The 57671-nt window shown below is 42.8% G+C and carries 57 protein-coding genes (2 of these 57 cut by a window edge); 4 read left to right on the top strand and 53 right to left on the bottom strand.

Annotation, left to right across the window (positions count from 1 at the left end):
- From xerC to smc, 24 genes are all read right to left on the bottom strand, one after another.
- Window positions 1–316, bottom strand: the beginning of a protein-coding gene (gene xerC / locus JOD17_RS08125) for a tyrosine recombinase XerC (protein WP_204696891.1). Its footprint begins 584 nt before the window's first position; 316 of the gene's 900 nt are visible here — the first part of the coding sequence; its start codon is at window positions 314–316; its stop codon lies off the left edge, out of view.
- Window positions 317–373: 57 nt separating this feature from the next.
- A complete protein-coding gene (gene trmFO / locus JOD17_RS08120; protein ID WP_204696890.1) occupies window positions 374–1687 on the bottom strand; it encodes an FADH(2)-oxidizing methylenetetrahydrofolate--tRNA-(uracil(54)-C(5))-methyltransferase TrmFO in 1314 nt (437 codons plus the stop codon).
- Window positions 1688–1881: 194 nt separating this feature from the next.
- On the bottom strand, window positions 1882–3969 hold the full coding sequence (gene topA / locus JOD17_RS08115; RefSeq protein WP_204696889.1) for a type I DNA topoisomerase: 2088 nt from the start codon (window positions 3967–3969) through the stop codon (window positions 1882–1884).
- A gap of 126 nt (window positions 3970–4095) precedes the next feature.
- Window positions 4096–4950 carry a DNA-processing protein DprA gene (dprA, locus tag JOD17_RS08110; protein ID WP_204696888.1) on the bottom strand — a complete coding sequence of 285 codons (855 nt, stop codon included), beginning with the start codon at window positions 4948–4950 and terminating at the stop codon, window positions 4096–4098.
- 62 nt (window positions 4951–5012) lie between these two features.
- Window positions 5013–5924, bottom strand: a complete 912-nt coding sequence (gene sucD / locus JOD17_RS08105) for a succinate--CoA ligase subunit alpha (protein ID WP_169962153.1) — start codon at window positions 5922–5924, stop codon at window positions 5013–5015.
- A gap of 19 nt (window positions 5925–5943) precedes the next feature.
- Window positions 5944–7104 carry an ADP-forming succinate--CoA ligase subunit beta gene (gene sucC, locus JOD17_RS08100; protein ID WP_204696885.1) on the bottom strand — a complete coding sequence of 387 codons (1161 nt, stop codon included), beginning with the start codon at window positions 7102–7104 and terminating at the stop codon, window positions 5944–5946.
- Between the two features lie 155 nt (window positions 7105–7259).
- On the bottom strand, window positions 7260–7778 hold the full coding sequence (locus JOD17_RS08095; protein WP_204696884.1) for a GNAT family N-acetyltransferase: 519 nt from the start codon (window positions 7776–7778) through the stop codon (window positions 7260–7262).
- Window positions 7779–7875: 97 nt separating this feature from the next.
- Window positions 7876–9678, bottom strand: a complete 1803-nt coding sequence (locus JOD17_RS08090; RefSeq protein WP_204696883.1) for an ABC transporter ATP-binding protein — start codon at window positions 9676–9678, stop codon at window positions 7876–7878.
- Window positions 9679–9695: 17 nt separating this feature from the next.
- Entirely contained in the window at window positions 9696–11450 is a 1755-nt protein-coding gene (locus JOD17_RS08085) for an ABC transporter ATP-binding protein (protein ID WP_204696882.1), read from the bottom strand.
- Window positions 11451–11609: 159 nt separating this feature from the next.
- Window positions 11610–11783 (bottom strand): hypothetical protein, encoded by a 174-nt coding sequence (locus tag JOD17_RS08080; protein ID WP_193745054.1) that lies wholly within the window; start codon window positions 11781–11783, stop codon window positions 11610–11612.
- On the bottom strand, window positions 11773–12093 hold the full coding sequence (locus JOD17_RS08075) for an EscU/YscU/HrcU family type III secretion system export apparatus switch protein (protein ID WP_204696881.1): 321 nt from the start codon (window positions 12091–12093) through the stop codon (window positions 11773–11775). The genes JOD17_RS08080 and JOD17_RS08075 overlap by 11 nt, the downstream gene beginning before the upstream one ends.
- Complete coding sequence (locus JOD17_RS08070; protein WP_204696877.1) at window positions 12090–13523, bottom strand: hypothetical protein; 1434 nt, start codon at window positions 13521–13523, stop codon at window positions 12090–12092. Before JOD17_RS08070 ends, JOD17_RS08075 begins: the two co-directional genes overlap by 4 nt.
- 16 nt (window positions 13524–13539) lie before the next feature.
- A complete protein-coding gene (locus JOD17_RS08065) occupies window positions 13540–14298 on the bottom strand; it encodes a ribonuclease HII (RefSeq protein WP_204696876.1) in 759 nt (252 codons plus the stop codon).
- Window positions 14299–14349: 51 nt separating this feature from the next.
- Window positions 14350–15198 carry a ribosome biogenesis GTPase YlqF gene (gene ylqF, locus JOD17_RS08060; protein ID WP_042415571.1) on the bottom strand — a complete coding sequence of 283 codons (849 nt, stop codon included), beginning with the start codon at window positions 15196–15198 and terminating at the stop codon, window positions 14350–14352.
- Window positions 15199–15271: 73 nt separating this feature from the next.
- Entirely contained in the window at window positions 15272–15622 is a 351-nt protein-coding gene (rplS, locus tag JOD17_RS08055; protein WP_042360239.1) for a 50S ribosomal protein L19, read from the bottom strand.
- A 110-nt stretch (window positions 15623–15732) separates the two neighbouring features.
- Entirely contained in the window at window positions 15733–16458 is a 726-nt protein-coding gene (trmD, locus tag JOD17_RS08050) for a tRNA (guanosine(37)-N1)-methyltransferase TrmD (protein WP_204696875.1), read from the bottom strand.
- Window positions 16455–16988 (bottom strand): ribosome maturation factor RimM, encoded by a 534-nt coding sequence (gene rimM / locus JOD17_RS08045; protein WP_204696867.1) that lies wholly within the window; start codon window positions 16986–16988, stop codon window positions 16455–16457. Before rimM ends, trmD begins: the two co-directional genes overlap by 4 nt.
- Window positions 16972–17400: a YlqD family protein gene (locus tag JOD17_RS08040; RefSeq protein ID WP_042360236.1), complete on the bottom strand. Its 429-nt coding sequence runs from the start codon at window positions 17398–17400 to the stop codon at window positions 16972–16974. The genes rimM and JOD17_RS08040 overlap by 17 nt, the downstream gene beginning before the upstream one ends.
- A gap of 94 nt (window positions 17401–17494) precedes the next feature.
- Window positions 17495–17725, bottom strand: a complete 231-nt coding sequence (locus tag JOD17_RS08035) for a KH domain-containing protein (protein WP_204696866.1) — start codon at window positions 17723–17725, stop codon at window positions 17495–17497.
- 12 nt (window positions 17726–17737) lie between these two features.
- Complete coding sequence (gene rpsP / locus JOD17_RS08030; protein ID WP_042360234.1) at window positions 17738–18010, bottom strand: 30S ribosomal protein S16; 273 nt, start codon at window positions 18008–18010, stop codon at window positions 17738–17740.
- A 160-nt stretch (window positions 18011–18170) separates the two neighbouring features.
- A complete protein-coding gene (gene ffh / locus JOD17_RS08025; RefSeq protein ID WP_204697162.1) occupies window positions 18171–19532 on the bottom strand; it encodes a signal recognition particle protein in 1362 nt (453 codons plus the stop codon).
- A gap of 13 nt (window positions 19533–19545) precedes the next feature.
- Window positions 19546–19866, bottom strand: a complete 321-nt coding sequence (locus JOD17_RS08020) for a putative DNA-binding protein (protein ID WP_042360233.1) — start codon at window positions 19864–19866, stop codon at window positions 19546–19548.
- Window positions 19867–20063: 197 nt separating this feature from the next.
- A complete protein-coding gene (gene ftsY / locus JOD17_RS08015) occupies window positions 20064–21044 on the bottom strand; it encodes a signal recognition particle-docking protein FtsY (RefSeq protein ID WP_204696865.1) in 981 nt (326 codons plus the stop codon).
- A gap of 20 nt (window positions 21045–21064) precedes the next feature.
- Complete coding sequence (gene smc, locus JOD17_RS08010; protein ID WP_204696864.1) at window positions 21065–24649, bottom strand: chromosome segregation protein SMC; 3585 nt, start codon at window positions 24647–24649, stop codon at window positions 21065–21067.
- Window positions 24650–24772: 123 nt separating this feature from the next.
- On the opposite strand from smc, the gene JOD17_RS08005 reads away from it, so the two are divergent.
- The gene (locus tag JOD17_RS08005; protein ID WP_042415548.1) at window positions 24773–25003 is read left to right on the top strand and encodes a DUF1128 domain-containing protein; all 231 of its coding nucleotides are present in this window, start codon (window positions 24773–24775) and stop codon (window positions 25001–25003) included.
- Between the two features lie 45 nt (window positions 25004–25048).
- Here JOD17_RS08005 and rnc read toward each other — a convergent pair whose 3' ends face one another.
- From rnc to JOD17_RS07945, 12 genes are all read right to left on the bottom strand, one after another.
- Window positions 25049–25813: a ribonuclease III gene (gene rnc / locus JOD17_RS08000; RefSeq protein WP_204696860.1), complete on the bottom strand. Its 765-nt coding sequence runs from the start codon at window positions 25811–25813 to the stop codon at window positions 25049–25051.
- 84 nt (window positions 25814–25897) lie between these two features.
- A complete protein-coding gene (acpP, locus tag JOD17_RS07995) occupies window positions 25898–26134 on the bottom strand; it encodes an acyl carrier protein (RefSeq protein WP_042360232.1) in 237 nt (78 codons plus the stop codon).
- 111 nt (window positions 26135–26245) lie between these two features.
- Window positions 26246–26992 (bottom strand): 3-oxoacyl-[acyl-carrier-protein] reductase, encoded by a 747-nt coding sequence (fabG, locus tag JOD17_RS07990; RefSeq protein WP_204696858.1) that lies wholly within the window; start codon window positions 26990–26992, stop codon window positions 26246–26248.
- A gap of 4 nt (window positions 26993–26996) precedes the next feature.
- Window positions 26997–27941 carry an ACP S-malonyltransferase gene (gene fabD, locus JOD17_RS07985; protein ID WP_204696856.1) on the bottom strand — a complete coding sequence of 315 codons (945 nt, stop codon included), beginning with the start codon at window positions 27939–27941 and terminating at the stop codon, window positions 26997–26999.
- 5 nt (window positions 27942–27946) lie between these two features.
- On the bottom strand, window positions 27947–28942 hold the full coding sequence (gene plsX, locus JOD17_RS07980; RefSeq protein WP_204696854.1) for a phosphate acyltransferase PlsX: 996 nt from the start codon (window positions 28940–28942) through the stop codon (window positions 27947–27949).
- Between the two features lie 37 nt (window positions 28943–28979).
- The gene (fapR, locus tag JOD17_RS07975; protein ID WP_204696853.1) at window positions 28980–29537 is read right to left on the bottom strand and encodes a transcription factor FapR; all 558 of its coding nucleotides are present in this window, start codon (window positions 29535–29537) and stop codon (window positions 28980–28982) included.
- A 77-nt stretch (window positions 29538–29614) separates the two neighbouring features.
- Entirely contained in the window at window positions 29615–31648 is a 2034-nt protein-coding gene (recG, locus tag JOD17_RS07970) for an ATP-dependent DNA helicase RecG (protein WP_239575340.1), read from the bottom strand.
- Window positions 31645–32532: an L-serine ammonia-lyase, iron-sulfur-dependent, subunit alpha gene (gene sdaAA / locus JOD17_RS07965; RefSeq protein WP_042360227.1), complete on the bottom strand. Its 888-nt coding sequence runs from the start codon at window positions 32530–32532 to the stop codon at window positions 31645–31647. Before sdaAA ends, recG begins: the two co-directional genes overlap by 4 nt.
- A gap of 21 nt (window positions 32533–32553) precedes the next feature.
- A complete protein-coding gene (sdaAB, locus tag JOD17_RS07960; protein WP_204696851.1) occupies window positions 32554–33216 on the bottom strand; it encodes an L-serine ammonia-lyase, iron-sulfur-dependent subunit beta in 663 nt (220 codons plus the stop codon).
- Between the two features lie 10 nt (window positions 33217–33226).
- On the bottom strand, window positions 33227–34093 hold the full coding sequence (locus JOD17_RS07955; protein ID WP_204696850.1) for a DegV family protein: 867 nt from the start codon (window positions 34091–34093) through the stop codon (window positions 33227–33229).
- Between the two features lie 22 nt (window positions 34094–34115).
- Window positions 34116–35789 (bottom strand): DAK2 domain-containing protein, encoded by a 1674-nt coding sequence (locus JOD17_RS07950; protein ID WP_338028772.1) that lies wholly within the window; start codon window positions 35787–35789, stop codon window positions 34116–34118.
- A 27-nt stretch (window positions 35790–35816) separates the two neighbouring features.
- Window positions 35817–36179: an Asp23/Gls24 family envelope stress response protein gene (locus JOD17_RS07945; protein WP_042360225.1), complete on the bottom strand. Its 363-nt coding sequence runs from the start codon at window positions 36177–36179 to the stop codon at window positions 35817–35819.
- A gap of 165 nt (window positions 36180–36344) precedes the next feature.
- Between JOD17_RS07945 and rpmB the strand changes: the two genes are divergently transcribed.
- Window positions 36345–36533, top strand: coding sequence for a 50S ribosomal protein L28 (rpmB, locus tag JOD17_RS07940; RefSeq protein WP_042360224.1), 189 nt, complete (start codon window positions 36345–36347; stop codon window positions 36531–36533).
- 74 nt (window positions 36534–36607) lie between these two features.
- On the opposite strand, the gene spoVM is transcribed toward rpmB, so the two are convergent.
- From spoVM to JOD17_RS07870, 14 genes are all read right to left on the bottom strand, one after another.
- A complete protein-coding gene (gene spoVM / locus JOD17_RS07935) occupies window positions 36608–36688 on the bottom strand; it encodes a stage V sporulation protein SpoVM (protein ID WP_042415530.1) in 81 nt (26 codons plus the stop codon).
- A 116-nt stretch (window positions 36689–36804) separates the two neighbouring features.
- The gene (rpe, locus tag JOD17_RS07930) at window positions 36805–37452 is read right to left on the bottom strand and encodes a ribulose-phosphate 3-epimerase (protein WP_204696849.1); all 648 of its coding nucleotides are present in this window, start codon (window positions 37450–37452) and stop codon (window positions 36805–36807) included.
- Between the two features lie 4 nt (window positions 37453–37456).
- A complete protein-coding gene (gene rsgA, locus JOD17_RS07925; RefSeq protein WP_204696848.1) occupies window positions 37457–38320 on the bottom strand; it encodes a ribosome small subunit-dependent GTPase A in 864 nt (287 codons plus the stop codon).
- A gap of 12 nt (window positions 38321–38332) precedes the next feature.
- Window positions 38333–40294: a Stk1 family PASTA domain-containing Ser/Thr kinase gene (pknB, locus tag JOD17_RS07920; RefSeq protein ID WP_204696845.1), complete on the bottom strand. Its 1962-nt coding sequence runs from the start codon at window positions 40292–40294 to the stop codon at window positions 38333–38335.
- Entirely contained in the window at window positions 40291–41031 is a 741-nt protein-coding gene (locus JOD17_RS07915; protein ID WP_338028771.1) for a Stp1/IreP family PP2C-type Ser/Thr phosphatase, read from the bottom strand. The genes pknB and JOD17_RS07915 overlap by 4 nt, the downstream gene beginning before the upstream one ends.
- Window positions 41032–41033: 2 nt before the next feature.
- Complete coding sequence (rlmN, locus tag JOD17_RS07910; RefSeq protein WP_204696844.1) at window positions 41034–42131, bottom strand: dual-specificity RNA methyltransferase RlmN; 1098 nt, start codon at window positions 42129–42131, stop codon at window positions 41034–41036.
- Window positions 42115–43476 (bottom strand): 16S rRNA (cytosine(967)-C(5))-methyltransferase RsmB, encoded by a 1362-nt coding sequence (gene rsmB / locus JOD17_RS07905; protein WP_204696843.1) that lies wholly within the window; start codon window positions 43474–43476, stop codon window positions 42115–42117. Before rsmB ends, rlmN begins: the two co-directional genes overlap by 17 nt.
- Entirely contained in the window at window positions 43463–44413 is a 951-nt protein-coding gene (gene fmt, locus JOD17_RS07900) for a methionyl-tRNA formyltransferase (protein WP_204696842.1), read from the bottom strand. The genes rsmB and fmt overlap by 14 nt, the downstream gene beginning before the upstream one ends.
- 56 nt (window positions 44414–44469) lie before the next feature.
- Entirely contained in the window at window positions 44470–46866 is a 2397-nt protein-coding gene (gene priA / locus JOD17_RS07895; RefSeq protein ID WP_204697156.1) for a primosomal protein N', read from the bottom strand.
- Complete coding sequence (coaBC, locus tag JOD17_RS07890) at window positions 46838–48067, bottom strand: bifunctional phosphopantothenoylcysteine decarboxylase/phosphopantothenate--cysteine ligase CoaBC (protein WP_204696841.1); 1230 nt, start codon at window positions 48065–48067, stop codon at window positions 46838–46840. The genes priA and coaBC overlap by 29 nt, the downstream gene beginning before the upstream one ends.
- 102 nt (window positions 48068–48169) lie before the next feature.
- Complete coding sequence (gene rpoZ / locus JOD17_RS07885) at window positions 48170–48367, bottom strand: DNA-directed RNA polymerase subunit omega (RefSeq protein ID WP_204696840.1); 198 nt, start codon at window positions 48365–48367, stop codon at window positions 48170–48172.
- A gap of 1 nt (window position 48368) precedes the next feature.
- On the bottom strand, window positions 48369–48986 hold the full coding sequence (gmk, locus tag JOD17_RS07880; RefSeq protein ID WP_081831648.1) for a guanylate kinase: 618 nt from the start codon (window positions 48984–48986) through the stop codon (window positions 48369–48371).
- A 19-nt stretch (window positions 48987–49005) separates the two neighbouring features.
- Window positions 49006–49269 (bottom strand): extracellular matrix/biofilm regulator RemA, encoded by a 264-nt coding sequence (gene remA / locus JOD17_RS07875; protein WP_042360218.1) that lies wholly within the window; start codon window positions 49267–49269, stop codon window positions 49006–49008.
- Window positions 49270–49297: 28 nt separating this feature from the next.
- A complete protein-coding gene (locus JOD17_RS07870) occupies window positions 49298–50176 on the bottom strand; it encodes a YicC/YloC family endoribonuclease (RefSeq protein ID WP_204696839.1) in 879 nt (292 codons plus the stop codon).
- A 240-nt stretch (window positions 50177–50416) separates the two neighbouring features.
- Here JOD17_RS07870 and JOD17_RS07865 point away from each other — a divergent pair, with 240 nt between their 5' ends.
- Window positions 50417–51322: a VanW family protein gene (locus JOD17_RS07865; protein ID WP_204696838.1), complete on the top strand. Its 906-nt coding sequence runs from the start codon at window positions 50417–50419 to the stop codon at window positions 51320–51322.
- A 46-nt stretch (window positions 51323–51368) separates the two neighbouring features.
- Here the strand turns inward: JOD17_RS07865 and JOD17_RS07860 are convergent, their stop codons facing one another.
- From JOD17_RS07860 to JOD17_RS07850, 3 genes are all read right to left on the bottom strand, one after another.
- Complete coding sequence (locus JOD17_RS07860) at window positions 51369–52859, bottom strand: class I adenylate-forming enzyme family protein (protein ID WP_204696836.1); 1491 nt, start codon at window positions 52857–52859, stop codon at window positions 51369–51371.
- A gap of 33 nt (window positions 52860–52892) precedes the next feature.
- Window positions 52893–53693: an SDR family NAD(P)-dependent oxidoreductase gene (locus JOD17_RS07855; RefSeq protein ID WP_204696835.1), complete on the bottom strand. Its 801-nt coding sequence runs from the start codon at window positions 53691–53693 to the stop codon at window positions 52893–52895.
- A 195-nt stretch (window positions 53694–53888) separates the two neighbouring features.
- Window positions 53889–56582 carry a calcium-translocating P-type ATPase, SERCA-type gene (locus tag JOD17_RS07850; RefSeq protein ID WP_204696834.1) on the bottom strand — a complete coding sequence of 898 codons (2694 nt, stop codon included), beginning with the start codon at window positions 56580–56582 and terminating at the stop codon, window positions 53889–53891.
- A 93-nt stretch (window positions 56583–56675) separates the two neighbouring features.
- On the opposite strand from JOD17_RS07850, the gene JOD17_RS07845 reads away from it, so the two are divergent.
- Window positions 56676–57671, top strand: partial view of an Rqc2 family fibronectin-binding protein gene (locus tag JOD17_RS07845; RefSeq protein WP_204696833.1) — the 5' portion only. The gene runs 711 nt beyond the window's last position; 996 of the gene's 1707 nt are visible here — the first part of the coding sequence; the start codon lies at window positions 56676–56678; its stop codon lies beyond the right edge, outside the window.

The following is a 57671-nucleotide window of genomic DNA, read 5'->3' as shown; positions in this document are numbered from 1 at the left end:
GAAAGTGTGTAAACGATGTTGGATTCTCAAGAATCATTGATTCCCGTTTTAAGAAGCGATAAAACGTCCGTAATACCGAGAGCTCGCGAGCAATACTCGTTCGCTGTAACCCTTTATTGTGCATTGCCGTCAAGTAAAGTCGTACGTGGAGACGCTCAGCATTCAAGCACCCTGCATCCACGCCTTCTTCGTTTAAGAATTCCTCCCAATCACTTAACCCACGAGTGTAGGCAGTAAGTGTATTGGGAGAGGCATTTTTCTCCACTTGCAGATATTGAAAAAACTTCTGATAAGGATCTTGTGCGTTTGTACACATGATCATTCACCTCAATAAAGCGACTAAATCGTACCATATAACTTTGTCGATATCAACCTAAACGCCTTGTTTTTTCATAAAATTCTGAATGGACTCCAGTGCTACTTGGCCGAGGTGCTCATAGCGTTCTTTTTTCTTCATTTTCTCGGCTGGTCTAGGAACGAGACCGAAGTTAGCGTTAATTGGTTGGAAATGATCAGGGTCAGCTGTTGTAATATATTGCGCCATCGCACCGATCATTGTCTCTTTCGGGAAGACAATCAATTCTTCACCTAATACTTGCTTTGCAGCATTTGTTCCGGCAATAAGTCCTGCAGCTGCTGATTCTACGTACCCTTCCACGCCTGTCATTTGTCCTGCAAAGAATAAATCATCACGATCTTTGTATTGATACGTTGGACGCAGTAAACGGGGGCTGTTCATAAATGTGTTGCGGTGCATCACGCCGTAACGGACGATATCTGCGTTTTCCAAACCAGGAATTAGACGAATAACTTCCTTCTGCGGACCCCATTTCATATGTGTCTGAAATCCGACAATATTGTAAAGCGTGCCTTCTACGTTGTCTTGGCGAAGTTGAACGACGGCATATGGACGCTTCCCTGTTCTTGGATCTTCTAATCCTACTGGCTTCATCGGTCCGAACAATAACGTTTTTCGGCCACGACCGGCCATGACTTCAACAGGCATACAACCTTCAAAAAACATTTTCTTCTCAAATTCTTTTAGTGGAACTGTTTCGGCAGCCACGAGCGCATCATAAAACGTATTAAATTCATCTTCTGTCATCGGACAGTTAATATACGCCGCTTCACCTTTATCATAACGAGACTTGTAATAGACTTTATCCATATCAATTGAATCGGTTTCAAGAATAGGCGCAGCTGCATCGTAAAAGTACAATTCTTCTTCACCGGTTAACCCGATAATGCTATCCGATAAAGCTGAAGAAGTTAGAGGACCCGTTGCAATAATTGTCGGACCACTTGGAATTTCGCTAATCTCTTCTCGCACGACATTCACAAGAGGGTGCGCGTGCAAGCGTTCGGTCACTTTCCCAGCGAAATCATGACGATCTACCGCAAGAGCGCCTCCAGCAGGTACCGCACTTTCATCTGCTGAAGAGATAATAATTGAATCGAGTTTACGCATTTCTTCCTTTAATACACCGACCGCGTTCGCTAAAGAATTTCCACGTAACGAGTTCGTACAAACAAGCTCTGCAAATTGTTCAGTATGATGAGCTGGTGTCTTCTTTACCGGTCTCATCTCATATAAGTTAACAGGCACGCCTCGGCTTACAATTTGCCAAGCCGCTTCACTACCTGCAAGTCCTGCACCAACAACGTTTACTGCTTGCTTAGTTGTCATCGCCATCTCCCTTTCAAAAGTCTCTCACTCTTCTTACTATCTAGTATAAATGATAACCCTCTTTGAAGAATAACAAACATTCAGTGACAATCTATGTATTTTCTTTTTTAGCATTCTTTGACATGCAAACGCCCCTTTTGTCGAAAAGGGGCGCTGTAACAATATACCGATTTTTTCTCGTTCTTACAAGCTTTTTAATTCGGATCTTCTTCATAGTCACAATTTGTACACTGTACACGGACTTCTTTTTTCACTTTTTTCTCAACGAGCATGTGTTCACAACGAGGACACGGACGGGCGATTGGTTTATCCCAAGAGACGAAATCACATTCAGGATATTGATCACAGCCGTAGAACGTACGCTGTTTCTTACTCTTACGCTCGACAACGTCACCTTTTTTACACGTTGGACAGTCAACACCGATTTTTTTGACGATCGCTTTCGTATTCCGACAATCCGGGAAGTTTGAGCAAGCCATGAACTTTCCATAACGCCCCATTTTAATTACCATCGGATTCCCGCACAGTTCACAATCTTCACCGGCCGGTTCATCTTTAATCTCGACTTCTTGCATTTCTTTCTCAGCAACTTCGAGACGTTTTTCGAAATCTTGATAGAAGCGATCAATAATCTTAATCCAATTCTGATCTCCCGCTTCAATTTCATCGAGATCTGTTTCCATTTTAGCTGTGAATTTCACATTTAAAATTTCCGGGAAAAACTCAACGATCAAGTCTAAAACAATTTCACCGAGTTCAGTCGGTACGAATCGACGGTCTTCCATCGCTACATAGCCACGACGTTGAATTGTATCGAGTGTCGGTGCGTACGTGGATGGACGGCCAATGCCTAATTCTTCCATCGTACGAACGAGTCTCGCCTCAGTGTAACGCGGAGGCGGCTGTGTGAAGTGTTGATTCTCATTCAACTCATCGCGCGTCGCAGTTTTGCCTTCTTCTAAATCTGGTAGAAAAGAGTTTTCTTCTTCTTTTCCATCGTCATTTCCTTCAATATATACTTTCATAAAACCAGGGAATTTAACTTTTGACCCGGTCGCTCGGAAAATGACACCTTCGTTCGTCAAGTCTACTGACATCGTATCCATGATCGCTGGCGCCATACGGCTTGCGACCATACGTTCCCATATCAAACGATACAAGCGAAGTTGATCTCTTGAGAGATAAGACTTTAATTCTTTCGGCTCTCTAGAAACCGTCGTCGGACGAATCGCTTCGTGTGCGTCTTGACTGTTTTCATTTTGTTTTTTCGGCTTTGTATCTTGACCAACATAGTCACTGCCATACTTTTCTTCAATGAACGTTTTCGCATCACCTTTAGCTGTATCGGAAATACGAGTGGAGTCTGTACGCATATACGTAATTAAACCGACGGTCCCCTCTTTTCCAAGGTCCACACCTTCATACAACTGTTGTGCTAGCATCATCGTTTTCTTCGCTCTGAAATTAAGCTTACGTGCAGCTTCTTGCTGTAATGATGAAGTCGTAAACGGCTGAACCGGGTTTCGCTTACGCTCTTTCTTCGTCACGCTATCGATGAGGAATTCATCACCTTTTAGCTGACCTAATACAGCTTTAACATCATCTTCAGAGGAAAGTGGTTGCTTCTTTGATTTTTCTTTGTTATCTTTCGTGCCATAAAAATTCGCTTCGAACGTTTCTTTTCCATACGAAAACTGTCCTGTAATGGACCAATATTCTTCTGGTATAAATTCTTGAATCTCTTTTTCCCGATCATTAATCATCTTCACAGCGACCGATTGAACTCGTCCTGCACTTAACCCTTTTTTCACTTTCTTCCATAATAGAGGGCTAATGTTATATCCAACAAGGCGATCTAGAATTCGTCTCGCTTGTTGTGCATCAACTAAGTCCATGTTAATCGGACGCGGGTGTTTGAATGCGTCTTTGATTGCGGTTTTCGTAATTTCGTTAAATACTACACGACATTCTGACTCTGTGTCGATGTCGAGGCTATGCGCCAAGTGCCACGCAATCGCTTCCCCTTCGCGGTCGGGGTCGGCAGCGAGATATATGCGTTTGGCTTTCTTAGCCGCCTGTTTCAAATCTTTTAAAACAGGGCCTTTTCCTCGAATGGTAATGTATTTCGGGTCATAATTCTGTTCCACATCAACGCCCATTTGGGATTTAGGTAAATCACGGACATGGCCCATGGATGCTTTTACTGCATATTTTTTGCCCAAATACTTTCCAATGGTTTTCGCTTTTGCGGGAGATTCAACGATTACTAGGTAATCTGCCATCTCGAGTTTCCTCCCCCTTCTTTGTAAATGTAAACCTTCCCTATTATTGAACATGAATTTACAATTTGTCAAACATCCTATGTTTTTAATCGGTGAAATTTTTTGATTTTATGCAGTAAAAATGGTTTATTCCTGAAATAATAAGTCGGTCGCAGACAAGACCATCTGGGCACCATCAAAGATCATTTGGTTCGTTCCTTTTGACGTTGACTCATTGATATTTCCAGGGAGAGCATAGACGTCTTTACCTTGTTCTAATGCACAATCGACGGTAATTTGCGTGCCTGATCGTACACCAGCTTCAACGACAAACAATCGGTCACAAAGACCACTAATAATTCGATTTCGTTCAGGGAAATGCCACTTTTCTGGGGGTTGGGTTGGAAAGTATTCGGAGAGAATGAGATGTTTCGTAGCCATTAGATTTGCGATGCCTCTATTTTCTTTCGGGTAAATATGGTTCAGTCCTCCTGCAATGACTGCGATCGTTGTTCCATTTTTGCCGATCGCGAGCTTATGGGCGTACGTATCAATCCCTCTCGCTAAACCACTGACGATGACGGCACCTTGTTGTATAACAGGTTCAAGTAGATTTGGCATAACAGTTTCTGCATAACGGCTCGGTGAACGCGTTCCTATAACGGCTAACAGATGTTGTGCATGTATTAAATGAAGGTTTCCGGAATAATAAAGTACTGGGGGAAGATCTGGTAATTCATACAGGCGGCGGGGATACTCTTGATCAAAAAGCGTAATAGCGGGGATTTCAGGTGGTTTAAAGTCTGCGTACGGATGTTCATTCCAATGCTTTGTCCACGTTTTAACCGTGTCTGTTTTTGCTTTCGTGTGAAAAGCTAATGAAGCCACATCTAGCGTATGGATTTCTTCTACACGTACGTGTCTAATGAGCGACAATAGATGCTTAGACGATAATTTCCTCGTACTGTGTAAGTAAAGCAGTCGATTTCGTTTTGTGTTCATGTAACACCTCCGTAATCGTATTATAAAAAAAGCCCTTGTTTGTCACAAGGGCTTTTCCTTAATTACTTTACTTCGTGCGTTAAGCAAGCTTCGTAAAGGTTTTGTTCTTTAAGAACGTTAATGAGCGTTTCGCCAATTACTGCTGGAGTTTCAGCAACTTCAATTCCGCAAGCGCGAAGTGTCTTTTGCTTTTCTTCAGCTGTCCCTTTACCGCCAGAGATGATTGCACCAGCATGTCCCATACGCTTCCCTGGAGGTGCAGTAGCGCCACCAATGAAACCGACAACTGGCTTCGTCATGTTATCTCTAACCCATTCAGCAGCTTCTTCTTCTGCTGTACCACCAATTTCACCGATCATGATAACCGCTTTTGTATCTTCATCTTCGTTGAAGAGTTTAAGCGTATCAATGAAATCTGTACCGTTAACTGGGTCTCCACCGATTCCAACTGCTGTTGATTGACCGATTCCGTTACTTGAAAGTTGATCTACCGCTTCATACGTTAATGTACCAGAACGGGAAACAACGCCAACATGACCTTTTTGGTGAATGTATCCTGGCATAATACCAATTTTACATTCTTCAGGTGTAATTACTCCTGGACAGTTCGGTCCAACGAGACGAGTCTTCTTGCCTTCCATATAACGCTTAACATTAAGCATATCAAGGACTGGAATACCTTCTGTAATACAGATTGCAAGATCTAGTTCTGCGTCTACAGCTTCCATAATTGCATCTGCTGCAAATGCAGGTGGAACGTAGATTACTGTTGCGTTTGCGCCAGTCGCTTCAACAGCTTCTGACACTGTGTTAAATACAGGAACTCCTTCAATCTCGGTGCCACCTTTTTTCGGTGTTACACCGCCAACGATGTTTGTTCCATATTCAATCGCTTGTTTTGTATGGAATAGTCCAGTACTGCCCGTAATTCCTTGGACAATAACCTTCGTATCTTTATTAATTAAGATACTCATTGTACTTGGCCCCGCCTTTCTATTTAACTAAAGCTACGATTTTTTCTGCACCATCAGCCATCGTATCTGCAGCTGTGATGTTAAGCCCTGATTCTTCGAGAATCTTCTTACCTTCTTTTACGTTTGTACCTTCAAGACGTACAACGAGTGGAATTTCAAGTCCAACTTCTTTCGTTGCTGTAACGACACCTTCTGCGATAACGTCACACTTCATAATTCCACCAAAGATGTTTACGAAGATTCCTTTCACGTGCTCATCAGAAAGGATAATCTTGAACGCTGCTGTAACTTTCTCAGCAGTCGCACCGCCCCCAACGTCAAGGAAGTTCGCGGGTTCGCCGCCTTTGTACTTAATAATGTCCATCGTAGCCATCGCAAGACCGGCTCCGTTAACCATACAACCGATGTTACCATCAAGCGCAATGTAGCTTAGGTCGTACTTAGAAGCTTCGATTTCTTTTGCATCTTCTTCGTCAAGGTCACGGTATTCTGTGATTCCTTTTTGACGGTAAAGAGCGTTGCTATCAAAGTTAAGCTTCGCATCAAGAGCGAGTACGTCGCCTTGCTTTGTTGTAACGAGTGGGTTGATCTCAGCAATTGAGCAGTCGTTTTCAACAAATGCTTGGTAAAGGCTTCCCATAAATTTAACCGCTTTTCCGAGTGAATCTTGCGGAATGTTCATGTTAAAAGCAAGACGTCTTGCTTGGAATCCTTGTAAACCTACTGCAGGATCAATATACTCTCTAAAGATCTTCTCTGGAGTCGCTTCTGCAACTTCCTCGATCTCAGTTCCACCTTCTTCAGAACCCATAAGGACAACACGGGATGTACTACGATCTAGCACAAGGCCGATGTAGTATTCTTGATCAATATCGCAGCCCTCTTCAATGAGAAGACGCTTAACTTCTTTACCTTCTGGACCTGTTTGGTGAGTCACGAGTGTTTTACCAAGAATGTCGTCTGCGTATGTACGCACTTCATCAAGGTTTTTCGCGACTTTAACACCGCCAGCTTTTCCGCGTCCACCTGCGTGGATTTGTGCTTTTACTACGGTTACGGCTGTACCTAATGAAGACGCTTTTTCAACGGCTTCATCGACCGTAAAAGCAACGTGCCCGTTCGGTACAGCAACGCCGTACTTGCGGAGCAATTCTTTACTCTGGTACTCATGAATATTCATGTTATTTCCATCCTCCCTATGAGTACAATCGGTTACATCAGATGTGGTCCTAGACAAGCAATCTGCTTGTCATAAGTTCATTTCACACATTTTTTATCATAGCATAAAAACGTTTTCTACTAAAGGTTAAAGTACCGAAAATGTCGAAAAACGTCTTACGTAACAATTTTACTCATGAGAACGTCTTCAACGTATGAGCCGTCACTCTCTTTACGGTGACGTGGTTTTTGACCTTCAACCGTGAATCCTAGCCGTTTGTACAAAGCAATTGCTCGCTCGTTGTGCGCATAGACCTCTAATGAGACCTTCTCGATTGCTGGATCATTATTAGCAAAAATCAACAATTCGTTTAACAGCTTGTGACCGAGTCCTTGATTTGTATAACGTTCTTGTATACTCATCCCAAACATTCCATTGTGAGAATAATGCGGTCTTGATGGCCTGCTGAACGTGAGCATACCGATAACTTCATCACGGTGTATGGCAACGAGCATTATACCTGTTTCATTTTGGTGCTTTCGGATCCTTGCTAGCTCATGTTCTATAGTCGGTTGATATTCCTTTGCGGTTCGTCCCATAAATGAAGCATTCTCTTGCAAGACAACCTGTTTGTGTCGAATAATATCAACGACATCTGTAACGACAGCTTGACGGATTGTAATCATATCGTCCATAATTTCCCCCTTAACGAATGAAGAAGCGCGAGTAGGTGACATCCCTGAAAATCACTGGGTTTCGTCAGCTTCCCGCGCTACTGATGAGTTGGATCAATTATACAGTTAAAGCTTTGAATTGGCTCATAACGAGATCATAATATTTGCCTTCTCGTTTCATTAATTGCTCATGATTTCCATTTTCCAGAACGTTTCCTTGCTCTAATACGATAATATTATCTGCCTCACGAATAGTCGATAATCGATGTGCGATCATAATTGACGTTCGCCCGTGCAATAACGTTTTTAATGCTTGTTGGATTTTGACTTCGGTTTCAGTATCAATACTTGCGGTTGCTTCATCTAGAATGATAATCTTCGGATCTGCCAATAGCGTTCTAGCAAATGATAATAGCTGTCGTTCACCGACACTAAGCACGTTTCCTCGTTCTTCTACTTCCGTTTCATATCCATTTTGTAATTTTTCAATAAAATGATTCGCTCCAATTGCCTTTGCCGCTTGCTCCACTTCTTCGTCCGTTGCATTTGGTTTCCCAAAGCGTATGTTCTCTCGGATCGTTCCTGAGAAGATGAACGTGTCTTGCAATACCGTGCTTACTTCTTCACGTAAACGATGGAGCTTGTAATCTTTTAAATCAATGCCATCAAGCATAATGCGACCATCTGTAGGATCGTAATAACGAGAAATTAAGTTCGCAATGGTTGATTTCCCAGACCCTGTATGACCAACGAGTGCGATCGTCTGACCTTTTGGAATTGATAGGCTAATACGGTTTAACGCTTTACGACTTTCATCATAAGCAAACGTGACCGCTTCAAATTGAATTTCCCCTTTAAGATTCGTTGCTTCATTGCCATCGTGTTTTGATTTCACATTCGGTTCTTCATCGAGAAACTCGAAGATTCGTTCTGAAGACGCCATCGCAACGAGCAGTTGATTGTACACTTGGCCGAGTCTAGAAATTGGCTCCCAGAACATTCCGAGGAAAAATGCGAAAGAAACGAGAACACCAAATCCGATTGAACCTGTCATAACAAGATACGCCCCATACCAAATTAAAACGGCTGAACCGAGTGCGTTTGCCATTTCTACAAATGGACGGAAAACCGCACTTTTCTTAGATGCTTCATCCCATGCATCGTAATTTTCTTTGTTCACACCTCTAAAAAAGGACATGTTGTTTTCTTCTTGTGAAAACGATTGGGTGACTCTGACACCTTGAATGCTTTCATTTAAATGAGAGTTTAATTTCGATTGACGAATTCTTACCGTTTGCCAAGACCGTCTAATGTTACGACGTAGTTTCGTCGAAATAAAAAACATAATAGGCAGTACAATCAGCACAGCAAGTGCAAGTGGTGGGCTTAACGTAAACAGAATGATCACGATGCTAATGAGCATGATGATGTCCATTAACATGTTAATAATTCCGTTTGTGAAAAGCTCTTGCAATGCATTCACATCATTGACGACTCTTACGAGAATTGAGCCTGCTGAACGGTTATCAAAGAACCGGTTAGATAACCCTTGGATGTGGTTAAACAATTGCTTTCTCAACGCATGAATTGCATTTTGTCCAATTTCATTCGTCCATTTAATTCGTAGTCGGTTTGCAAACAAAGAAAAAATATAAAGAAACAATGCAAGTACCGCTAGTTGCAGCATAAGCTCGTAATCTTCATTTGCTAGTGCAAAATCCAAAGCCCATTGACCAATAATGAGAGGGACGATCAATCGCACAGTTGTCGTAATCAGCATCGCAACGATCGCTTTTACGATTAAGGAACCACTTTCTTTCATGTAATGAAGTAAGCGTGCTAATTTTTCCCAGTTGAACGGTTTTTCAATTGCTGTATCTTGACTATATCGAAAACGCTCCATTACCCTCGTTGTTGGCATTGACACTTTCCCTCCTTTCACCGTATGGACTCTTCCTGAATCGTTTGCAAATCTTGATATTGAATATCATAGATTCGTTTATACATGCCGCCTTCTTTAAGTAACTCACTGTGCTTCCCACGTTCTTTCATTTTCCCGTTTTCTAACACAAAGATTTGATCTGCATGTTGAACGCTTGATATGCGGTGAGCAATAATGAACGTTGTGCGCCCTTTCATAAGTTCACGAAACGCTTTTTGAATTTTCACTTCTGTTTGCATATCAACCGCACTCGTAGCGTCATCTAAAATTAAAATACTTGGATTAACTAACAATGCTCTTGCGATTGAAATTCGTTGTTTTTGTCCACCAGAAAGCCCCATTCCCCGCTCACCTAAAACGGTGTCATAACCACTTGGTAAAGCTTCAATGAATTCATGGGCATCTGCTCGTTTTGCGGCCTCCACAATCTCTTCAAGTTCGGCTTCCGGACGTCCGTAAGAAATATTGTCTCGGATCGAAGATGAAAACAAAAACGGTTCTTGTAGAACAAATCCAATATTTTCTCGTAACGTTTTAATTGTATACTCTTGTACTGCTTTTCCATCAATCTTAACTTGCCCATGAGTGGCTTCGTAAAAGCGAGCAATTAGTTGTGTAACACTTGATTTACCTGCCCCTGTTTGACCCATGAGACCAATTGTCTCACCATGCTTCACTTGAAACGAGACATGTTGTAACGCTGGTTTTTCTTCGTTAGGATAATAAAAGGAAACGTCTTCAAACGACACATCACCGGTAAGTCGTCCTGCATTAATCGCTGTATCATGGTTCTTTATATCTTCTGGTTCATTTAATACTTCAAGCAAACGCTCACCAGAAGCTTTTGATTGACTAAACGTATTAATGATAAAACCTAAATTCATTAATGGTCCCATAATGTACCAGACAAGGCTAAAAAATGCGACAAATGCTCCTGGCGTTAGGGTGCCATAGATTGCTAGATAGCCACCGTAAGCAAGTAAGAGCACTACAGCAACGTTTCCGATAAATTCCATAACCGGAAAATACTTTGACCAAATGCCTGACGTGTACAAGTAACGATCGCGATAATGGGAGTTCTTCTCATCAAATCGATCTTTCTCGAACTCTTCTTTTGACAATGATTTTACTGTGTTCATGCCACTAACATTTTCTTGAACACGCGTATTTAAACTTGCCATTGAAATACGAATCTCTTTAAATGCAGGGTGAACAAATTTATCAAAACGCTGTACCGTAAGTGCTAAAATCGGCATCATAAAAAGAGTAATCAGTGCGAGTTGAGGTGAATAATAAAACATTACAATAAGAGAAAAGACGATGATCATTACGAAGTTAAACAATTGCGCAAACCCAAATGACAAGAAGAACCTGAAGCCTTCCACATCAGCTGTTAGCCTTGACATTAAATCCCCTGTTCGAGCGTTATCGTAATAGCGAAAAGGTAAGTATTGCAACTTTTCATACAATGCTTTACGTAATTCATAAACGGTTTTTATCCCGAAAACATCGCCCCAATACTGATGGAAAAAGGCAGCTAACCCTTTGAACATCATGACGATAATAAAGCCAATTGCTAGCATAGGAATGAGGTCATAGTTTTGGTTAACGATTCCTTCATCAATGGCTAATTGCAGGAAAATCGGGTAGACGACCGTAAAGCCAGTCACAAACACTAAAAAGAAAATAGATCCTAGAAAGTAACGTCGATACGGCCAATAGTACTGTCTTAAAGCCTTAAATATTTGCAAAATTACACCTACTTTCAAGCGAAGTTCAGAAAACAGTCACCAAGTAAATATAACGCTTTTCGAAATAAATTTCCAGTGAATATTCGGAAAAATTTCAAAAAACATAAATAAACGTACAAGAGATGGAGAGTTTAGACTTTCCATCTCTTGTACGTTTACTTAATCATTCTTTTTATTTTTTTCTTCTTGAATCGTTTTTGTCATATCTTTTGCTTTGGCATCTTGTTCTTGCACACTATGGTGTACACCAAACTCATGCGCCATTTCTTCTTTGTATTGATTAATCATGTCTGATGCACCTTGAACATCAAGTAAATTCTTCTTATTTGCCATGAGTCGAACCCCCTTTGTCAGTAACATTCCCAACTTCGTGAATTTCTTTCATTTCACGATCAATTTTATAGACAAAGGCAAATACTTCAGCGACCACTTCATACAGCTCAGACGGAATCGGCGCTTCAACATGTAAGTGCGTCATCAGTTCAGCGAGTGCTTCATCTACAACAACAGGGGTATCTGACTCATTGGCAGTTTGTTCAATTTTTTCTGCGACGGTACCGTGACCTTTTGCTGTTACGACCGGTGCATGATCGCTTTTTGCATCATGCCGAAGTGCAGCTGCAAATTTTCGTTTCGATTTCATACACGCACGTCCAATCGATGATTCGTTGTCATCTCTTGATTTGAACTTTTTAACACCGGTAGTTGTTCATTTGCTCGTAACCATTCAAATGAAGTTAATGAAAACCCTAGCTCTTTTAACTTCTCTTTAAAGGGTGGCACTAAAATCGGTTTAATCCAGTGAGGTTCATCCATTTGATTATAGACGGTAATCGCTAGTTGCTGCTTTTGACGACGCACATCTACGACTGTATCTTGCAAATGCGGTAATGTTAAAAAAAATAGCACTCTTTCTGTTTCTTCAAGCTGTTCTTTAGGGTCGTCCATCATAATAAGCACATCTAAAAATGTGTCATTCACGTGCATCGGTACGATGATTGGTTGCGCTTGTGACTCATGGAAGAGCGTTGCACCAACAACTTGTTGAAACACCGTTGCTAACTGTGCTTTTTGTTGCACCGGTAATTCAGATGAAACGCCTGCCTGAAGTAGTGCTCTCAAGGATACATGATTTTCACCACGTAAAAAGTCACGCACTTGAGTGGCTTGAATACGTTCTTCTTTAAAGAGTTGTTGTAATACGAAACGTTCTTCCTTAGTAAGACCTTTTGCGTGTAACAGTTGACTCATCGTAGAGGCTTGCTCTTTTTGACTCATCTGTACTAGCTTTTGCTCGAACGTTCGCGCATGTTCGGCGTCCATCATCGTCCCTCGTTCAACCCATTGTAGCCTTGATAGTAGTTCAGTCGCTCCTTGTTGTCTTACACCTTCTCCACGAGTCGCATCATGTATAATCTGTTGCAAACGAGAAACTTGCAACAATTCACGGTTGCCAACATCACGCGAAGTAGAAGCGTGTTCTAACAACTGTAGAAAACGCGTCGTAGATTCTGATTGCGACTGTAATTGTTGTAATTGCTGTTTGAGCGTATGTAATCGTTCACCAAGTGTCAGAGAAGACGTTTGAAACGTATGCAACGCATCAAACGTTGCTTTCGTCGCCGGAAACTGACGCTCTTGCATGAGCGCCATCGTTTGCAATGCATTTGGCTTAACCGTGCCCGCTTCCTTTAATAGCGACGCTAATTGTTGCATCTGTTCTTTCGTAAACGCTACCTCATGTTTTACAAAATGATGAAAGAGCGCTCGCTCAAAACGATCAGCACGCTTTCCTAACGTCTCGTTAACATCAACTTGATTCGTTTGTTGGATAACTTTTAGTTGAATCTCGCGACCGGTCTGCTTTACTTGAAAGACATAGCGTTTGTTCGCTTCAAGCGCCGCTTCCAGACGCGCAACAAATGAACCGTTCTTCGTCTCAATCGCCGCGAACTGTCCATTATAGATGGTCTTCACTTTTCCGCTAAACCACTCTCCTACGCGAAGACCATGAAATGATGATGTCTGCTGTGTACGGTTCTCAGTGCTATGTAGTGGACCACTGATATTCACTTTGACTTCACCTTCTTTAATATAAACGATCTGCTACAGGACGAAAACTTCTGCGATGCACAGGCAACAATCCGTATTCATCCATCGCTTGTAAATGCGCACTTGTCCCATAACCAACGTGTTGATCAAACCCATACTGTGGGTACTGTTCGTGTAACGTTTTCATGTATTTGTCCCGCGTTTCCTTTGCGATAACAGATGCTGCCGCAATGCTCATACTTCTTGAATCACCTTTAATAAGTGATGTCTGACGAATCGTGACTGGGAGCGTCATCGCATCAACGAGCAAATGATCTGGCGTCGTTTTTAATCCAGTGACTGCACGTACCATCGCTAACTTTGTGGCTTCATAAATGTTGAACTCATCAATTTCTTCAACACTTGCCTCACCAATGCTTACAGTACAGCGGCTCATAATTTCATCGTAGAAATACGCACGATCTCGTTTACTTAACTTTTTGGAGTCCGTAAGACCTGGAAGAAAAACGTCTTCTGGAATCATGACCGCAGCTGTAGTCACCGGTCCTGCAAGTGGCCCTCGACCGACTTCATCAAGACCTGCGATCTGCCACGTATTGCACATTTGAAACTCTTCATTTCTTTTATCGGTATAGGATTGCATTTTTTCACGTAGAAGCTGTTGTTTTTGCTCATAACTCTTTAATAAATTTTGGACACCTGTTCGTGAATCTGCGCGAAGTTCTTCAAGTCTGGTTGCTGCGATCGTTTCCCCTGCTAACTCTAATTTAATGTCTTTAATCGTTGCTTTTTTCATGATTAGCCCTCTCTATGACGAAAACTAGGGATCCTTCGTCAGACGCCCCGCTTATTGCTCAGGTCGTTCAAGCGAAATTCTCCCTAGTTTTTCAGAACGATATTCTCGTAAAATCAACTCTGCAGTTGCATCAAAATCAATGTCTCCGCCTCCCATGAGGCATCCGCGCTTTCGGCCAATCTCTTCAAACCAGCCAACATCATGTTCTGGTTCTTCTTGAAGCTTGTACCGTTCTAACAAAGATTTTGGGTAGTATTCTTTCATATAACGAATCAAATAGAGTACAACATCTGAAAAATCAAGTCGCTCATCTTTAATTGCACCAGTCGCTGCTAAACGCAAACCGACCGTTTGATCTTCAAATTTCGGCCACAGAATTCCTGGCGTATCCAATAGCTCTAGCTTTTTGCCAACTTTTAGCCATTGGTTCTTTCTCGTCACCCCTGGCTTATTGCCGGTTGTTGCTTGATTCTTTCCTACGAGACGATTGATTAGTGTGGACTTACCTACGTTAGGAATACCAACAATCATCGCTCGTACACTTCTGTGTTGAATGCCTTTTTTACGAAGCTTTTCCATTTTTGGTTCTGCAAGCTCTGTAACAGCAGCAATTAGCTCAGAGATTCCAATGTTCTTCTTAGCATCAATGGTCAGTGCTGTTTGACCAAGGTCACGATAATGTTGTAGCCATTGTTTCGTAACATTAGGATCAGCCATATCTGGTTTCATCAATACGAGAACACGGGGTTGGTCTGTAACGGTTTCATCAAGCACTGGATTTCGCGAGGATTCTGGAATCCGTGCATCGACCAGCTCAATGACCACATCCACTTGGTTTAAAGATTCTTTGATTAGGCGAATCGCTTTCGCCATATGTCCTGGAAACCACTGAATTGTCATCGTCTTCCCTACTTTCCTTACGAACTATAAATAAAAAGGAGCCTGACCAATGGCAAGCTCCTTTTGAACATCTTTAGTTGCTACGAAGTTCTTTAACTCTTGCAGCTTTACCTTGAAGCTTGCGCAAGTAGTAAAGTCTCGCTTGACGTACACGTCCACGACGCTTCACTTCGATCTTATCGATTCTTGGTGAATGTACAGGGAACGTACGCTCAATACCAACACCTGAAGAGATCTTACGTACTGTAAACGTTTCGCTAATTGAGCTTCCACGGCGCTTTAATACAAGACCTTGGAATACTTGGATACGCTCGCGCGTACCTTCAACTACCTTTACGTGAACAGCTACTGTATCTCCAGGACGAAAGCTAGGTACGTCACTCTTAAGTTGAGCTTTGTTAATTTCGTTAATGAGATTAGTCATTGGGTGTTTCCTCCTTCCTTCTCGGATGCTCTTACGGGATTACCGCAGCGGAACATCGGATTCAACGGCTTTCGCCACAACTGCTATCATAGCATACCGATTGATAGAGTTCAATCGTTGTTCTTAAATTCATTTAACCATTTTTCTTCTTGGTCCGACTGATCATAGTCTTCTAGAAGATCAGGTCTTCGTTCATACGTCCTGCGAAGGGATTCTTTCTTTCGCCACTCTTCGATGTTTCTGTGATGACCTGAGAGAAGAACATCTGGCACTTTCATTCCACGAAACTCTGCCGGTCTTGTGTAATGAGGGTGTTCAAGCAATCCCGTTTGAAACGAATCTTCTTTGGCTGATTGCTCATTACCAAGAACGCCAGATTGCAAACGAATAACGCTATCTGCAATTACCATCGAGGCGAGCTCTCCACCGGTTAACACGTAATCACCGATTGAAATTTCGTCTGTTGCAAGGGAACGAATGCGTTCGTCATATCCTTCATAGTGTCCACAAATGAAGACAATCTCTTCAGCTGACGCTAGTTGTTCGGCTTTCTCCTGCGTGTGTGGCCCCCCCTGTGGACAAAGGAGCACAACACGTGCGTCCTTGGAAAGCTGTAAGCTTTCAATCGCATCATAGATCGGTTGAGCACGAAGCACCATGCCTGCCCCGCCACCAAACGGATAGTCATCGACTTTGTTATGCTTGTTGTCAGCATACTGACGAAAATCAGTAACGGAATAGGTTACTTGCCCTTTCTCTTCTGCTTGCTTCCAAATCGATGACGAAAAAACGCCTTGATACATCTCCGGAAACAAACTTAAAAACGTGAGCTTCATTCGTCAAGCAACCCTTCCATTAATGTTACGGTTACCGTTTGGGAATTCAAATCGACTTGCTTAACCACTTCATCTATATAAGGCAGCAAGACGTCTTTTTTCTTCGGTTCCGTTCGCTTAACGACCCAAACGTCGTTCGCTCCTGGTGCGAGAATTTCTTTTACAAACCCGAGTTCTACGCCGTCTGTCGTAACGACTTTCAAACCGATAATATCATTGTAATAAAAGTCACCATCTGACAAATCATCTCGTTCATCTGCAGTAACTTCTAAAACCCCGTCGCGAAGCTTGTCTGCTTCGTCTTTGTCGTTAATGCCTTCAAACGTTAATAATTGGAACTGTTTATGCGCTCTTGAGCTCGTAATCGTAAGGCGCTGACGGTTGCCGTTTTTATACTTGACAGACAATTCATTGCCAACCTTAAAACGCTTTTCTGGAAAGTCCGTCGTTGAAACGACACGAACTTCTCCTTTTACGCCGTGAGTATTCACGATTGTTCCAACATTAAAGTATTCAATGTTTGACGTCATGTGAAGCGTGATCTCCTTTAGTACGGATCTCTTTAATGACTCCATCTTCTACGATAATTTCGTCTTCAAGTTTATGATCAGCCCAGCGATCCCCTACTTGAATGTCTGTATACCGTTTGACAGTGTCACCTGTAACTAGAGATCCTTCTGGCAACGTGCGGATTTTGTTCTCACGGAACGTGATGCTTTCTACCCGTTGCGTTCGTTTATTAATCTCTGCGTTAAAGCGTGTTTTTATGAGTGCTTTGTTTTTCGCATCTGTTTGCTCTTTCGCTTGCTTTTGAGCTTGAAAACGGAGTTGCTCCACTTCATTGGTTAGGCGATCTTTTTCTTGATCCATTTTTGTGAGCAACTTTTTGCGATAATCTTCTGTAAGTACGTGACGTACGAGTACATTCTTTTCAATCCTCATGAAATCCACCTCATCCTCTAGATAGTATGTATATGTAAAAATCGTAGCATTGATAAAAGAAAAAGGGAAGGCTTAGCCTCCCCTCAACACGTCCTTAATCAGCAATCTTGAGACGAACTTTGCCGTTCTCTCGATTGGCAGCAGCAAGTAATGAACGCATCGAACTTGCAACTTTACCATTTTTGCCGATGACTTTACCGACATCGTCCTTATGAACCGACAGCGTTAATAACGTTGTTCCATCGTGCTCTGTCTCTTCAACAGTCACTTCGTCAGGGTGATCCACAAGTGCTTTGGCAACGGTCAAGACAAGTGTTTGTAGCATCCGTATTCCTACTTACTTACTGTTCTTTGCTTCATGGACTTTCTCCATGAGGCCAGCAGTTGAGAATAGGTTACGTACTGTGTCAGATGGCTTAGCACCATCAAGCATCCACTTTACAGCACGGTCTTCTTTTACTGTAAATGAGTTATCTGTAACGAGTGGGTTGTACGTTCCAATCTCTTCGATGAAACGACCATCACGTGGTGAGCGAGAATCCGCAACTACGACACGGTAGTAAGGTCTTTTCTTTGATCCCATTCTTTTAAGACGAATTTTTGTAGCCATAATTCATTACCTCCAACTTATATGTTGTAAATTTTTTATGATGACAAGTGGTCACCTATAACTTCACGTTCATGGTGAAATCATCGCACATTAGCCTATTATAGACAAAATGTCCGAGTGTGTAAAGGGTTTTTCCTTTTCAGTGCATAAATCGCTTGAATTACTTCATAAACGGAAACTGCATGCCGCCTTTTCCTTTGCGTTTACCAGCTTTTCCGCCCATTTGTGACGTCATTTGCTTCATCATCTTCTTCATATCTTCAAACTGTTTGAGAAGCTTGTTGACATCTTGAACGGTCGTACCGCTTCCTTTTGCAATTCGACGCTTTCGACTTGCATTTATAATCTTTGGTTCGACCTTTTCTTGCTTAGTCATTGAACGAACAATCGCTTCGACTTTGCCAATTTGGCTGTCGTCGACTTGCATGTTCTTCATGCCCTTCATCTTGTTGGCACCTGGTAACATGCCGAGCAAGTCTTCAAGAGGGCCCATGCTTTTCACTTGATCAATTTGTTCTAGAAAATCATCAAACGTGAGGTCTGCATTTCGAAGCTTTGCTTCCAATTCTTTCGCTTTCTCTTCATCAACGTTCGTTTGTGCTTTCTCAATGAGTGAAAGCACATCGCCCATGCCGAGAATTCGTGAAGCCATTCGCTCTGGATGGAACGGTTCAAGTTGGTCAATCTTCTCACCCATACCGGCAAATTTAATCGGCTTCTCGGTTACAGCACGGATTGAAAGTGCTGCACCACCCCTCGTGTCACCGTCAAGTTTCGTAAGAACGACACCTGATATTTCAAGGAGTTCATTAAACTGCTCCGAAACGTTTACCGCATCTTGACCGGTCATCGCATCAACGACGAGTAAAATTTCGTCAGGATTCACAGAAGCTTTCATTTCCTTTAGCTCATCCATTAAGTTCTCGTCAACGTGCAATCGTCCCGCAGTATCGAGGATGACTGTGTCGTGATGCTCTTCCTTCGCCTTTTCAACACCGCGCTTGACGATGTCTACTGGGCTTACATCGGTCCCTTCAGAGTACACGGGCATATCTAGTTGCTTACCGAGTGTGTTTAACTGGTCAATCGCTGCTGGACGATAAATGTCCGCTGCAACGAGCATGGGTGTTTTATTCTTTTTCTTACGTAAATAGTTCGCAAGCTTTGCCGTCGTCGTCGTTTTACCGGCCCCTTGCAAACCGACCATCATAATGACCGTCGGTGGTTTCGATGCTGTTTCAATCTTGCTTTCTTCTGAGCCCATTAACGCTGTCAATTCTTCATTAACCACTTTAATAACTTGTTGACCTGGCGTAAGGCTCTTCATCACTTCTTGTCCGACCGCACGTTCTTTTACGCGGTTTACAAATTGTTTAACCACTTTAAAGTTAACATCGGCTTCTAGCAAAGCAAGACGAACTTCACGCGCCATTTCTTTGACGTCGGCTTCACTTACTTTCCCTTTACCTTTTATCTTTTGCATCGTTTGCTGAAGTCGTTCAGCTAAACTTTCAAAGGCGATGGTCATCTCCCCCTTACTCTTCCGTACTTTCTAACTCTGTTACAAGAGCGATCACTTCACTGTCTTCAGACGCTAGTCGAAGTTTCTTGTAAAGCTCTTCTCTTAAACGATAACGGTTGAACAATTGAAGCTTCTCTTCATATTGTTCAAGCATAAGTTCACTACGCCTAATGTTATCATAAACGGCTTGACGACTCACATCGTATAACTCAGAAATTTCTCCGAGGGAATAATCATCGTAGTAGTACAATTGCAAGTAATTCCGTTGTTTGTCTGTTAATAATGCATGATAAAAATCAAACAATGCGTTCATTCTCATTGTTTTCTCGAGCATTGTACTTCACCCTTACTGTTAAGTGAATAACCTTTACAATTAGAATGGTACAATTCCCCTTGGATTGTGTCAAGAAACAGCCGAGAGTTTCTATGAACACTCTCGGACATTTCCAGATCTAATCACTAGATGTGTGACAAGCGTTTTGCTCGTAATTTCAATCTATGCACTTATACGAGTTATTCGCTCCTTCTCACTCACTTCTCTTCAACAAGTGTTTGGAACAAACCATACGTAAACTGTTCTGCATCAAACGGTTGTAAGTCATCGACTTTTTCACCGAGGCCGACAAACTTCACCGGAATGTCGAGTTCATTCCGAATCGCAAGTACGATTCCACCCTTTGCTGTGCCGTCAAGCTTCGTTAAGACAATCCCTGAAACGTCTGTCGCTTCTTTAAATTGCTTCGCTTGTGCCATAGCGTTTTGTCCAGTCGTCGCATCTAAAACGAGCAACACTTCATGCGGCGCACTTGGCACTTCGCGCTGAATGACTCGTTTCACTTTCTCAAGTTCTTTCATGAGGTTCACTTTGTTTTGTAAGCGACCTGCGGTGTCACAAAGAAGTACGTCGGCACTTCTAGATTTTGCAGCATGGATCGCGTCATACATAACAGCCGCAGGATCTGAGCCTTCAGCTTGCTTAATAACGTCAACGCCAACACGTTCGCCCCATACACCTAGCTGTTCAATCGCACCCGCTCTAAACGTATCTCCAGCAGCTAGCACGACCTTTTTATCTTGCTCTTTAAAATGGTGAGCGAGTTTCCCAATTGTTGTCGTTTTCCCTACGCCGTTAACGCCGACGAATAAAATGACCGTCATGCCTTCTTGATTCATCGAAAGCTCGGAATCCTCTCCTGTGAAATCCAACTTCTCGGTTAATTTCTCACTAATGACTGGTAAAATATCCGCACTGTTTTTCACATTTTCAAGCTTTGCAGTTTCACGAAGCTCATCGACGAGCTCCATAACCGTATTCACACCAACATCTGCTGAAATCAGTAGCTCTTCAAGCTCCTCAAAGAACTCTTCATCAACTGTACGGTATTTTGCTGCTAATGTGTTCATCTTCTCAGAAAATGAATCTCTCGTTTTTTGGAGACCATCTTTAAATTTCGTTGTGACCGAATCTGTTTGATTCGTTACGCGATCTTTTAACTTTTTAAAAAAACTCATTCGCTAAAATCCTACCTCTCTTATTTGCTCGTTGACATCGCTGGCTCAAGCATTTCTGCTTCCTCTAATCTTACAGAGACGAGTCTTGATACACCTGACTCTTCCATCGTCACCCCATAAAGTGAGTCACTCGCTGCCATCGTGCCTTTACGGTGGGTAATTACAATAAACTGAGTTTGTGCCGAAAAGCGTTGCAAGTAGTCCGCAAACCGTTTTACATTCGCTTCATCAAGCGCCGCTTCGACTTCGTCTAAAATGCAAAACGGAACAGGGCGAACGTTTAAGATCGCAAACAATAGCGCAATCGCTGTTAATGACTTCTCGCCACCAGACAATAACGACAACGCTTGTTTTTTCTTACCCGGCGGTCTTGCAAATATATCAATGCCTGTTTCTAGAAGGTCATCTGGTTCACTTAGAACGAGATCGGCTTCACCGCCGCCAAACATGACACGATACGTTTCTTTAAACTGTTCACGAATTTGCACGAACGTCTCTCGAAACTTGCGCGTCATCTCTTCATCCATTTCACGGATGGCTTCAACGAGCGTTTGTCTCGCTTCACGCAAATCTTCTTGTTGCGTTTTTAGAAACTGATAGCGCTCAGACACGCGTTCATATTCTTCAATCGCCCCTAAATTTACGTAACCGAGTTCTTCAATGCCACGCTCTAATAACTTGAGCCGCTTTCTAGCGTCTTCAACCGGAATCTCACGATCACGTTTCTTTTTGGCTGCTTCGTACGTTAACTCGTATTCTCCTTGCAAACGATCTAGAAGGTGATCAAGCTCAACATCGAGTCTCTCAGTGACGAGCTCGATGTGCTGTCTTTGTTGATCCGTATCGCGGTACTCGCTATCGAACCTCGTTACGGCTTGTTCAACTAAACCAAGCTTTTCGTTTGTTTCTTCACGCTCTTTACGTTTCGCTTGAACATACGTTTGCCACTTTTCTTTGCTTTCACGTGTCTTTTCAATGTCTTCATCAATCGTTGACGACCCACCTGAAACGTCTTCAAGACGGTACGTCAATGCCTCACGTTCCTCTTTAATGTTAACTAACTCTCGCTGCTGCTCGCTCACCTCAGTTTGCAATCGTTTTACAGTCTGTTTTTGATGGTCGAGTTGTTCTTTTTGCTTGGCGCGTTCAATTCGAAGCAACGTCACTTGCTCTTGCATTTCTTTCTCTGAAAGTGCTTGTCGTTTTTTCTCAGCTTCTTTTTCATTAATCTCTTGCTCTAACGACGTGGAGCGTTCTGAGAGCTCAATCGCTTTTTGTTCATTCGTTTCCTTCTCTTCTGTCCATTGTAGGAGCTCTTGGTCAAGCACGCTTTTTTCTTTTACATACAATGAGTGTTCAGATTGCTTTTGTTGCAGCGCTTGTCTTTGGAGATGCAACTCTTCTTTCGCTCGTTGTAGTGAATCGACTAGTTCTTCAAGCGTTAACTCTTTTGTTTGCAACAGCTGCAAGGCTTCATTGTATTCGTTCGTTTTATCTTTTACGTTTTGTTCCAAGTCAGAGATTGCGGCTTCAATATCACGCTTTTTCTCAAGCAATTCTCCTTGCTCACGTTTACGACCGAGTAGCTCTTGGCCTTTTTTCTTTTCACTACCTCCGGTCATTGAACCGCCTGGGTTAATGACGTCGCCGTCTAATGTTACGATGCGGTGTCTAAACTCACTCACTTTAGCAATTGCTTGTCCACTCTCTAAGTCACTTGCAATGATAATGCCACCTAATAAGTGGTCAATGACGTTTTGAACGTGGTGCTCATTTGAAACCGCTGCAGTTGCTACACACTCAAATCCAGGTTGTTGCTCAAGTTTCTTTAACGTGCTCGATTGAACAAACCTTGGCTTCATAACATTTTGAGGTAGGAACGTTGCTCTTCCTTGCTTTTTAGCTTTTAAGTAAGCAATCGCTTTTCGTCCATTTTGATCGGTGTCTACGACAATATGTTGTAGCGCCCCACCAAGTGCAGTTTCGATTGCAAGTTCGAATTTCTTTGTAGCATGAATGAGTGAAGCGACTGGACCGAGTACACCTGAGAGTTGACCGTGATCTCTACCTTGCATGACAGCCTTTACCCCTTGGAAAAACCCTGCGTGTTCTTGTTCCATTCTCTCAAGCAAGTCGATCCGTGCTTTCACATCTTCATAACTTCGGTAGCCACGATGAAGATGATCGCTTTGTTTCTGTTTGTGTTCTTGGATCTTCTCAACGTGTTGCTTTGACTCTTCCACATCCTCAAGAACGGTTTGTTTCTTCGTTTCTAGTGATTCGATTTGCTGTTGCAAGTGATCGAAATTCGTTTGTTTTTCTTCAAGCGAATCCTTGGCACCTGAATGTTCTTCATCAAGTGTATCCATTCGCCGCTTTACTTTTTCCTGTTGTTCTTTTCGATAACGCATTTCGTTTTTTAATGCAGCTTGTTCATTTAACACATCGATATACGTCGTTTTAAGCGCTTCAAGTTCTGTCTCGAAATCTTCTTGTGTTTTACTCATTTCTTTTTGCATCGTGTTCCAACGCTTTTCGAGCTTTGCATCATTTGCTTCTTTATCTTCAAGTTGTTTTGCTTCAGCATCAAGTAATTTCTTGGACTCTTGCCAACTCGTCTCAATTGCCGTCATTCTTTGCTCGAGTTCCTCAAGCCTCACGTGTGCGTTTGAACCTCGCTCATTCATGAGCTCACGATGACCTTCTAATTGAGTTAAACGCTCACTCACTTCTAGAAGCTCTTTTTGACTCTCTTCTAGCTGTTTGTCAATTTGTTTGAGCAATGCTTTTACATCGTCTTGTTCTTGAACGCTTTTTTCAAGTTGTGCACCTTTCGTCTCTAAAGTTGCTTGTAAGGTTTGGAGTTTGTTTTTTTTACTCGTCCATTGCCCATGTTTATCATCAATATCAAAACTAAGTAACGAGATGTCTAACTTCTCGTATTCCTCACGCTTTTCGACGTACTCTTTTGCAGTAGATGCTTGACGCTCAAGGGGTTCGATTTGTTGTTCAAGCTCACTTAATATATCTTCAACACGCTGAAGATTATCTTTCGTTTCCGTAAGTTTTTTCTCTGATTGTTGTTTTCTTGATTTGTATTTCAAAACACCAGCAGCATCTTCAAACATGACGCGACGTTCTTCTGGTTTTGAAGAGAGAATCTTTTCAACTTCTCCTTGTCCAATCATCGAATACGCTTCTTTACCAAGTCCTGAATCGATGAGTAGATCAAGCAAGTCTTTGCGACGGCAGGCGGTGCCGTTCAAATAGTATTCGCTCTCACCTGTTCGAAACAACCGTCTCGTCATACTAATCTCAACGTACTCAGAACTCATATGTCCGTCTTCGTTATCCAAAACGAGCGTTACTTCTGCAAGATTCACTTTCTTTCTCGATTCACTACCGGCAAAAATAATGTCTTCCATTTTTGATCCGCGCAACTGTTTCGCAGATTGTTCGCCAAGTACCCAGCGGACCCCGTCCGAAACGTTGCTTTTTCCGCTCCCGTTCGGCCCTACAATTGCTGTCACTCCCGGGTCTAGATCAATCTTTAACGGAGTTGCAAATGATTTGAACCCTGATATTTCTAGCCTTTTTAAATACATGGCTTTACCCTCAATTCTTTCTAACGTCGTGCTTATTCTCGTTCCATCTGACGACTTTTTTGTAATCTCACCTTTTCAAACATGAAAATCGCCTCTAAAATAGAATGGAAAGGGAGGCCATCCATGACGAATTTAGATCATGCTACACATGAGAATTTGACTTACATGTTTGAAAAGTTGCAGGAACGACTAAAAGTAGTAAACCGAGTTGTTCTTGATCCTGAGTACTACTCACTTAATCAATACGAAGACATTAAAGACGTGTATGACTATGTTGTTAGTCATCCGAATTTAAGCGTAAGAGAAATTGATGCACTCGTATCAGAACTCGGGGCAATTAAAGCAAAAAAATAGGTCAACCGTACAATCACCTTAAACCATTACGTTTTAAGGTGATTGTCATTTATTCGCTACTTTTTTACTCAATAAAGTTAGTGCTTTTTGTGCTGCGTGTTGTTCTGCAGCTTTTTTAGTCTTTCCTGTACCTTCACCGTAACTCGTTTCGTTCACGAACACTTTTGCAACGAATTCGCGGTTGTGGGCAGGTCCTTGCTCAGCAACAATTTGGTAACTAATCCGTCCGCTACTTTCTTGTTGCACAAATTCTTGCAATTGGCTTTTAAAGTCCATGACGTCCGTGTAACTACCCGTTTCAATCTTTAGATAGACGGTTTCTTCAAGAAATGCGTATACTGCATCCATCCCTTGGTCTAAATACAACGCACCGACAAACGCTTCAAAAACGTCTGCAAGCATCGCAGGTCGATTGCGACCGCCACTCATCTCTTCACCTTTACCGAGGAAAATCAATGATCCGAACTCAAGTCGCTCAGCAAGCTCAAACAATGAAGGTTCGCATACAACAGCAGCTCTTAGCTTCGTCATTTCTCCTTCTTGCATGAGTGGAAAACGCTTGAATAAATGTTGAGATACTGCAAGCTCTAACACCGCATCCCCTAAAAACTCTAACCGTTCGTTGTCTTGGTCTGCACGAAAGCGTTGTTCATTCACGTACGAAGAATGTGTAAATGCTTGATACAGCAATTGTTGATCAATAAACGTAACCGATAGGGAACTTAGCATCGTTTGGAACTTTTTCGCATGCGCATCACTTACACTGTATTGCTTCTCAGCCTTTCGTTTACGCCCTGACTGTTGACTCATTTTCATCTACTCCTTTAAAAAGTTCAATCAGAAAACGGGAAAAACAAGCTCTGCGATGTGCAGAACTTGTCTGAAAGGAAAGGGTTACTGTGCATCTATGTAGTTGACGACATCAGCAACCGTCGCAATCTTTTCCGCTTCCTCATCTGAGATCTCAAGGTCAAACTCATCTTCAAGTTCCATTACAAGTTCAACAACATCAAGTGAATCTGCACCTAGATCTTCTTTAAACGTTGACTCCATTTTCACTTCTGACTCTTCCACACTTAGACGATCAACGATGATTTTCGTTACGCGCTCTAATGTATTTGTTTCTGCCATGATAATTCCTCCTAGACTTTCATTCGTGTTTTTAATTCGATTGTTTATTTAATTGAATGTAACCATTGTCATTATAGATGATTTCCTAGTAAAAAACTAGAGAGGTTTGTCTTACCCCATATACATGCCGCCATCAACATGCAACGTTTGTCCTGTCATATAGCGACTATCCTCTCCACATAAAAAGGATACAACACGTGCAACATCTTCTGGCTCACCAAGTGTAGCAAGTGGGATTTGTTCAAGTAATGCTGATTTTGTTTCATCTTGCAATTCATCCGTCATTTCAGTTGCAATAAAGCCTGGTGCAACAGCATTCACACGAATGTTACGACTTGCGAACTCTTTCGCAAGCGTCTTTGTCAATCCGACAACACCTGCCTTTGCCGCAACGTAGTTCGCTTGACCTGGATTTCCAATTGATCCAACGACAGAGGCGATGTTGACAATAACACCTTCGCGTTGCTTCATCATCGGTCTAGATGCCGCCTTCGAGCAGAGAAACACCCCCTTTACGTTCGTGTTCATCACGTCATCCCAATCTTCTGATTTCATACGCATAACCAGATTGTCACGTGTAATCCCCGCATTGTTAATGAGTAAGTCAATGCGCTCGAATTCATCCGTGACCGTTTTGAACATTTCTTTCACTTGTGTTTCATCAGAAACATCCGCTTGAATTGTAATCGCTCGTACACCGTGAGCTTCACAGCTTGCCTTTGTTTCTTCTGCCTTTGCTTGATTGCCTGAATAGTTAATCGCTACATCGGCACCAAGACTAGCCAGTTCGATTGCAATCGCACGTCCAATTCCTCTAGAAGCCCCAGTGACTAGGGCTTTTTTTCCTTGCAATTTCAATAGATTAAACCTCCTGAAGTAATGCGTTTAGCTTATCTACATCGTCTTTTGTATGAATAGAGACAACGTCAACATTTTTGCGATCAATTTTGCGCACAAGTCCTGATAGTACTTGTCCACTTCCTACTTCAACAAATGTATTGACGCCTTCACCAATCATATAACGAATCGAATCTTCCCAAAGAACAGGAGATGTCATTTGCTTGACGAGTCCTGCTTTTAACCGTTCGCCTGATTGTTCGCTTGTTGCGGATACATTTGTAATGACTGGAACGGTTGCATCTCGAAATGGAATGCTAGCTAACGCTTGTTCTAGCTCATTTGCAGCAGGCTCCATCAATGCAGAGTGGAATGGTCCACTCACATTTAATGGGATCGTACGCTTCGCACCTTTTTCTTTCATTCGTTCACCGACCGTCTTCACACCCGCAGTCGTCCCTGAAATAACGACTTGACCAGGTGCGTTAACGTTAGCCATTTGTACAGCTTCACCTTCAGCAGTAACAGCTTCACAGACCGCTTTTAAATCCTCACGCGTACCACCCATAACTGCTGCCATCGTACCTGTTCCGTTCGGAACTGCTGCTTCCATGAACTGGCCACGCTTACGAACGACTGCAACCGCATCTTCAAACGTTAAAACACCTGCGGCAACGAGAGCACTGTACTCTCCTAAACTATGACCTGCTACAAATGACGGGGTAACATTAAGCCCCTTAACAAGTTGCAAAGTGGCAATGCTCGTCGTTACAAGCGCTGGTTGTGCATTTGACGTTTGCTTTAGTTCCTCTTCAGGTCCTTCTTCCATGAGCTTCGAAAGTGGAAATTGTAACACACGATCAGCAACATCCACGACGTTTTTCGATGATTCATTCGTCTGTTTCGCATCTAGTCCCATTCCAATGACTTGAGACCCTTGTCCAGGAAACAAAAACGCAAACTTCCGCATGTGAATCACTCCTTCTCTGACGTATCGCTTAATTCTTTTGCGATGACTTCTGGAACTTTTTCTTCGATCATTTGCATAGCTTGCCTTACTGCGTGATAAATCGCTGTATGGTCTGATGAGCCGTGAGCTTTAATGACTGGCGCTTTAAGCCCAAACAAACCAGCACCACCGTAGTGAGAATAACTCATCTTCTCTTTTATATTTTTAAACGAAGGCTTCAAAACTCCTGCTGCTAATTTGTTCATTGTCGTTGAGGTTAGCTCTGCCTTTAAGATCGTGAACAATGATTCAGCAGTTCCTTCAATCGTTTTTAGAAGGATGTTCCCCGAGAATCCATCACAGACAACAACGTCACAAACACCGTTTAATACGTCTCTTGCTTCAACGTTGCCAACGAATTCGAACTTTCCGCCTTGCAGTTGTTCAAAGGCAGCCTTTGCTAACTCGTTGCCTTTTCCTTCTTCTGTTCCGACGTTTAACAAACCGATGCGAGGGGTTTTACGATTTTTCACTTGTCGTAAATAAACGTCGCCCATAACACCGTACTGATACAAGTGTTCCGCTCTCGCTTCAATGTTCGCACCAACGTCTAAAAGCAAGAATCCTTCGCCATCAATCGTCGGTAACATCGGCGCAAGCGCTGGACGCTCCACCCCGTCAATTCGCCCAACGTGAAGAAGTCCTGCCGTCATAAGCGCACCTGTGTTGCCTGCAGAAATACAGGCATCACAGCGGCCTTCCCGTACTTCCCGAACAGCAAGGACCATTGATGAGTTCTTTTTACGACGCACCGCACGCGTTGGCGCATCTTCGTTTGTAATGATTTCCTCGGTATGCAAAATTTCAATTCTTGGATGCGCATTTAAATGTTCGTTAATTTGCGCTTCGTCACCGACGAGAACAATCGAAATTTGATCAAATGCTTTAACAGCTGCCATTGCGCCAGCCACTTGAGCTTTAGGGGCGTTGTCACCGCCCATAGCGTCTACTGCAATCTTCATGCTTTAAGCTCCTTTTATCAGTTCAACCTTCATCACTTTAGTCTTGATGGCCTCTTGCCATTTGAAATTCCCCAGAAAATACTCGTCGTTGATCGACATAACTTTCAACGATTACGGTTGTCCATTTGTCGTCATGAGCGGTAACTTTTGCTTTGGCAACGACTCGTTCTGTTGCTTTTACTGGTTTTGAAAAACGTACATTAGCACGACCTGTTACGACGAAATCATCGTTAATGATGGCCACAGCTAGTGAATTTGCTTGTGCAAACAAATGATGCCCACGAGCAATTCCATTTCTCGTAAATACATGTTCTTCTCGAATTTCCATAATTGAAATCGCTGTCTCATCAAGTTGTAAATCAATGACTTCACCGATTACTTCTTCATCTGTTAACGCTTTTACTTCATCATGGTGTTGTCTTGCGACGTCTTTTAATCGCTCACGAAGTTCTGGTATACCGAGTTCTAAGCGATCTAGTCGAATCGTTTGAATGCTAACATTAAAGGACGTAGCCAATGCTTCGTCTGTGATGAATGGATTGTTTTGAATCGTTTCCTTCAGTTCAGCTTTACGAACATGCTTTGGTTTTCTCATGAATAATAAGCACCGCATTTCTATGACTAGGTCCTAATAGTAGTTTGCAACAATCTGGAGAGAAAATCAACAAATCTTTAATCGAGTTTCTCTCCAGAAAGCGCTCCTGTATCGGATAAATAGTTACGTAACGCCTCGTACTCAGCGTCGGTCCAAAACGCATCGGACTGTATGAGCGTTTGTGCGTCTTGTCTTGCTGTTTCAAGGGCTCGGTAATCATGGACAGGATCTGCTAAACGGAAGTGAGGCATACCGCTCTGTTTCTTACCAAGTAAGTCACCAGGACCTCTAAGCTTTAAATCTTCTTCTGCTAACACAAATCCATCTGTTGTTTCGGTCATAATTTTCATTCGTTCTTTTCCTGTTTCAGACGTTGGATCTGAAAGCAAAATGCAGTACGATTGCGCATCTCCACGACCGACTCGACCTCTTAGCTGGTGTAGCTGAGCTAATCCAAAGCGATCCGCATCATAAATCAACATACAAGTCGCATTCGGAACGTTTACACCGACTTCAACGACCGTTGTAGAAACGAGCAATTGTACGTGATTACTAAAAAACCGTTCCATCGTGCCGTTTTTCTCATCGTTTGAGAGGCGACCGTGCACGAGTCCAACAGAAACGCTAGGAAGAATCTGTTGCAATTGCTCATACAAGTCTATGGCATTTTGTACGTCTAGTTGCTCTGATTCCTCAATTAATGGGCAAATTACATACGCTTGACGTCCGGCACGAATTTCTTTTTCAATAAACGTAATGACTCGCTCGAACATATCATGCTTCGCCCAATACGTTTCTACCGGTTTACGCCCTACGGGTTGCTCATCAATTCTTGATACGTCCATATCACCAAATGCTGTAATCGCAAGCGTTCTCGGAATAGGTGTTGCGGTCATAAACAACACATCTGGGCTGCCTTTTTCTTTCAATGCACGTCTTTGATTCACGCCAAATCGATGTTGTTCATCGGTCACGACGAGCCCGAGATTTGGAATTGGGACGTCAGGTTGAATGAGGGCGTGGGTTCCAATTAATACATTCACCTGACCTGCTTCTAATGCTTCAATCGTTTGTTTGCGTTCAGACTTTCTCGTGGAGCCCGTCAGCAAACGAATTGAAACGTCGCAATCACGAAAGAGTTCTTGCAACGATTCATAATGTTGCTCAGCTAGAATCTCCGTTGGCACCATTAATGCTGTCGTTTTTCCCGCAGTAATAACTGCATACATTGCAATCGCTGCTACGACAGTTTTACCTGAACCTACATCTCCTTGTAGTAAGCGATTCATTCGATACGGTTGGTGCAAATCATGAACAATTTCATCAAGTGAGCGCTTTTGCGCTTGTGTAAGCGCAAATGGTAAAGTCTCCATAAACGCCTTTACTTTAACTACGTCTTCTTGAAGTGGTGTTGCCTGTTCATTTTGGCGTACTGAACGCTTATACGCTTGCATGCGCAGTTGAAACAGTAGAAACTCTTCGTATATGTAACGTCTTCTTGCATGTTTTAAAGATTCTTTGTCTGTTGGGCGATGTAACTGTTGAATCGTATCGACGATCGCCGGTAATTTATATCGCTCTAACAAAGCCTCTGGCAAACGCTCTGGCGGAAACGCCTCGGTCATCGCTAGCGCATCTTCTGTCCATTGCGTTAGCTGACGTGTCGTTAACCTTCCAGATAAGGCGTAGATTGGGGCATACGGCCTTTTCTCTTCTACTTGTCCAACTTCAATGGATTGAGCGGTAATTTGAGCTCGGTGCCGATTCCACTTCCCTGACACTGTAATTGCGACTTCGTTTTGCAATTTGCTTTTTAAAAAAGCACGGTTAAACGCTACAACGTTTAACACGTGTCCCCCGCTGTTCATTTTAAAATTCAATCGGTTTTTCTTTCTTCCGTAGAAACTTACTCTCGCTTCACCGATTACAACTCCTTCAACGGTCACATTTTCATCATGAACGAGCTGTTCAACCGGTTGTGCTTCTTTGTTTTCATAGCGATAAGGAAGGTGTGCTAGAAGATCAGAAATAAAGAAAATGCCAAGGCGCTCGAGGTCTTTGGCACTTTCTTTACCGATTCCTTTTAGCGAGGAGACGGGTGTGTTCATCATGTACGCTCAGCAGAAAGGTCAAAAATTTGTGATTCGAGCGCTTTGCCTGTAGGTGTCGCAGCAAGCCCACCTAAAGCAGTTTCTTTTAACGTTTCTGACATACTCTCACCGATGCGATACATCGCATCAATTACTTCATCACAAGGTATGCGACTTTCGATTCCGGCTAGCGCCATATCAGCTGCTACCATTGCAATCGACGCACCTGCTGCGTTTCGTTTGACACAAGGTACTTCAACGAGTCCTGCAACCGGGTCGCAAACGAGTCCTAGCATATTTTTAAGTGCCATTGCCATTGCTTCAGCAGATTGCTTCGGTGTACCGCCTGCAAGCTCTACAGCAGCTGCTGCTGCCATACCTGCTGCAGAACCGACTTCTGCTTGACAACCACCCGCAGCTCCTGAAATCGAAGCATTGTTCGCAACGACAAGACCAAATGCACCTGAAGTCAATAAATAGCGTTGCATCGCTTCACGAGTTGGGTTTAATTTGTCTTTAAGACTAAACAACGTTCCAGGGACGACTCCAGCGGAGCCGGCTGTTGGTGTCGCACAGATCATTCCCATTGCTGCATTCACTTCGTTTGTTGCCATTGCACGACTCACTGCGCGTAACAGTGTGTCACCACTTAGACCGTTGCCATTTTCGATATACTTCTCAAGCTTTTTTCCGTCTCCACCGGTGAGTCCTGAAACAGATTTTACATCTTCTTCAATGCCACGTCTTACGGCTTCTTCCATAATCGTGAGCTTCTCATCCATATCCGTTAAGACGGCTTCCCTTGAACGACCTGTCACCTCGATCTCTTGTTGAATCATGACTTCTGAAATGGAGATTCCATCTCTATTAGTTAATTCGATTAACTCTGCGACGTTTCGAAACATGAACGTCCACCTCTCAATCATTTATTCGTGAAGTTTTGCGACTTGGTCTACATGCTCAAGTTTTTCAAGTGATGTCATAATCTCATCTGTGACCGTTTGATCAACTTCAATGACCATGAGAGCTTCTCGCCCTTTTTCTTTTCGTGAGACTTTCATATGACCAATGTTCACTTTATGAAGCGCTAGTACGTTTGCCACATTTGCAATGACTCCGTACCGATCTTGATGAACAATTAGAAGTGCTGGATGATGTCCGGTTAATTGTAAAGCAAATCCGTTTAACTCAATAATCTCAATCTTACCGCCACCGATTGAAATTCCAACAAGTTCCATCGCACTGTCGTCGGATTCAAGGCGTAGCTTGACCGTATTTGGATGGTCAGGAATGGCTTCTTCTTCATGAAAGCGAACACGCATGTTTGCATTGCTTGCATGTTCCTTTGCATCGCGAATTCGCTCATCAAACGTATCAAAGTCGAGCAATCCACCGATTAACGCCACGTCAGTACCGTGACCTTTGTACGTTTTCGCAAATGAGCCGTATAAATGAATGTTCACACGCTTCGGTTGACCATCAAAAAGCAGTCTTGCAAGACGTCCAATTCTAGCAGCACCTGCAGTATGTGAGCTGGACGGTCCAACCATGATTGGACCAATAATCTCTGTAACACTACGATATTTCATAACAATCCCCTTACGCTTTTGTAGGAGTGACCATCACGGCAACAGTTCCCGGTCCAACATGAGTACCAATTACCGCACCGATTTCTGTCTTAACTGTCGATTGAGTGTTTAAACGAGCTTTGATTTCCTCTAAAACCGTGTCGCCAACTTCAGGAGCCACCGCATGACTTAATCCGATGTCTACCGGTTGGTCTTTGTATGTTTCTTGTAACGTTTCTACAATTTTATCGATTGCTTTTTTACGGCCACGAGCTTTTTCAAACGGGTAGACTTCTCCTTCTTTCGAAAGAGATAAAATCGGTTTCATTTTTAATAAGGATCCAATAAGTGCTTGTGCTTTACCGATTCTACCGTTTTTTTGTAAATACTCAAGTGTTTCAACCATAAAGTATACCGATGTTTCATTTAGAAGAACGTCGATACGGTCTTGAATTGCCTTTTGATCAGCGCCTTCAATAGCAAGCTTCGCTACATCAGCGACGATTATGCCAATAGAATAGCTCGCTCGTTTTGAATCAATCACATGCACGTTAATTTTGTCTTCTACTTCTGAGGCAGCGATCGTTGCAGCTTGATACGTACCGCTCAATTTAGAAGACAGATGAATGGAAAATATGACGGTATCTTCTTCTGATTCATCGTAGATCTCGTTGTAAAGCTTTTCAAAATCGTACGGTGAAGGTTGAGAAGTTGTTGGCATTTGATTCGCTTGTTGTAACTTCTCATAAAAGGCAGTCGGACTTAATTCAATTCCATCAAGATACGTCTCATCCGCTGAAAAGTTCACTTTTAGTGGAATAACGGTAATGTCTAGTTCTTCAGCGAGCGAGTTCGGAATATCAGCCGTACTGTCCGTAACAATCTTTACACGTGTCATATCATCCATCCCCTCTTATCTTTTATTCAGCAGCAATAATGTAATGGTAAAGCGGTTGTTTCCCTTCATGCACTTCAGTCTCAACTTCTGGATACTTCTCTTCGATGTAAGAGACGAGCGCATCCGTACAAGATGCTTCTGCTTCTTCACCACTAATGATCGTTACCATCTCTGTATCGTTGTCTACCATTTGGCTTGTCACAGAAATGAGCGTCTCTTCTAAAGAGTCTCCTGAGCTTACAATTTTGTTCTCAACAATGCCCATGATGTCGTCTTTCTTAATGTCTATGCCATCAATCGCTGTGTCACGAATTGATTTCGTAATTTGACCACTTTTCACTTGAGAAATGCTCTCCGTCATTTCTTTTTGGTTGCGATCGGCATCGTTCATTGCATTAAACGAAAACAGCGCGCTTAATCCTTGAGGAACAGACTTCGTAGGGATGACACGAACATCACGATCACTCACGTCAGCTGCTTGCTCGGCTGTCATAATGATGTTGCTATTGTTTGGAATTAAAAACACATGCTTTGCGTGTGTTTCTTTAATTGCATTCGTCAACTGCTCCGTGCTCGGGTTCATCGTTTGACCACCTTCGATCACGATGTCTACACCGACACTCTTGAATAGATCACGAATTCCTTCACCCATTGCAACGGCAATCATAGCAAACTCAGCTTCTTCTTGAGTTTTTTTCGGAACGGGCGGTTCAGTTTTCTTAGGTTCATTTGAAAGTGCAGCATGCTGGTCACGCATGTTGTCGACTTTAACGTGAATAAGATCCCCGTACTTTTGTGCCTCGTTCATGATGAAACCTGGATGTTCAGCATGAATATGAATCTTAATAATATCTTCATCACTTACGACTAGAAGAGAATCGCCATATTGGCTTAACGTATTGCGGAAATCTTCTTCAACGTAAGGCGACTCGTTCGTTTTGTCATCGCTAAAGCGAACCATCACTTCAGTACAATATCCAAATTCAATATCCTCTGGATTCATGTCACCTTGAATGTTGTGGTGTTCAACATGAACGAGCTCTTCCATCGTCGCTTGCTCTGGAGCATCATCTGCTGTCGTTTCTCCGCGCATTGCACGTAGCATACCTTCATAGATGTAGACAAGTCCTTGACCGCCTGAATCGACGACACCTACTTCTTTAAGTACCGGAAGTAAATCAGGTGTACGTTCAAGTGAAGCTTTCGCTTCTTCAATCGCATCGACAAGTACTTGCTCTGCATCCTTCGTTTTCTTTGCAGACTTGGTCGCTTTTTCAGCTGCATCTTTAGCAACCGTTAAGATTGTCCCCTCAACAGGCTTCATAACCGCTTTATAAGCCGTCTGAACGCCTCCATCGAACGCTTTAGCAAGCGCTTGTCCGTCAAGCACTTGATCATGCTCAATGCCTTTTGCAAAACCACGGAATAGTTGTGACAAAATGACACCTGAATTTCCACGTGCTCCCATTAATAAACCTTTAGAGAACGTTTTTGCAACTTGGTTTGCACTCGTTGCATCTTGCTGTTTCATTTCCTTCACACCAGATCGAATCGTAAGGCTCATATTCGTTCCAGTATCACCATCTGGTACAGGAAAGACATTTAGAGCGTCAACTCGCTTTGCGTGTTTCTCTAAAGCGACTGCTCCCTCATTAAACATGGCCAGAAGCATCTGGCCGTTAATTGTATTTGACACTTATACACACCTCATTTAGTCCAACCGTTACGGATTAGAAACGCGAACACCTTGAACGAAGATATTCACAGATTCTACTTGTAGTCCCAGTAATTTTTCTAGTTGATATTTCACTTTTGATTGTACATTGTAAGCAACTTCAGAGATCTTCGTGCCGTAGCTTACGATGATATACATATCAATCATAAGATCTCCCTCGTTTTCACGGATGACAACTCCACGTGAGAAATTGTCACGCTTTAAAAGCTCAGAGATTCCGTCTTTGATCTGCTTTTGAGAGGCCATGCCTACAATCCCATAACAGTCTGTTGCTGCACCTCCTGCAACGGTTGCAACTACTTCTTTTGAGATGTCAATGGAACCTAGTTGAGAATTCATTTCTAAGGCCATAGCCATCCTCCTTTCATCCATCAGTAATGATAACTATCGACAGTTTACTATATTTTTCAGCTTTTATAAAGCAACTGTTCATAAATCTATATTGATTTCTTCCATATTTTTATGCTAAGATGTTCGAGTGCAAGTAAGGGAGAAGTAAATAAAGGAGGGATTCTGATGGCACGTAAATGTTTTGTTACGGGTCGTGGACCATCAAGCGGTAATAACCGTTCCCACGCGAACAACTCGTCAAAACGCCGTTGGGGCGCAAATGTCCAAAAGGTTCGTATTCTAGTTGACGGGAAACCTAAACGAGTATATGTATCTGCAAAAGCGTTGAAAGCCGGTAAAGTAGAGCGCGTCTAAGCGCTACTTACCGGTTTTTATAAAATGAAAAAAAGAAAAAGCACCGCTAAGCGGTGCTTTTTCTTTTTTTGGGGTTACTCTTTCTTAAATGAGTTCAGCATCGCGCGAACAACCCCACCTAAAAACTTCGGAAGCTTAATCGTATAAAATTTCATCCCAATTCCTCCTTGAAGGCCAGCTTTTTCCGAAGACAAACACTGACGGGCACATACGGATTCTTCTATATGTATATTCACCCAGAAGGAAATAGTACATCGTTTTTTATAAAAAATTACTCGGTAATGCTTTTAAGCCGTTCCACCGCCTGCTTGCGGTCATTTTGTTTATAAATGTGTGATCCTGCCACAAGCAGATTTGCTCCGTGTTCTACACATTGTTTTGCCGTTTCTTCGTTAACGCCTCCGTCAACTTCAATAAGTAACTCTTCGTTCACTTCATTTGCAAATTTACGTACTTCAGCAATCTTAGGTAGCACAGCTTGAATAAAGCTTTGTCCACCAAACCCAGGGTTAACCGTCATTAACAAGACGAGGTCTACGTCTTCAATCACATGTTGAACCATCGCTACTGGAGTATGTGGATTTAAAGCAACTCCCGCTTTAACACCATGGCTTTTAATGAGTTGAATCGTCCGGTGCAAGTGAGTACATGCTTCTACATGAACCGTAATGATGTCTGCGCCGGCTTTGACAAAGTCTCCAACGTACCGATCTGGATCTTCAATCATTAAATGAACATCAAGTGGTAGTGATGTTGAGCGTTTTGCCGCATCAACAATGAGAGGACCAATTGTAATGTTAGGAACGAACTTTCCGTCCATTACGTCTACATGGATATAGTCCGCATTGCTCACTGCCTCGATGTCGTTGCCTAGTTGTTTAAAATCCGCTGAAAGGATTGACGGTGCGATCATTGCCATTGTGTTAAAACCTCCGCTTTTCTTCTTCTTCTTTTTCGTTGTAAAATGCCAAATAATTGTCGTATCGATACGGTGCAATTTCATCTGTTTCAACCGCAGCCTTTACTGCACAACCATCTTCTCTGCGATGCGTACAGCCTCGGTATTTACAGTCTTTGGACACCTCATAGATTTCAAGAAAGCTATCTGCTAAAACATCAAGGTCAATCCCCGTAAAATCAAGGGAGCTAAAGCCGGGAGTATCTGCGACTTGACCTCCACACGTTTGCAATAACTCAACGTGACGTGTCGTATGTTTCCCCCTTGATAATTGTTGCGAAATTTCACCTGTTTGAAGGTTTAATGAGTCATCAACACGATTTAATAGCGTTGATTTACCGACGCCAGACTGCCCCGCAACGACAGTGGTACGGTTTTTCAATCGTTCTCGAATAACGTCAAGATCGTCATCACCTGGCGTATAAACGACTGTATAACCGAGTGATTCATATCGACTTGCTTTGCTTTGAACTTCTCGCTTTATTTCTTCACTTGCAAGGTCCATTTTCGAAATGATAATGACCGATTCAACTTCCATCGCTTCTGTATGGACGAGCAATCGGTCTAGTAAATACGTACTGAACTCCGGTTTCGTCGAAGACATAACGAGTAGTGCTTGATTGACATTTGCAATCGGTGGACGATGCATCTCATTTGATCTCGATTCGACTGTTTGAACATATTCCTCTTCAAACGTGACAAAGTCACCAACGAGCGGTTTAATCTTTTGCTTACGAAACAATCCACGTGCCCGACAACGCGTAACCTCTCCATCATGTAAAACATCGTAGAATCCACCGACGGCTTTTATAATTTGGCCTGCTTGCAACGAATCTCCTCCTTAGTCTTCTTCGAACTCTAGCGTATTGGATTGCATTTCTTCGTCGTTAATATACAACGTGTACGTTCCCGGTATACTCTTGCTCACTTCAAAAGGAACGAGATATTCGGTCGATTCTGTGATCTCTTCCTCAACGAAAATCTCTGGGTCGTCCCCTGTCGTTCTATCTGTAAATTCAATGCGAATGTCATACGACTGTCCAGCTTCTGGATCAGTCACATTTACGGGGATCTCCGCATAGCGGGTTTGCGTTTCTTCCTCTTCGACAGGCGGTTCACCATTAGAAATCACGAATGTCACGTCAGACCCTTCATCAATCGTAACGTACGGTCCTGGCTCATGAGTAATCACTTGCCCTTCTGGCACAGTTTCAGAGTATTCACGATCAAATGAACCTGACAATTGATGAGATTCAAGGTAATTACGCACCGCTTGCTCACTCGATCCTGTAAGGTCTCCGAGTGTCATTTGTGGTGTTTCACTGTATACGAGTTGAACCGATAGCTCGTCTTGAATGACCTCTTCACCAGCCTCAGGTGTCTGGCTGATGACGTACCCTGGTGGTTGCTCATCAGAAGGCTCACTCGTCGTCTCAACGTCTATGTCTAGTTCTTCAAGAAGATCAAGCGCATCCTCTACACTCATCCCTGTTAAGTCTTGCATTTCAACCGTTTCCGGACCATCACTCACTCGAAGTGTAATCGCACTTTCAACTTTCACATTTCTTCCCGCTCTTGGGTCTTGGTAATAGACAACATCACGTTCAACTTCATCGTGATATTCTCGCTCAATTGTAACGATTAGTTCATGCTCTTCTAACAACTGCTCTGCTTCTTCGTAATTCGTACCAACAACATCAGGCACTTGCACTTCATCTACAGCAAACCAAGACGGAATGACCATAAATCCTAGCACGAGCGCTGTTGGTACAATGATTAGAAATGCGAGTAATGGAAACAACCAACGCTTGCGCTTTGACTTTTTCTTAGGCTCATTTGCTTTTGTATCATTTTCTTCTTGGTCTGTTTGTTCACTTGGAGCGACAATTGTTTCTTCAGAAGATTGTTGATCGCTTAATACGGGTAGCACTTTTGTTTCTTCTTCACTTTGATCATCAAGTTCTAGTGGCGCTTCATTCATCCGTTCTGGTAACAACGCCGTTTTTGCATCATGCAACATGTCGTGTACCGTCTCATAACGGTACAACGGATCTTTCGCAGTAGCTCTACGAATGATATTGTTCATGCTCTCTGGTAAGTCAGGGCGCAACGCTTTTGCGTTCGGAATCTTCTCTTGCAAATGTTTGAGTGCAATTGAAACCGCAGAATCTGCATCAAACGGCAATGTCCCTGTAATCATTTCATAAAGCACAACGCCTAAAGCATAAATGTCCGCTTTTAACGTAACCGCCCCACCACGTGCTTGTTCAGGAGATAAATAATGAACAGAACCGAGGACAGAATTCGTATGTGTAATCGTCGCAGCTGAGGCAGCTCTTGCAATCCCAAAATCCGTTACTTTTACCGTGCCATCTTCATCAAGAAGGATGTTGTGTGGTTTAACGTCACGGTGAACAATTCCTTGGTCATGGGCATACGCAATCGCTGAAGAAATTTGATCAAAGATTTGGAGTACTTCTTGAAACGCAAGCGCACCTTCTCGAACTATTTTTTCTTTTAATGTACTACCACCAACGTATTCCATCACGATGTAAAACGTCTGATCTTCTTCACCAACATCATAAATGTCAACAACGTTTGGATGAATTAAGCTGGTCGCCGCCTGAGCTTCACGTCTAAATCTACGTATAAATGCTTCGTCGTGTGTATATTGAGGTTGTAAAACCTTCACAGCTACATCACGCTCTAAAATAACATCTCGTGCTCGGTAAACGTTTGCCATCCCGCCACCACCGATGGCTTCAATGACTTCATAACGTCCATCAATCCGTAACCCTATCATAGTTCGTTCGCTCCCTTGTCTATGAGAATGAACGTAATGTTGTCTTCGCCACCACGGTCAAGAGCAAGTTGCAATAGTTGATCGGCTTTATCTTCTAAACGATTAACTTGATTTAAGACAACGTCAAAATCATCGTTTGATAACTTGTCGCTAAGCCCATCCGAACACAAAATAATGGTGTCCGTCTCGCTTAATTCATGCTGCAACACATCAATGTTACACTGGTTCTCTGTGCCGAGTGCGCGTGTGACGACATTTTTTTGTGGGTGATTTTTGGCTTCTTCTTCTGAAATCTGACCTTGACGGTAAAGTTCATTTACGAGTGTATGGTCATGAGTCACTTGCGAAATATGATGTTCTTTTTTCACGTATAAGCGGCTATCACCAACGTGAGCACTAATCATTTCAGATTCGGTTATGAGTGCACAGACAATCGTCGTACCCATGCCACGCATTTCTGTATTCGTCAGCGATTGCTCATAAATGCGTTCATTTGCTTCTGAAATCGTATGAAGAAGCCATGATGTCATGGCTTCTTCTGTTGCACGTGGTGCTTGTTTCTTCCATGCTTCTCTTAACGTTTGAATGGCAAGTTCACTCGCAACATCTCCAGCTTTATGGCCACCCATGCCATCAGCTACAACTGCGAGAAGAAGATCATCTGAGAGAAAATAATCACATACATCTTCATTATGTTCTCTCATCTTACCTACATCACTTCGAAGCTCAACTTTCACACTCACACCTTCGTTTCTTCAGCGCGTTCTTTTGCGCGTAATTGTCCGCAAGCAGCATCAATATCATGCCCTTGTTCACGACGGATTGTGACGAGTACTCCTTTTTCTTTTAACGTACGTTCAAATTCAAAAATATCTTCGCGACTTGTACGTACGTAGTTACGTTCAACAACATCATTTACTGGAATGAGGTTGACGTGACATTTAAGGTCTTTAATGAGCTCAGCTAACTCTTCAGCATGCTCAACTTGATCGTTTACGCCACCAAATAGACCGTACTCAAATGTAACACGACGCTTTGTCGTCTTTTGATAGTACTTAATTGACTCCATTAACTTCTTCACAGGGAATGCTTTATTAATCGGCATTAAGCGACCGCGGATTTCATCATTTGGCGCATGGAGAGAAATTGCAAAGTTGATTTGCATTCCTTCATCAGCAAACTTGTAGATTTTAGGAACCATTCCACTCGTTGAAACGGTAATATGACGGGCACCAATGTTAAGTCCTTCATCATGATTTACTGTTTTTAGAAAGCCCATTAAGTTCTCATAGTTGTCAAACGGCTCACCAATTCCCATTACGACAATTGAGTCGACTCGCTCACCTTTTGCATCAAGGGCACGTTGAACGTCTAACACTTGGGCTGTAATTTCACCTGCTTCTAGGTTTCGCTTTAAGCCACCAAGTGTTGATGCACAAAACGTACAACCGAGGCGACAACCGACTTGTGTTGTAACACAGATGCTATTGCCGTAATCATGACGCATCAAAACCGTTTCAATTGAATAGCCATCGTGTAATTCAAAAAGAAACTTCTCCGTACCGTCAACAGACGTTTGACGAAGCACTTCTTTTAAACGTGTAAATCGAAATTCTTCTTTCAACTTTTCACGAAGTGTAATCGATAAGTTCGTCATGTCATCAATTGAGTCGACACGCTTTCGATAGATCCATTCATACATTTGCTTAGCACGAAACTTCGGTTCTTTGTTCTCTTTCATCCACTCTTCCCATTGCTCAAACGTTAATGAAAGAATTGATCGTTTTCCATCTGTTGCTGTTTTCGTAATATCTCGCTTTTTAGTTCTCGTTTCCATGACGAGCACTTCCCTTCTTCATTGCACAAATAAAAAATCCGTCACTGCCATATTGATGTGGCAAGATCGTTGTATATCCTTGATTTTCACTTTGTATCTTTATTCGTTCTTGTAATGATTCATCTAGAGTAAAGTCTTCATTGTTCTTTAGAAACTCTTGAACGACGTGTTCGTTCTCTTCTGGCAAAATTGTACACGTGCTATATACGAGCACTCCGTCATCTTTGAGTAGTTTGGACGCAGTGTTTAGAATATCAAGCTGTAATGCTGGCAATTTCCGAATCTCTTTTTCATCTGTATTCCATTTAATGTCTGGCTTACTTCGAAGCACGCCAAGTCCACTGCACGGTGCGTCAACTAAAATACGATCAAACCGCACATCTTGGTACGTTTTCGCAAGTATCACCGCGTCTTCAGTCGTTGCATGAACAATCGAAAGTTGCAGTCGGTTTGCTTCTTTTTCAATGAGACGCTTTTTATGAGCATGCACATCATTGGCAATAATCTCACCCTCATCGTTCATTAATTCGGCAGCATGCATCGTTTTACCGCCTGGAGCCGCACACGTATCCAACATCTTCATCGAAGGTTTTGGGTTTAGTGCTCTTGCCACGAGCATGGAGCTTTCATCTTGAATGCTAAGTCGCCCTTCTTTGAACGCGGCACTTTTTGTGACGACGCCCTTTGTGACGATTAAGCTCTCTTTCGTAAGCTCACCCTTAACCGTTTCAATTCCTTCTTCAAAGAGCTCTGCTTGAACAGCATCAACAGTCGTAACCCTTAGATTCACTCGAATCGTCGTTTTGCCCCGTTCGCTATTAGTTGTACATAAACGCCTCGTTTCTTCTTCACCGTAAGCGTTGATCCAACGTTTAACGAGCCATTCGGGGTGAGAGGTTTCAATCGCAATTCGTTTAGAACTTGGTGTAATGGAAGAAAAATCAGGAAGCCCTTGTCTTGACAACGAACGTAAAACGCCGTTGATTAAACCTTTAAGACCAACTCTCCCCCATTGTTTTGAAAGCTCAACTGCTTCGTGAATTGCTGCTCGTTCGGGAATGCGATCCAAATAAAACATTTGGTAAACTGCCATTCGTAGAATGACTTGAATTCGTTGATCACTTTTGTGGACTTTGTTTTTCATTACACCATTTAAAAGATAATCAATCGTATTCAATCGTTTTATCGTACCATAAACCACCTCTGTTACAAACCGTTGATCCACAGCCGATAATTGATGGTTTTTAAGTTGTTCATCAAGTGCTAGATGGCTATAGGCCCCTTTGAAGAACACTGCTTGGAGCGTTTTTGCTGCCACGTAACGTGGGTTTTCATTCTTTGTCATCTTTGAGTACATCTCCAACGTTTAAGGATTGGCCTTTTCCTCTAAGAAAATCAGAGGCTTCCATGGCTTTTTTGCCTGCTGGTTGGACGAGAAGTAACTTTACCCCTTGATGGTCTCCCGCAACAACGGTAAATGAATCTTGTTCACGTTCCACAACCGTTCCAGGATTCGCATCAAAGTTCTTATCACTAAGCTCAGACTTCCATAATTTAAGCGACTGACCATTCCACGTCGTAAAAGCAACCGGCCACGGATTCATACCACGAATTTGGTTATGAACAGCTTGGGCAGATTTCGTCCAATCAATACGTTCTGCACCACGAGCGATGTTCGGTGCATACGTTACCTTTTCTTCATCTTGTTGTACTGGTTGGACCGTTCCATTTTCAAGATGTGGCAACGTTTCTTTTAAGAGCTTCGCACCAAGCGCACTTAGCTTGTCGTGCATCGTTCCAACTGTATCGTCTTCTTCAATGTTGATGGCTTCTTGAAGAAGCATATCGCCTGCATCCAATCGCTTCACCATGTACATAATTGTCACGCCAGTTTCTTTTTGTCCATCGATGATGGACTGATGGATCGGAGCGCCTCCACGATAAGCCGGCAATAGTGAAGCGTGAACGTTAACCGCACCGTATTTTGGAGCTGTTAAAATCGACTCTGGCAAAAGTTGACCGTAAGCAGCAGTTACAATCAAATCAGGATTTCCTTCGATGGCTTGTTCTACCGCTTCTTCATCACGAAGTTTCTCGGGTTGAAACACGGGGATGTCATGTTTCTCAGCTTCAACTTTCACAGGCGTTTTAATGAGCTCTCTTTTGCGTCCCTTCGGACGATCGGGTTGAGTGACGACACGGATGACATCATGACCTTCTTCAACGAGCATAGAAAGCACAGGTACAGCAAAATCTGGTGTTCCCATAAAAACGATTTTCATACTTATCTATCCTTTCAAACCTTACTGTCGTGCAAAAACCCCCAACGTTGTGGGGGCTACATGAATATGTTTGGATGGCGATCAATGGCCATAAAACGACTATCTTTGTGCACTTCTTGTTGGTAATGAGTAAATAGTTCGCTGAGAATCTCCGAAAAATTAGGTTCTCGTTTGTATTTTATCATGCATTGCGTCCGATATCTATCATTGATCCGACTAATTGGTGACGGAGTCGGCCCTAGGATGACCGATTGATCACTTAAACGCTCCTTTAGAAAACGAGTCGCTCGTTCAGCAGCTTTCATCGCCGTGAGCAATTCTTCGTGTGAAAATGTAATTAAACAGATGAAATAATACGGCGGGTACCCTGCTTGTCGCCTTTGTTGCATCTCATACGCAAAAAAACTTTCAAAATCATGGCTCTTCGCGTGCTGGATCGCATAATGTTCTGGGGTGTACGTTTGAATGACGACTTCTCCTTCACGCGTGTCTCGCCCTGCTCGGCCACCGAGTTGCGTTAACAACTGAAACGTTCGTTCAGGTGCTCTGAAATCTGGTAAGTTCAAGAGCGTATCCGCAGTTAAGACGCCTGCCAATGTAATTTTTGGGAAATCCAAGCCTTTGGCAATCATCTGCGTACCGAGTAGAATATCTGCCTCGTGATTACCAAATCGCTTTAACAGTGCTTCATGCGAACCTTTCTTTCGTGTCGTATCGTTGTCCATTCGAATGATTCGCGCTTCTGGTAATAGCTTTTGCAATTCCTCTTCGACTTTTTGCGTTCCCGTTCCAAAAAAGCGAATGTGCTCACTTTCACACGCAGGACACTCCTCATACATCGTCTCCTCATGTCCACAATAATGACACTTCAACTGGTTGCCCCGTTGATGATACGTAAGGGAAATTTCACAATGCGGGCAATCCCCAACGTACCCACAACTTCTACACATCACAAACGTCGAGAACCCACGCCGGTTCAAAAACAAGACAATCTGTTCTTCTTTCGCTAACCGGTCTTTCACTTTATCAAGCAACTGACTAGAAAAGACCGAACGGTTGCCACCACGAAGCTCGTCTCTCATATCAATTAGTTCAATGGCAGGAAGCGGCTTTTTATTTACACGCTTCGGCAATGAAAGTAACGTATAGACGTCTTTTTTTGCTCTAGCGAAGCTTTCCATAGAAGGTGTTGCACTACCGAGAACGACAGGACACTCGTGCGTTTGGCTACGATAAATGGCCACTTCTCGAGCATGATAACGGGGATAATCTTCTTGTTTGTAACTACTTTCATGCTCTTCATCGATAATGATCAAACCAATGTTGTTAAATGGCGCAAACACGGCAGACCGTGCTCCAACAACGACTTGCACTTCGTTACGGTGAATCTTCATCCACTCGTCATACCGCTCTCCGCTTGAGAGCGCACTATGCATCACGGCAACATGGTCTCCGAATCGCCGCTTAAACCGTTCAACCATTTGTGGCGTTAGTGAAATCTCGGGGACGAGCACAATCGCTTCTCGTCCTTCTTTTAGCACTTGTTCAATCGCTTGCAAATACACTTCCGTCTTACCGCTACCGGTAATTCCGTGCAACAGCATCGGTTTCGATGATCGCTCTTCCACTGCGTCACGAATTGATTCATACGCAACTTGTTGATCATGGGTGAGTGTTTGCTTTGCTTCCCGCCCATCGCCAGCTTGGCGTTCATAAGGATTGCGTTCAATAACGATTTGATGCTCCTCAAGAAATTCATTTTTGATGAGCGTTTGAATCGTTGAGCGACTGAGCCCATGATCATTGATGAGTGTGGCGACTGGTACAGCACCAGAATCTGCTACTCGCTCAATCGTCGCTAGCGTCTCTTGTTGTTTCGTCGTTTTTGGTTGTTGCGCACTTTGTAACGTTGTTACTGCCTTTTGCTCTTTATGCTTCGCACCATCTTTTAGCTCATAATACACTGACAGAACATTTTCTTGAATCCCTCTAGAAACGGCCTTCAGAATCGTTTTATCTTCTGGAATTTCTTTGAATGGAATTTTGATTCGTTGGCCGAACAACGCTTGAACAGAAACGTCAACGTGATTTGCTTCCTCGTTTAAAACGAGAAATTTCTGTGCTTTCGCTCTCATCGCCGCTGGAATCATCGCAAACAGTGCTGTGATTTGGAAACACGTCGTTTCTTTAGCAAGCCAGCTCCCTAAATCTAGAAGTTCTGGACTAAGAACTGGGGTGACGTCTAACAGTTCACTAATAGACTTGACGTTTTTCACGGATGCCGTATCGGATAATTCAACGATAATTCCTGTTAGTTTACGCTTCCCGAACGGGACGAGCACACGCATTCCAGGTGCTGCTACGCCAAGATGAGCATCTTTTAAACGATAGTCGAACGGTCGATCGACACCTCCCGCAGCGACATCAACGATGACTTTCGCGTACACGGTGATTCTCCTCACGTAAAAGCTTCGATGCGTTTTCTAAAATCGTATATGCTAACGTTTCTTTCTTCTGTTGATCAACTCGCTTTACGCCGCCTTCGCGATCAATCAATAACACACGGTTTTCATCACTTTCAAAACCAATTGAGCGGTCCGAAACATCATTCGCTACAATTAAGTCCAGCCGTTTTCTTTCAAGCTTTTCTTTTGCGTACGTTTCTACATCTTGCGTTTCTGCCGCAAAACCTACGAGCACTTGATGATGTTTATTTTCTCCGAGTGTCCGAAGAATGTCTTTCGTCCGCTCCATTTCAATCGTCAGGTTACCTGCTTGTTTCTTCACTTTATGCGCTTCTACCTTTGTTGGTCGATAATCAGAAACTGCAGCGGTTTTAATGACAAGGTCTGCATCATCAAAATGCTTCATCACTTGTTCATACATCTCCTCTGCGCTCGTTACCGAAATGAGCGTGACGCCTTGTGGCGCTTCCAATTGCACAGGTCCACTAACGAGTGTCACCTTCGCTCCTAAATCAATAGCTGCTTTGGCGATTGCATAGCCCATCTTGCCTGTCGAACGATTGCTCAAAAAACGCACAGGGTCAATGACTTCTCTTGTTGGACCAGCGGTTATGAGAACATTTTTACCCTTTAGCGTCTTTTCTTTTCGTTCACTGAATTCGCTGTGTAAAAAATTCAGGATATCTTCTGGCTCGGCTAATCGTCCCTTGCCAATCCACCCACACGCTAAGTACCCCGCACCCGGTTCAATAAATGTCACACCGCGATTCATCAATGTTTCGAGGTTTTGGATCACGGCTGGATGGTCATACATGTTCACATTCATTGCCGGCGCAACGTATACAGGAGCTTTTGTCGCAAGCAACGTGGACGTTAACATGTCATCTGCAATTCCATTTGCATATTTCCCAATGAAATTTGCGGTCGCAGGCACGATCACAAACGCCTCTGCCCAATCAGCAACGTCGATATGAGCAATCTTTGAGACATCTTCTTCTACAAACGTATTGTCATAAACCCGGTCCCTCGTGAGCGCTTGAAACGTTAGTGGTGTAACAAACTCTTTGCTACTTTCTGTCATGATCGTCTTTACACTTGCTCCAGCTTGTTTCAATTTTGAAGCAAGGGCGGCTGCTTTAAAAGCTGCAACTCCTCCGGTTACACCGAGCACGATTTTCTTACCGTCCATACGTCCTACACCCTTCCGCACTGTTCTTTTTGCTATTTATTATAGCAAACTCCTATGTAAATAAAAAAAAGACTGCCTGTAAATAGACAGCCTCTTTGACCGTTACGCTTTGATGTTTAAGTAGCCTTCTTGAATTTCTTCAAGTGCAACACCGACATTCTTTTTTGATACTGGCTTATTCACTCCAGAACTTCTTTCTTCTTGCTCTTGAAGTGCACGTGCACGTTGCGCTGAAATTGTAACGAGTGAATACTTACTATCAATCTTCTTTAACAATGAATCAATCGATGGGTATAACATCTTATTCACTTCCCTCTACTAAATTACGATAATAATCGATCACACGCTCTTGACGAAGATGTTCTGCATCAATGATCGTTTGAACTTTACTTACAGCATTGTCGACCTGGTCATTTTCAACAACATAATCGTATTGCGCCATCATTTCAATTTCAGCTTTCGCAACATTCATGCGTTGGTTAATTAGATCAGAATCTTCCGTCCCTCGCCCTTCAATTCGCTTTCTCAGCTCATCTAGGTTTGGCGGAGCTAGGAATATAAAAACACCATCTGGGTATTTCTCTTTTACTTTTGCAGCACCTTGAACTTCAATTTCTAAAATAATGTCTTGTCCTTCACGGAGCTGTTCTTTTACATAGTGTAGTGGTGTTCCATAATAATTATCAACATACTTCGCCCATTCTAAAAGCTCATCATTTGCGATCATTTCTTCAAAAACTTCTTTTGTCTTATAGAAATAATTGACACCTTCTTGCTCCCCTTCTCTAGGAGAGCGGGTCGTTGCAGACACGGAGTAAGAAATTCGATCATTCACGCCTCTTAGTGCGTTACAAACTGTGCCTTTCCCAACTCCTGCAGGCCCTGATAAAACAATTAATAACCCTTTGTCCTTTTTCAACATCGGTTCACTCCTACACTTATGATTCTTCTTCGCCTTCGTCTTTTGAATGCAATCGTTGAGCAACGGTCTCTGGTTGGACCGCTGACAGTATAACATGGTCACTATCTGAAATAATTACCGCTCGCGTTCTTCTTCCATATGTAGCATCGATCAGCATGTTACGATCGCGACCTTCTTGAATAATTCGTTTAATCGGTGCAGATTCAGGACTTACAATGGTAATAATTCGATTTGCTGAAACCATATTTCCAAAACCGATATTAATGAGTTTCACGTTCATTATGTTACCCTCCTTTTCTGCACGTCGTTTATTCGATATTTTGCGCTTGTTCGCGTAACTTTTCAAGCTCAGCTTTGAACGAAACGACACTTTTGGAGATTTCTGCATGGTTGGCTTTAGAGCCAATTGTATTTATTTCACGATTCATTTCTTGAAGAATAAACTCCAGCTTACGACCCATCGGGGGTTTTTCAGTAAGCGTTTGTAAAAACTGCAATCGGTGCGAATGTAGTCTCGTTAATTCTTCTGTAATATCACTCTTATCTAGTAAAAAGGCAATTTCCTGATGCAACCGCTCATCGTGTTCATCTAATAATCTATACGACTCACTTAGCTTTGACTCTAAGCGTTCACGATACATCGTTTCTACTTCAGGTACATACCCTTTTATCTTAAGCTCCATCTGTTCGAGCTCGAGCAATCGCTCATAAACATCACCGTACAAATACTCTCCTTCTGTTTCTCTCATGCTTAGTAGCTGAACGAGAGCGTCCTTCGATGTGTTTAGAACAAGTTCCTCCAAACCGTTTGTCGTCGACTCATCATCAACGACTTCAATGATCCCTAAATCAATTAAGCTTGAATCGAGTGAAATCTTCTGCTCAACATTCTCCGTTTTCATAAATCTACGCATTGTTTTAATGTAATCATCATACAATGTTTCATTCACTTGGAGTTTTTGTAGACGACCTCGATTTTCTTCAATCTCAACTTTCAGATCAAATTTCCCTCGGTTTACCCGAGACTTTATAAGCTTTAGAAGGTCTTGTTCTATGTGTCTTAGAGAAGTAGGCAACTGCATATGAACATCTAAAAAACGATGATTTACGGTACGCATTTCGACGAGTAACTTTCCACCTATAAATGTCTGTTCTGCTCGTCCAAAACCAGTCATACTATTTACCATTCGATTCACTCCATCATTTTATTTTATACGTTTTTGCTTTAGACAACAAGTAGTTCACCGTTGTCTTTAAAAAGTGAACCGCGAAATTTGCTGAAAAGAAGTCGGATTTTCGTTGTCGTTTTTTACTATTACATATATTACAAGGTGGGAATTTATGGTATATTATAAGTAGAAAAGATGTGAAACTTTTCCCAATTTGAAACGTCTATACTACGACCAAGCTTTATGGAGGGGAATCGTATGAAACCGTTACGTTTATTGCCTATTGTAGGACTATTCGTACTAAGTAGTGCTTGCGGTGCTGATGAAGAAGTGATGGCAAGCGCACCTGTTTTTGGAGAAAAATCACTTCACGAATTACGTGAAACTCCAACTCATAAAGTGAGTGTTTATGACGAAAATGATGAAGATTTTCATGTAGAATTTACGCGAGATGAATTGCAAGAAGATGAGCTACGCTCTTTTGCAAAAGAACTTGCCCGTGGCGAGAACGGTTATGATCAATCAATGAAAACCCCTAAGAACATCGACGGTCAAGTCGAAGGCGGCCAAGACCAAGTGATCTTAGATGAAAACGCTCTTGTTGAGAATATATTGAATCATTCGTATTATCATGATTCTATTAAACTACCGATCAAAGTAACGTCTCCTAACGTTACTGACGATGATCTACAAACGATCTCCGATGAGACAATTGGATCATTTTCAACGTCTTTTGATGCGAGTACAACAGGAAGAGTTGAGAACATTCGTTTATCAACCGAAAGTATCCACCGCTCTATTCTAGGTCCTGGCGACCGCTTTTCGTTCCATGAAGTCGTTGGACCTGCGACTGCAGAACGCGGCTATCAAGAAGCCAATGTAATCGTTGATGGGGAGTTCACCAATGGTATGGGTGGTGGTATTTGCCAAACGTCCACAACCCTTTACAATGCTGTAGAACGTGCGGGACTAGATATTATTGAACGTCATCACCATTCATTGCCGATCAGTTACGTCCCAGAAGGTGACGATGCGATGGTAAGTTGGGGATGGGCGGACTTTAAGTTTGAAAACGGTCACGACTTCCCTGTTATGATTACTGGTTCTGTTGATGCATCTAGCGGGCATGTCACGTTTGAAGTTACGGCTGCCGAAAGCATTTAAGGTGAGATTAAGAAAGCGAGATTTTCAGGAATCTCGCTTTCTTTGTTCAATCACGTAAATTCTTTTTGTTTACTTTTCCAGTTCGTTCGTACGGAAGCTGTGAACGAAAGGTTATTTTTTTTGGCATTAATTCTCGGCTCGCTTGTTCTTTTAACCAGCATCGCAACTCTTCTTCTGTTAACGCGCTAACTTTAGGCTCGATAAAGGCATGTAGCCGCTCCCCAAAACGCTCATCAGGGATACCGACAACAGCCACTCGTTCAACCTGTTCATGTTCATGTAACAGTTGTTCTAATTCAATTGGATAGACGCTAATTCCTCCCGATATGATTTGTTCATCTTCTCTTCCTCGGCTATAATAACGTCCTTTTTCGTCTTTCACTACAAGATCTCCAGTTGAATACCAGCTTTGTTTCGCCTTTTCCATACCGCTCTTCGTTAAAATTTGCAATGACCCTGTCTCTTGACTGTTCGCCACCTTGCCTCTTGTGTCTACAACTCTTGCTTTCATTCCTTTAATTGGTTTGCCTAACGCTCTTGGGTCCTGCCGTAAATCGTTTGGAGTAGCGATGAAATTTAACCCTGTTTCTGTCGTACCGAATAAATTATGTACAACGGGTCCAAACAACTCGGTAGCACGCTGAATAAGTGGTTCATTTAACGGTGCGCCACCTGAAGCAATGCACTGAATCGTTAGCTTTTTTGGTGCTTTGACTTGTACAAGATCGTGTAGCATTGTTGGTGTCACAATTAAGAGATGAACGTTGTGATCTGTCATTCGCTTCATCACGAGGTTTGCGTTAAACCGTTTATCAACAATCACTTCTTTCCCAGCAGCAATACACAGTAAAAAAACCGCAAACCCGTAGCCATGGTACATCGGCGTTGCGATGTAAACGTGTTGATGTTGCTTCATGTTTAGGGTCGCTATACATGCACGAAACGGAGCTAAATAATTCGTTAATGAAGGTTTGTGCGCGATCGCTTTTGCTTTTCCAGTGGATCCTCCTGAAGGAATAATCACCCGATTAATCCGTGACCTACCAGGACGTTTTTTAGCAGCTTTTGTTTGCTCAATCTCTTGGACAGTCAGTGCTGCCACGTTGTCCGTAGATGAGTATGTATTGTCGTGAATGACGGCTTTTATGCGATTTTCTGTGCAAAAGGCATGAAGATGCTTCGTCGAAAACGACGGGTTCATCAAAAACACATCAGCTCCTATCGACGTACAAGCAAATAGCAACGTCGTAAACGACGTATTGTTCGTCACGACGAGGGCCACCCGATCTCCTGATTTTATGTCAACTTCATGGTTGCTCAGTTTACGAGCAGTGATGAGCACTTTCTCGTGCAAATCTTCGAAACTCCACACAACTCCATCACTCCTAACCATCGGAGCGTGTCGATACGTTCGTTTTGCAAATTCTAACAACGCCATAACGTTAACACCACGACGTAAACAGGAGTACAAGAGCGTAGCTAGTGCTTTTGGATGTAGTAAACGAATGTTATGTAATGCTTTCAATAATTGAATCAATGGATGCTACTCTCCTTTTACAACTCGATCACATTATAAATTCACTTTTCTTGAACTATAAAGCTTCGCAAATGTAAGCCACCACGGCTCATAACATTTTTTCTGTTTAATCGTCGCATCAATGATTTTTATTGCCGCTTGTTCTGGCGACATCGCAGGCATTTTCTCGTAGTGTGTTGTAGGGGCAATCATCGGCGTGCGAACGAGCGGCAAATAGATGCTCGTTACGTTCATTCCACGCTTCTTTACTTCTGGTGTGACCGAGCGAAGCCACGTATCAAACGCACTTTTTGATGCTTGGTAAGCGGCAAAATGAGGCATCGGAGGTAATTGGCAATTGATCGTAGACACATTCACGATCTGGCCACCACGTTTCTCTAGTAGCGGCAACATCGACATAACAATCATTACCGGAGCTTCGTAGTTAATGTTCAGCGTTCGCTTTACATCATGGAACCGATCCAATGATTCATAGATCGATCGTCGAATTGACAGTCCAGCATTTGATAGCAACACATCAATACCGTCCGTCTCTTTTTTAATCGTATGTAAAAAATGCTCGCGCGCTAATTCATCACGTAAATCGAGTGCATAAATGGATACAGTGGCGTTTTGTTTTTGTTCAACCACTCGTTTTACCTCGTCCAATCGTTCATGGTCTCTTGCTACTAAGAGAAGGTGGCACGTCGCATTAGCAAATAGGAATGCCATCTCTTTACCAATACCAGAGCTTGCACCTGAAATGAGAATGGTCTTCTTGTTGAATGCTTTTGCTATTTGTCTTTCGTTTAGAGAGGTTTTCGGGAAGAGCAATGCTTCTACCAGTTGGTTCATGTTAATCACCCGGAATCAGTTTACCATATAATGTGAATATTGTTAGTTTACATAATTATTTTACTGCAACTTAAATGTTCTTTTCATAGTTTTTTTATGAAAACGACGTCTGTTCATATGACCTACTTTTGTGTTTCCGTAACAAAAAATTGCCCTAAAAGATCTTAAGCCGACCTTTTAGAGCAACGCTTCATGCTATTCTCCTTTTTTAAGACCAGACCAACTTAACGCAATGGTTGGAATGGCTGCGAGACCGACAATAAGGAACCATTCGTTTAAGCTAAGTGCCGTTGTATAGAAGATTGGTTGTAAGAATGGTACGTAAATAACGGCTAACATCATGACGAATGAAAGAACGACGGCAACGACGAGTGCTTTGTTACTAAATGGATTTCTGTGGAACACTGAGTATTCGCTACGACAATCAAACACATGAATGAGCTGTGCGACGACGAGCGTTGTAAAGGCTACTGTCTGCGCCTTTGTTAAATCCGGAATACCGGCAGTTCCATACAATGTGACGACAAAGCCGATGAGGGTAACCGCCCCGATTAGAAAGCCTCGTGTAATAATTTTAACTCCGAGACCTCTCGCGAAAATTCCTTCCCTCGGATGCCTTGGCGCACGTTTCATCACATCATTTTCCGCTCGATCAACTCCGAGTGCCATCGCTGGCAAACCATCCGTAACGAGGTTAATCCATAAAATTTGAATCGCAACGAGTGGCAACGGTAAACCGAGTAAAAGTGCAAACAACATGACTAAAATTTCTCCGACGTTTGAAGCAAGCATATAACGAATAAACTTCCGAATATTATCATAAATCGTACGACCTTCTGCAATGGCAGCTTTGATCGTTGAAAAGTGGTCATCCGCTAGAACGAGTGCAGCAGCCTCTTTAGCTACGTCCGTTCCCGTCTTACCCATCGCAACGCCAATATCTGCCGCTTTTAATGCTGGTGCATCATTTACACCATCACCTGTCATCGCAACGACGTGCCCGTTTTGTTGCATCGCTTGTACGATACGAAGCTTATGTTCAGGTGTGACACGAGCAAATACGTACGTTTTGCCGACGTGTTTTTTTAGTTCACCATCGTTTAACTGATCTAGCTGGCTGCCAGTCATAACAGAGCCGTGTTCTGGAAGCATATCTAGACTCTGTGCAACTGCTTTTGCTGTGTCCACATGGTCACCGGTAATCATAACGGTTTTAATGCCAGCTTCACGGCATTCTTTAATGGCATCTTTCACATCAGGTCTTGGCGGGTCCATCATCGCTTGTAAACCGATTAACGTCATGTCTTGTTCAATGTCTACTCCTACGGTCGCCCCCTCAGGTAATGGTCGAACGGCTACTGCAATCGTCCGCAATGCTTTTTTTGCCATACGACTTACCGTTTGGTCCCATTTGGAGCGCATCGTCATTGAAAGAGACTTCACTTCACCGCTTACTTGTACACTCGTACACCGAGAGATTAAAACGTCTGGTGCACCTTTTGTAATGACAAACTTTTGTCCTTCGCGATTTCGAACGATAACGGTCATGCGTTTACGATTTGAATCAAAAGGAATCTCATCAAGTCGAATCCACTCATTCGTTAATTTCTGTTGATAGACGTTGTGCCTTGCTGCTGAAACGGCTAAGGCTACTTCTGTTGGTTCCCCACTTACGGTAAATTGATCCGAAGATTTCACATGTTGTTTGCGATCGCTCGTCTCTAGTTGCAATTCTGCATTGTTACACAGCAGACCATAGGTGAGTAAATCGGCACTATCCTTTTGAACCTTAGTTGGCTTTTGGTTACTTAGGAACTTGCCTTCGATCCCTTCGCCTTCAACTTGTACATGCTGTGAGAATGTCCAAAGTTCTGTTACTGTCATATCATTTTTCGTTAACGTTCCTGTTTTATCTGAACAAATGACGGAAGCACAACCGAGTGTTTCGACTGCTGGCAAACGTCTTACGATCGCCTTATGACGGATCATTCGCTGTACACCGAGCGCTAATGCAACAGTCACAATCGCTGGTAGCCCTTCTGGAATTGCAGCTACCGCAAGCGATACACCTGCTAAGAACATTTCATATGCAGGTTGCCCTTGCATAATACCGAGTAGAACGACTAGAATTGTTAAGAAAATCGCACCGACAATTAGGATTTTACCTAACTGCTCTAGACGACGCTGTAGCGGCGTGGAGACACTTTCAGTGGATTGCAACAAATGCGCAATTTTCCCCATCTCCGTTTTCATTCCTGTATGAACGATGACGCCTTTCCCACGTCCTCTCGTCACCATCGTGCCAGCAAACGCCATATTGTGTTGGTCTGCAAGAGCTGCCTCACTGTTTGAAACAATGTGCTCATTTTTTTCAGAAGCGACAGATTCACCCGTTAACGATGATTCTTCAATAGCAAGTCTCATCGTCTCGATTAAGCGGATATCTGCACTAATACGATCTCCGTTTTCTAGTTGTACGATATCTCCGGGGACGGCATATTGAGAAGCAATGTTCGTCCATTTTCCATCTCTAAATACGGTTATTTCTGGAGCAGATAATTCTTTTAACGCTTTTAACGATCGTTCAGCCTTTCTCTCTTGTACAAAACCGAGAATGGCGTTGACGAGAACGATCCCCATGATGACGAGGGCATCAATGTATTCGCCCAGTAAGCCTGATACGAACGTTGCGACGAGCAAAATAATAACCATAAAATCTTTAAACTGTTCTAAGAACAAAATCGGCCATGGAGTTGCTTTTTCTTCTTGTAGTTTATTCTGACCATGGATGTGTAGTCGTTCTTCTGCTTCTTTTTCCGACAAACCGGTCGTTACTTCCGTGTTTAACTTCTTATAGACCGTAAGCGGATCGATTTGATGCCATTTCATCTCTTCCCACCCCACAGCTTGGACTTCTCAATCCATCCTATTCAGTGAGTCTGGAAAACATGCTATACTGTTGAGGTTAGAAAGGGTGAAAATATGTCTTACGATGGATTTGTACTTCGTTCTGTCCTAAACGAGTGGCAAGAAAAACTTGTTGGTGGCAGAATTACGAAAATCAAACAACCGAGCGCAACCGATATTTATATGACGATTCGAAATCAACGTCAAAATATAACCGTACTTCTTTCCATTCACCCAAGCTTTGCTCGCATGCATGAAAGCACGAGTCCTGCGGGCGATCATCAAGAACCACCAATGTTTTGCCGAATGCTAAGAAAGCATCTTGAAGGTGGATTCATTAAACGGATTGAACAAACGGATCTAGAACGAGTGGCAACATTTACCATTGAATCAACTGATGAGATTGGCGATCGTGAAGAGAAGAAACTTATTGCTGAGATTATGGGTAAGCATAGCAACTTAGTCTTAGTTGCAGCGAATGGTACTATCATTGATGCGATTAAGCATATTTCTCCAGCAGTAAACCGTCATCGAACGCTTTTACCAGGTCAAACGTATACGAGCCCTCCACAACAAGAAAAGCAAAACCCTTTGTCTGCAATGACTGATGATGTCTACCGGGCAATTGATTGGAACAGCGGCAAAATCGATAAGCAACTCGTTAGTCGTTTTTCAGGAATGTCTCCCCTCTTAGCAAAAGAAATTGTCGAGCGGGCAGGCATTGGCGATCGCTCAACCCTTGCGAAATCTTTCTTAGACATGATGGAAACGCTCAAGACGCACACAATTCAACCGACGATCCATCAATCTCCTCAAAATAAAGAGTACTTTTACCTTCTACCACTCTCACATATTGGCGGAGAGATGACGACGTTTACGTCAACAAACGAAATGATCGCACAGTTCTATAGTGGAAAAGCAGAACGGGATCGCGTAAAGCAGCAAGCGCACGATTTAGAACGTTTCTTAAAAACTCAGCGACAAAAAAACGAGCGTAAAAAAAAGAAACTCCAACAAACTGAACAATCTTCATTAAAAGGATTAGAAAATCAAAAGCTCGGCGAGTTACTC

Origin of the sequence: Geomicrobium sediminis, from assembly GCF_016908595.1 — a bacterium.
Taxonomy (GTDB): Bacteria; Bacillota; Bacilli; order Bacillales; family Marinococcaceae; genus Geomicrobium_A; species Geomicrobium_A sediminis.
Note: the sequence above shows the minus strand (reverse complement) of the source record. Positions and strands in the feature narration are given on the sequence as shown.

Bases quoted from the DNA above. Each gene is read 5' to 3' on its own strand.
- trmFO (WP_204696890.1), bottom strand. From the start codon at position 1,687: ATGACAACTAAGCAAGCAGTAAACGTTGTTGGTGCAGGACTTGCAGGT.
- topA (WP_204696889.1), bottom strand. From the start codon at position 3,969: ATGGCAGATTACCTAGTAATCGTTGAATCTCCCGCAAAAGCGAAAACC.
- dprA (WP_204696888.1), bottom strand. From the start codon at position 4,950: ATGAACACAAAACGAAATCGACTGCTTTACTTACACAGTACGAGGAAA.
- sucD (WP_169962153.1), bottom strand. From the start codon at position 5,924: ATGAGTATCTTAATTAATAAAGATACGAAGGTTATTGTCCAAGGAATT.
- sucC (WP_204696885.1), bottom strand. From the start codon at position 7,104: ATGAATATTCATGAGTACCAGAGTAAAGAATTGCTCCGCAAGTACGGC.
- JOD17_RS08095 (WP_204696884.1), bottom strand. From the start codon at position 7,778: ATGGACGATATGATTACAATCCGTCAAGCTGTCGTTACAGATGTCGTT.
- JOD17_RS08090 (WP_204696883.1), bottom strand. From the start codon at position 9,678: ATGCCAACAACGAGGGTAATGGAGCGTTTTCGATATAGTCAAGATACA.
- JOD17_RS08080 (WP_193745054.1), bottom strand. From the start codon at position 11,783: ATGGCAAATAAGAAGAATTTACTTGATGTTCAAGGTGCATCAGACATG.
- JOD17_RS08075 (WP_204696881.1), bottom strand. From the start codon at position 12,093: ATGAAATCGAAACGAAAATTTGCAGCTGCACTTCGGCATGATGCAAAA.
- JOD17_RS08065 (WP_204696876.1), bottom strand. From the start codon at position 14,298: ATGAAAAAAGCAACGATTAAAGACATTAAATTAGAGTTAGCAGGGGAA.
- ylqF (WP_042415571.1), bottom strand. From the start codon at position 15,198: ATGACAATTCAGTGGTTTCCAGGACATATGGCGAAAGCGATTCGCCTA.
- rplS (WP_042360239.1), bottom strand. From the start codon at position 15,622: ATGACTAATCTCATTAACGAAATTAACAAAGCTCAACTTAAGAGTGAC.
- trmD (WP_204696875.1), bottom strand. From the start codon at position 16,458: ATGAAGCTCACGTTTTTAAGTTTGTTTCCGGAGATGTATCAAGGCGTT.
- rimM (WP_204696867.1), bottom strand. From the start codon at position 16,988: ATGACGTCAAACATTGAATACTTTAATGTTGGAACAATCGTGAATACT.
- JOD17_RS08040 (WP_042360236.1), bottom strand. From the start codon at position 17,400: ATGAGGATTGAAAAGAATGTACTCGTACGTCACGTACTTACAGAAGAT.
- JOD17_RS08035 (WP_204696866.1), bottom strand. From the start codon at position 17,725: ATGCTACAAACACTTGTCTTGACCGTTGCCAAAGCACTTGTGGATCAC.
- rpsP (WP_042360234.1), bottom strand. From the start codon at position 18,010: ATGGCTACAAAAATTCGTCTTAAAAGAATGGGATCAAAGAAAAGACCT.
- JOD17_RS08020 (WP_042360233.1), bottom strand. From the start codon at position 19,866: ATGCTCGAGAAAACAATGAGAATGAACGCATTGTTTGATTTTTATCAT.
- ftsY (WP_204696865.1), bottom strand. From the start codon at position 21,044: ATGAGTTTTTTTAAAAAGTTAAAAGATCGCGTAACGAATCAAACAGAT.
- smc (WP_204696864.1), bottom strand. From the start codon at position 24,649: ATGTATTTAAAAAGGCTAGAAATATCAGGGTTCAAATCATTTGCAACT.
- JOD17_RS08005 (WP_042415548.1), top strand. From the start codon at position 24,773: ATGACGAATTTAGATCATGCTACACATGAGAATTTGACTTACATGTTT.
- rnc (WP_204696860.1), bottom strand. From the start codon at position 25,813: ATGAGTCAACAGTCAGGGCGTAAACGAAAGGCTGAGAAGCAATACAGT.
- acpP (WP_042360232.1), bottom strand. From the start codon at position 26,134: ATGGCAGAAACAAATACATTAGAGCGCGTAACGAAAATCATCGTTGAT.
- fabD (WP_204696856.1), bottom strand. From the start codon at position 27,941: ATGCGGAAGTTTGCGTTTTTGTTTCCTGGACAAGGGTCTCAAGTCATT.
- plsX (WP_204696854.1), bottom strand. From the start codon at position 28,942: ATGAAGATTGCAGTAGACGCTATGGGCGGTGACAACGCCCCTAAAGCT.
- fapR (WP_204696853.1), bottom strand. From the start codon at position 29,537: ATGAGAAAACCAAAGCATGTTCGTAAAGCTGAACTGAAGGAAACGATT.
- recG (WP_239575340.1), bottom strand. From the start codon at position 31,648: ATGATGAACACACCCGTCTCCTCGCTAAAAGGAATCGGTAAAGAAAGT.
- sdaAA (WP_042360227.1), bottom strand. From the start codon at position 32,532: ATGTTTCGAAACGTCGCAGAGTTAATCGAATTAACTAATAGAGATGGA.
- sdaAB (WP_204696851.1), bottom strand. From the start codon at position 33,216: ATGAAATATCGTAGTGTTACAGAGATTATTGGTCCAATCATGGTTGGA.
- JOD17_RS07955 (WP_204696850.1), bottom strand. From the start codon at position 34,093: ATGACACGTGTAAAGATTGTTACGGACAGTACGGCTGATATTCCGAAC.
- JOD17_RS07945 (WP_042360225.1), bottom strand. From the start codon at position 36,179: ATGGCCTTAGAAATGAATTCTCAACTAGGTTCCATTGACATCTCAAAA.
- rpmB (WP_042360224.1), top strand. From the start codon at position 36,345: ATGGCACGTAAATGTTTTGTTACGGGTCGTGGACCATCAAGCGGTAAT.
- spoVM (WP_042415530.1), bottom strand. From the start codon at position 36,688: ATGAAATTTTATACGATTAAGCTTCCGAAGTTTTTAGGTGGGGTTGTT.
- rpe (WP_204696849.1), bottom strand. From the start codon at position 37,452: ATGGCAATGATCGCACCGTCAATCCTTTCAGCGGATTTTAAACAACTA.
- pknB (WP_204696845.1), bottom strand. From the start codon at position 40,294: ATGATAGGGTTACGGATTGATGGACGTTATGAAGTCATTGAAGCCATC.
- rlmN (WP_204696844.1), bottom strand. From the start codon at position 42,131: ATGGAAACGAGAACTAAAAAGCGAGATATTACGAAAACAGCAACAGAT.
- rsmB (WP_204696843.1), bottom strand. From the start codon at position 43,476: ATGACAAAGAATGAAAACCCACGTTACGTGGCAGCAAAAACGCTCCAA.
- fmt (WP_204696842.1), bottom strand. From the start codon at position 44,413: ATGAAAATCGTTTTTATGGGAACACCAGATTTTGCTGTACCTGTGCTT.
- coaBC (WP_204696841.1), bottom strand. From the start codon at position 48,067: ATGGACGGTAAGAAAATCGTGCTCGGTGTAACCGGAGGAGTTGCAGCT.
- rpoZ (WP_204696840.1), bottom strand. From the start codon at position 48,367: ATGTTATACCCATCGATTGATTCATTGTTAAAGAAGATTGATAGTAAG.
- remA (WP_042360218.1), bottom strand. From the start codon at position 49,269: ATGAACGTGAAACTCATTAATATCGGTTTTGGAAATATGGTTTCAGCA.
- JOD17_RS07870 (WP_204696839.1), bottom strand. From the start codon at position 50,176: ATGGTAAATAGTATGACTGGTTTTGGACGAGCAGAACAGACATTTATA.
- JOD17_RS07865 (WP_204696838.1), top strand. From the start codon at position 50,417: ATGAAACCGTTACGTTTATTGCCTATTGTAGGACTATTCGTACTAAGT.
- JOD17_RS07855 (WP_204696835.1), bottom strand. From the start codon at position 53,693: ATGAACCAACTGGTAGAAGCATTGCTCTTCCCGAAAACCTCTCTAAAC.
- JOD17_RS07850 (WP_204696834.1), bottom strand. From the start codon at position 56,582: ATGAAATGGCATCAAATCGATCCGCTTACGGTCTATAAGAAGTTAAAC.